This window comes from Ensifer adhaerens (genome assembly GCF_013283195.1).
Taxonomy (GTDB): domain Bacteria; phylum Pseudomonadota; class Alphaproteobacteria; order Rhizobiales; family Rhizobiaceae; genus Ensifer; species Ensifer adhaerens_G.
In genome coordinates, this window is the sequence record NZ_JABEKT010000001.1 from 1421779 (window position 1) to 1475090 (window position 53312).

At 62.4% G+C, this 53312-nt stretch carries 57 protein-coding genes, 2 tRNA genes and 2 pseudogenes (2 of these 61 only partly in view); 27 read left to right on the forward strand and 34 right to left on the reverse strand.

Annotated elements, in window-relative coordinates:
• On the reverse strand, positions 1-558 hold the 5' portion of the coding sequence (locus tag LPJGGPFB_RS06590) for an MBL fold metallo-hydrolase (protein WP_173419261.1). The gene continues 366 nt to the left of window position 1, outside the view; the window shows 558 of its 924 coding nt (coding positions 1-558); it begins with the start codon at positions 556-558; the stop codon falls past the left edge of the window.
• A 17-nt stretch (positions 559-575) separates the two neighbouring features.
• Positions 576-872, reverse strand: a complete 297-nt coding sequence (locus LPJGGPFB_RS06595) for a cupin domain-containing protein (RefSeq protein ID WP_173419262.1) — start codon at positions 870-872, stop codon at positions 576-578.
• Positions 873-1086: 214 nt separating this feature from the next.
• Here LPJGGPFB_RS06595 and LPJGGPFB_RS06600 point away from each other — a divergent pair.
• Positions 1087-1161, forward strand: a tRNA-Gln gene (locus tag LPJGGPFB_RS06600).
• 264 nt (positions 1162-1425) lie between these two features.
• On the opposite strand, the gene LPJGGPFB_RS06605 is transcribed toward LPJGGPFB_RS06600, so the two are convergent.
• Positions 1426-1863 (reverse strand): hypothetical protein, encoded by a 438-nt coding sequence (locus LPJGGPFB_RS06605; protein ID WP_173419263.1) that lies wholly within the window; start codon positions 1861-1863, stop codon positions 1426-1428.
• 397 nt (positions 1864-2260) lie between these two features.
• Positions 2261-2734, reverse strand: a complete 474-nt coding sequence (locus LPJGGPFB_RS06610; RefSeq protein WP_173419264.1) for a hypothetical protein — start codon at positions 2732-2734, stop codon at positions 2261-2263.
• Between the two features lie 274 nt (positions 2735-3008).
• On the opposite strand from LPJGGPFB_RS06610, the gene LPJGGPFB_RS06615 reads away from it, so the two are divergent.
• Positions 3009-3085 (forward strand) — tRNA-Pro (locus LPJGGPFB_RS06615).
• Between the two features lie 90 nt (positions 3086-3175).
• Entirely contained in the window at positions 3176-3700 is a 525-nt protein-coding gene (locus LPJGGPFB_RS06620) for a glycosyltransferase family protein (RefSeq protein ID WP_173419265.1), read from the forward strand.
• A 45-nt stretch (positions 3701-3745) separates the two neighbouring features.
• On the opposite strand, the gene LPJGGPFB_RS06625 is transcribed toward LPJGGPFB_RS06620, so the two are convergent.
• Positions 3746-3925 (reverse strand): hypothetical protein, encoded by a 180-nt coding sequence (locus LPJGGPFB_RS06625; protein ID WP_173419266.1) that lies wholly within the window; start codon positions 3923-3925, stop codon positions 3746-3748.
• A gap of 827 nt (positions 3926-4752) precedes the next feature.
• Between LPJGGPFB_RS06625 and LPJGGPFB_RS06630 the strand changes: the two genes are divergently transcribed.
• On the forward strand, positions 4753-4896 hold the full coding sequence (locus LPJGGPFB_RS06630; protein ID WP_173419267.1) for a hypothetical protein: 144 nt from the start codon (positions 4753-4755) through the stop codon (positions 4894-4896).
• Positions 4897-4977: 81 nt separating this feature from the next.
• On the opposite strand, the gene LPJGGPFB_RS06635 is transcribed toward LPJGGPFB_RS06630, so the two are convergent.
• From LPJGGPFB_RS06635 to LPJGGPFB_RS33680, 6 genes and pseudogenes are all read right to left on the reverse strand, one after another.
• The gene (locus tag LPJGGPFB_RS06635; protein ID WP_173419268.1) at positions 4978-5172 is read right to left on the reverse strand and encodes a hypothetical protein; all 195 of its coding nucleotides are present in this window, start codon (positions 5170-5172) and stop codon (positions 4978-4980) included.
• 147 nt (positions 5173-5319) lie between these two features.
• The gene (gene cysN, locus LPJGGPFB_RS06640) at positions 5320-6825 is read right to left on the reverse strand and encodes a sulfate adenylyltransferase subunit CysN (RefSeq protein ID WP_173419269.1); all 1506 of its coding nucleotides are present in this window, start codon (positions 6823-6825) and stop codon (positions 5320-5322) included.
• Positions 6825-7778: a sulfate adenylyltransferase subunit CysD gene (gene cysD, locus LPJGGPFB_RS06645; RefSeq protein WP_173419270.1), complete on the reverse strand. Its 954-nt coding sequence runs from the start codon at positions 7776-7778 to the stop codon at positions 6825-6827. The genes cysN and cysD overlap by 1 nt, the downstream gene beginning before the upstream one ends.
• A gap of 45 nt (positions 7779-7823) precedes the next feature.
• Positions 7824-8579, reverse strand: a complete 756-nt coding sequence (locus LPJGGPFB_RS06650) for a phosphoadenylyl-sulfate reductase (RefSeq protein WP_173419271.1) — start codon at positions 8577-8579, stop codon at positions 7824-7826.
• 247 nt (positions 8580-8826) lie between these two features.
• Positions 8827-10113 (reverse strand): annotated as a pseudogene (locus LPJGGPFB_RS06655) (methyl-accepting chemotaxis protein); the annotation flags it as partial.
• 126 nt (positions 10114-10239) lie between these two features.
• Positions 10240-10893: pseudogene (locus tag LPJGGPFB_RS33680) on the reverse strand (MCP four helix bundle domain-containing protein); the annotation flags it as partial.
• A 241-nt stretch (positions 10894-11134) separates the two neighbouring features.
• Between LPJGGPFB_RS33680 and LPJGGPFB_RS06660 the strand changes: the two are divergent.
• The gene (locus tag LPJGGPFB_RS06660) at positions 11135-11524 is read left to right on the forward strand and encodes a DUF6152 family protein (RefSeq protein WP_173419273.1); all 390 of its coding nucleotides are present in this window, start codon (positions 11135-11137) and stop codon (positions 11522-11524) included.
• Positions 11521-12000: a DUF2214 domain-containing protein gene (locus LPJGGPFB_RS06665; protein WP_173419274.1), complete on the forward strand. Its 480-nt coding sequence runs from the start codon at positions 11521-11523 to the stop codon at positions 11998-12000. Before LPJGGPFB_RS06660 ends, LPJGGPFB_RS06665 begins: the two co-directional genes overlap by 4 nt.
• A 115-nt stretch (positions 12001-12115) precedes the next feature.
• Here LPJGGPFB_RS06665 and betA read toward each other — a convergent pair whose 3' ends face one another.
• The 4 genes from betA to betI (LPJGGPFB_RS06685) all read right to left on the reverse strand — a co-directional run bounded on the left by betA (position 12116) and on the right by betI (LPJGGPFB_RS06685) (position 17571).
• Positions 12116-13765 (reverse strand): choline dehydrogenase, encoded by a 1650-nt coding sequence (gene betA, locus LPJGGPFB_RS06670; RefSeq protein WP_173419275.1) that lies wholly within the window; start codon positions 13763-13765, stop codon positions 12116-12118.
• Positions 13766-13971: 206 nt separating this feature from the next.
• A complete protein-coding gene (gene betB, locus LPJGGPFB_RS06675) occupies positions 13972-15435 on the reverse strand; it encodes a betaine-aldehyde dehydrogenase (RefSeq protein ID WP_173419276.1) in 1464 nt (487 codons plus the stop codon).
• A gap of 1 nt (position 15436) precedes the next feature.
• The gene (betC, locus tag LPJGGPFB_RS06680) at positions 15437-16972 is read right to left on the reverse strand and encodes a choline-sulfatase (RefSeq protein ID WP_173419277.1); all 1536 of its coding nucleotides are present in this window, start codon (positions 16970-16972) and stop codon (positions 15437-15439) included.
• Entirely contained in the window at positions 16969-17571 is a 603-nt protein-coding gene (gene betI / locus LPJGGPFB_RS06685; RefSeq protein WP_173419278.1) for a transcriptional regulator BetI, read from the reverse strand. The genes betC and betI (LPJGGPFB_RS06685) overlap by 4 nt, the downstream gene beginning before the upstream one ends.
• Positions 17572-17716: 145 nt before the next feature.
• On the opposite strand from betI (LPJGGPFB_RS06685), the gene LPJGGPFB_RS06690 reads away from it, so the two are divergent.
• Positions 17717-18265, forward strand: a complete 549-nt coding sequence (locus LPJGGPFB_RS06690; protein WP_173419279.1) for an HdeD family acid-resistance protein — start codon at positions 17717-17719, stop codon at positions 18263-18265.
• Here the strand turns inward: LPJGGPFB_RS06690 and LPJGGPFB_RS06695 are convergent.
• On the reverse strand, positions 18262-18843 hold the full coding sequence (locus tag LPJGGPFB_RS06695) for a TetR/AcrR family transcriptional regulator (RefSeq protein ID WP_173419280.1): 582 nt from the start codon (positions 18841-18843) through the stop codon (positions 18262-18264). The genes LPJGGPFB_RS06690 and LPJGGPFB_RS06695 overlap by 4 nt on opposite strands.
• An 85-nt stretch (positions 18844-18928) precedes the next feature.
• On the opposite strand from LPJGGPFB_RS06695, the gene LPJGGPFB_RS06700 reads away from it, so the two are divergent.
• The 3 genes from LPJGGPFB_RS06700 to LPJGGPFB_RS06710 all read left to right on the forward strand — a co-directional run bounded on the left by LPJGGPFB_RS06700 (position 18929) and on the right by LPJGGPFB_RS06710 (position 21799).
• Positions 18929-19330 (forward strand): hypothetical protein, encoded by a 402-nt coding sequence (locus tag LPJGGPFB_RS06700; RefSeq protein ID WP_173419281.1) that lies wholly within the window; start codon positions 18929-18931, stop codon positions 19328-19330.
• A gap of 79 nt (positions 19331-19409) precedes the next feature.
• A complete protein-coding gene (locus tag LPJGGPFB_RS06705) occupies positions 19410-19802 on the forward strand; it encodes a DUF3995 domain-containing protein (protein WP_345791034.1) in 393 nt (130 codons plus the stop codon).
• A gap of 200 nt (positions 19803-20002) precedes the next feature.
• On the forward strand, positions 20003-21799 hold the full coding sequence (locus LPJGGPFB_RS06710) for a GGDEF domain-containing protein (RefSeq protein ID WP_173419283.1): 1797 nt from the start codon (positions 20003-20005) through the stop codon (positions 21797-21799).
• Between the two features lie 52 nt (positions 21800-21851).
• Here LPJGGPFB_RS06710 and betI (LPJGGPFB_RS06715) read toward each other — a convergent pair whose 3' ends face one another.
• Positions 21852-22439 carry a choline-binding transcriptional repressor BetI gene (gene betI, locus LPJGGPFB_RS06715; RefSeq protein ID WP_173419284.1) on the reverse strand — a complete coding sequence of 196 codons (588 nt, stop codon included), beginning with the start codon at positions 22437-22439 and terminating at the stop codon, positions 21852-21854.
• A 103-nt stretch (positions 22440-22542) separates the two neighbouring features.
• Here betI (LPJGGPFB_RS06715) and choX point away from each other — a divergent pair, with 103 nt between their 5' ends.
• The 3 genes from choX to LPJGGPFB_RS06730 are packed head-to-tail and all read left to right on the forward strand — an operon-like array spanning position 22543 to position 25368.
• A complete protein-coding gene (choX, locus tag LPJGGPFB_RS06720) occupies positions 22543-23478 on the forward strand; it encodes a choline ABC transporter substrate-binding protein (protein WP_173419285.1) in 936 nt (311 codons plus the stop codon).
• Positions 23479-23480: 2 nt separating this feature from the next.
• Positions 23481-24335, forward strand: a complete 855-nt coding sequence (locus LPJGGPFB_RS06725) for an alpha/beta fold hydrolase (protein ID WP_345790982.1) — start codon at positions 23481-23483, stop codon at positions 24333-24335.
• A 31-nt stretch (positions 24336-24366) separates the two neighbouring features.
• Entirely contained in the window at positions 24367-25368 is a 1002-nt protein-coding gene (locus LPJGGPFB_RS06730; protein ID WP_173419286.1) for an NAD(P)H-quinone oxidoreductase, read from the forward strand.
• A gap of 348 nt (positions 25369-25716) precedes the next feature.
• Here the strand turns inward: LPJGGPFB_RS06730 and LPJGGPFB_RS33570 are convergent, their stop codons facing one another.
• On the reverse strand, positions 25717-25923 hold the full coding sequence (locus tag LPJGGPFB_RS33570) for an NUDIX domain-containing protein (RefSeq protein WP_345790983.1): 207 nt from the start codon (positions 25921-25923) through the stop codon (positions 25717-25719).
• Positions 25924-26063: 140 nt separating this feature from the next.
• Positions 26064-26801, reverse strand: coding sequence for a DUF3750 domain-containing protein (locus LPJGGPFB_RS06740; RefSeq protein WP_173419287.1), 738 nt, complete (start codon positions 26799-26801; stop codon positions 26064-26066).
• A 72-nt stretch (positions 26802-26873) separates the two neighbouring features.
• Between LPJGGPFB_RS06740 and LPJGGPFB_RS06745 the strand changes: the two genes are divergently transcribed.
• Positions 26874-27881 carry an asparaginase gene (locus tag LPJGGPFB_RS06745; RefSeq protein ID WP_173419288.1) on the forward strand — a complete coding sequence of 336 codons (1008 nt, stop codon included), beginning with the start codon at positions 26874-26876 and terminating at the stop codon, positions 27879-27881.
• Positions 27882-27963: 82 nt separating this feature from the next.
• Here the strand turns inward: LPJGGPFB_RS06745 and LPJGGPFB_RS06750 are convergent, their stop codons facing one another.
• A complete protein-coding gene (locus LPJGGPFB_RS06750; RefSeq protein WP_173419289.1) occupies positions 27964-28716 on the reverse strand; it encodes a DeoR/GlpR family DNA-binding transcription regulator in 753 nt (250 codons plus the stop codon).
• Between the two features lie 94 nt (positions 28717-28810).
• Between LPJGGPFB_RS06750 and LPJGGPFB_RS06755 the strand changes: the two genes are divergently transcribed.
• Positions 28811-29182, forward strand: coding sequence for a DUF4406 domain-containing protein (locus LPJGGPFB_RS06755; RefSeq protein WP_173419290.1), 372 nt, complete (start codon positions 28811-28813; stop codon positions 29180-29182).
• Positions 29183-29297: 115 nt separating this feature from the next.
• On the opposite strand, the gene LPJGGPFB_RS06760 is transcribed toward LPJGGPFB_RS06755, so the two are convergent.
• The gene (locus tag LPJGGPFB_RS06760; protein WP_173419291.1) at positions 29298-30029 is read right to left on the reverse strand and encodes a DUF4198 domain-containing protein; all 732 of its coding nucleotides are present in this window, start codon (positions 30027-30029) and stop codon (positions 29298-29300) included.
• Between the two features lie 139 nt (positions 30030-30168).
• Here LPJGGPFB_RS06760 and LPJGGPFB_RS06765 point away from each other — a divergent pair, with 139 nt between their 5' ends.
• Positions 30169-30789 (forward strand): glutathione S-transferase N-terminal domain-containing protein, encoded by a 621-nt coding sequence (locus LPJGGPFB_RS06765; RefSeq protein WP_173419292.1) that lies wholly within the window; start codon positions 30169-30171, stop codon positions 30787-30789.
• A gap of 510 nt (positions 30790-31299) precedes the next feature.
• On the opposite strand, the gene LPJGGPFB_RS06770 is transcribed toward LPJGGPFB_RS06765, so the two are convergent.
• Complete coding sequence (locus tag LPJGGPFB_RS06770) at positions 31300-32226, reverse strand: bestrophin family protein (RefSeq protein WP_173419293.1); 927 nt, start codon at positions 32224-32226, stop codon at positions 31300-31302.
• A 252-nt stretch (positions 32227-32478) separates the two neighbouring features.
• On the opposite strand from LPJGGPFB_RS06770, the gene LPJGGPFB_RS06780 reads away from it, so the two are divergent.
• Both LPJGGPFB_RS06780 and LPJGGPFB_RS06785 read left to right on the forward strand, forming a co-directional pair.
• Positions 32479-33057, forward strand: a complete 579-nt coding sequence (locus LPJGGPFB_RS06780; RefSeq protein ID WP_173419295.1) for a dihydrofolate reductase family protein — start codon at positions 32479-32481, stop codon at positions 33055-33057.
• Between the two features lie 113 nt (positions 33058-33170).
• Positions 33171-33701: a GrpB family protein gene (locus tag LPJGGPFB_RS06785; RefSeq protein ID WP_173419296.1), complete on the forward strand. Its 531-nt coding sequence runs from the start codon at positions 33171-33173 to the stop codon at positions 33699-33701.
• A 38-nt stretch (positions 33702-33739) separates the two neighbouring features.
• Here LPJGGPFB_RS06785 and LPJGGPFB_RS06790 read toward each other — a convergent pair whose 3' ends face one another.
• Together LPJGGPFB_RS06790 and LPJGGPFB_RS06795 are read right to left on the reverse strand one after the other, a co-directional pair.
• Entirely contained in the window at positions 33740-34126 is a 387-nt protein-coding gene (locus LPJGGPFB_RS06790; RefSeq protein WP_234902775.1) for an MmcQ/YjbR family DNA-binding protein, read from the reverse strand.
• Positions 34123-34332 carry a hypothetical protein gene (locus LPJGGPFB_RS06795; protein WP_173419297.1) on the reverse strand — a complete coding sequence of 70 codons (210 nt, stop codon included), beginning with the start codon at positions 34330-34332 and terminating at the stop codon, positions 34123-34125. Before LPJGGPFB_RS06795 ends, LPJGGPFB_RS06790 begins: the two co-directional genes overlap by 4 nt.
• A gap of 90 nt (positions 34333-34422) precedes the next feature.
• On the opposite strand from LPJGGPFB_RS06795, the gene LPJGGPFB_RS06800 reads away from it, so the two are divergent.
• On the forward strand, positions 34423-35364 hold the full coding sequence (locus LPJGGPFB_RS06800; protein WP_173419298.1) for a LysR substrate-binding domain-containing protein: 942 nt from the start codon (positions 34423-34425) through the stop codon (positions 35362-35364).
• A gap of 36 nt (positions 35365-35400) precedes the next feature.
• Here LPJGGPFB_RS06800 and LPJGGPFB_RS06805 read toward each other — a convergent pair whose 3' ends face one another.
• Entirely contained in the window at positions 35401-36060 is a 660-nt protein-coding gene (locus LPJGGPFB_RS06805; protein WP_173419299.1) for a glutathione S-transferase family protein, read from the reverse strand.
• A 208-nt stretch (positions 36061-36268) separates the two neighbouring features.
• Here LPJGGPFB_RS06805 and LPJGGPFB_RS06810 point away from each other — a divergent pair, with 208 nt between their 5' ends.
• The 4 genes from LPJGGPFB_RS06810 to LPJGGPFB_RS06825 all read left to right on the forward strand — a co-directional run bounded on the left by LPJGGPFB_RS06810 (position 36269) and on the right by LPJGGPFB_RS06825 (position 41637).
• A complete protein-coding gene (locus tag LPJGGPFB_RS06810) occupies positions 36269-36634 on the forward strand; it encodes a hypothetical protein (RefSeq protein WP_173419300.1) in 366 nt (121 codons plus the stop codon).
• A gap of 158 nt (positions 36635-36792) precedes the next feature.
• Positions 36793-38169: a PepSY-associated TM helix domain-containing protein gene (locus LPJGGPFB_RS06815; protein ID WP_173419301.1), complete on the forward strand. Its 1377-nt coding sequence runs from the start codon at positions 36793-36795 to the stop codon at positions 38167-38169.
• A 164-nt stretch (positions 38170-38333) separates the two neighbouring features.
• On the forward strand, positions 38334-40667 hold the full coding sequence (locus LPJGGPFB_RS06820; protein ID WP_173419302.1) for a putative bifunctional diguanylate cyclase/phosphodiesterase: 2334 nt from the start codon (positions 38334-38336) through the stop codon (positions 40665-40667).
• A gap of 181 nt (positions 40668-40848) precedes the next feature.
• A complete protein-coding gene (locus tag LPJGGPFB_RS06825) occupies positions 40849-41637 on the forward strand; it encodes a L,D-transpeptidase family protein (RefSeq protein ID WP_173419303.1) in 789 nt (262 codons plus the stop codon).
• Between the two features lie 148 nt (positions 41638-41785).
• On the opposite strand, the gene LPJGGPFB_RS06830 is transcribed toward LPJGGPFB_RS06825, so the two are convergent.
• Positions 41786-42262, reverse strand: a complete 477-nt coding sequence (locus LPJGGPFB_RS06830; protein ID WP_173419304.1) for a MarR family winged helix-turn-helix transcriptional regulator — start codon at positions 42260-42262, stop codon at positions 41786-41788.
• A 117-nt stretch (positions 42263-42379) separates the two neighbouring features.
• Between LPJGGPFB_RS06830 and LPJGGPFB_RS06835 the strand changes: the two genes are divergently transcribed.
• Positions 42380-42802 (forward strand): organic hydroperoxide resistance protein, encoded by a 423-nt coding sequence (locus tag LPJGGPFB_RS06835; protein WP_043610962.1) that lies wholly within the window; start codon positions 42380-42382, stop codon positions 42800-42802.
• A 116-nt stretch (positions 42803-42918) separates the two neighbouring features.
• Here the strand turns inward: LPJGGPFB_RS06835 and LPJGGPFB_RS06840 are convergent, their stop codons facing one another.
• On the reverse strand, positions 42919-43131 hold the full coding sequence (locus LPJGGPFB_RS06840; protein ID WP_025426258.1) for an alkylphosphonate utilization protein: 213 nt from the start codon (positions 43129-43131) through the stop codon (positions 42919-42921).
• Between the two features lie 89 nt (positions 43132-43220).
• A complete protein-coding gene (locus LPJGGPFB_RS06845; RefSeq protein ID WP_173419305.1) occupies positions 43221-44783 on the reverse strand; it encodes a helicase HerA-like C-terminal domain-containing protein in 1563 nt (520 codons plus the stop codon).
• A 357-nt stretch (positions 44784-45140) separates the two neighbouring features.
• Here LPJGGPFB_RS06845 and LPJGGPFB_RS06850 point away from each other — a divergent pair, with 357 nt between their 5' ends.
• Complete coding sequence (locus LPJGGPFB_RS06850; RefSeq protein WP_173419306.1) at positions 45141-45533, forward strand: hypothetical protein; 393 nt, start codon at positions 45141-45143, stop codon at positions 45531-45533.
• Positions 45534-45603: 70 nt separating this feature from the next.
• On the opposite strand, the gene LPJGGPFB_RS06855 is transcribed toward LPJGGPFB_RS06850, so the two are convergent.
• Genes LPJGGPFB_RS06855 through wrbA form a run of 3 tightly spaced genes read right to left on the reverse strand, consistent with a single transcriptional unit; the run spans position 45604 to position 48103 of the window.
• Positions 45604-46266: an MBL fold metallo-hydrolase gene (locus LPJGGPFB_RS06855; RefSeq protein WP_173419307.1), complete on the reverse strand. Its 663-nt coding sequence runs from the start codon at positions 46264-46266 to the stop codon at positions 45604-45606.
• Positions 46263-47471, reverse strand: a complete 1209-nt coding sequence (locus LPJGGPFB_RS06860; RefSeq protein ID WP_173419308.1) for an MFS transporter — start codon at positions 47469-47471, stop codon at positions 46263-46265. The genes LPJGGPFB_RS06855 and LPJGGPFB_RS06860 overlap by 4 nt, the downstream gene beginning before the upstream one ends.
• A complete protein-coding gene (wrbA, locus tag LPJGGPFB_RS06865) occupies positions 47471-48103 on the reverse strand; it encodes an NAD(P)H:quinone oxidoreductase (protein WP_173419309.1) in 633 nt (210 codons plus the stop codon). Before wrbA ends, LPJGGPFB_RS06860 begins: the two co-directional genes overlap by 1 nt.
• 120 nt (positions 48104-48223) lie before the next feature.
• Between wrbA and LPJGGPFB_RS06870 the strand changes: the two genes are divergently transcribed.
• A complete protein-coding gene (locus LPJGGPFB_RS06870; protein ID WP_173419310.1) occupies positions 48224-49132 on the forward strand; it encodes a LysR family transcriptional regulator in 909 nt (302 codons plus the stop codon).
• Between the two features lie 9 nt (positions 49133-49141).
• Here LPJGGPFB_RS06870 and LPJGGPFB_RS06875 read toward each other — a convergent pair whose 3' ends face one another.
• The 3 genes from LPJGGPFB_RS06875 to LPJGGPFB_RS06885 form a co-directional block, all read right to left on the reverse strand.
• A complete protein-coding gene (locus tag LPJGGPFB_RS06875; RefSeq protein WP_173419311.1) occupies positions 49142-50302 on the reverse strand; it encodes an MFS transporter in 1161 nt (386 codons plus the stop codon).
• A 117-nt stretch (positions 50303-50419) separates the two neighbouring features.
• Positions 50420-51256: an aldo/keto reductase gene (locus LPJGGPFB_RS06880; protein ID WP_173419312.1), complete on the reverse strand. Its 837-nt coding sequence runs from the start codon at positions 51254-51256 to the stop codon at positions 50420-50422.
• Positions 51257-51344: 88 nt separating this feature from the next.
• Positions 51345-52526, reverse strand: a complete 1182-nt coding sequence (locus LPJGGPFB_RS06885) for an MFS transporter (protein ID WP_173419313.1) — start codon at positions 52524-52526, stop codon at positions 51345-51347.
• Between the two features lie 140 nt (positions 52527-52666).
• Here LPJGGPFB_RS06885 and LPJGGPFB_RS06890 point away from each other — a divergent pair, with 140 nt between their 5' ends.
• On the forward strand, positions 52667-53312 hold the 5' portion of the coding sequence (locus LPJGGPFB_RS06890) for a LysR family transcriptional regulator (RefSeq protein WP_173420969.1). The gene runs 248 nt beyond the window's last position; only the first 646 of its 894 coding nucleotides appear in the window; it begins with the start codon at positions 52667-52669; its stop codon lies beyond the right edge, outside the window.

A 53312-nucleotide genomic window follows, 5' to 3' on the forward strand; every position in this document is an offset into this window, starting at 1 on the left:
GACGATCGTCGTCGCCCAGGCCATGACGTGATCGGCGGAAAAGACAGTGCCGGTGCCCTCGAGCGCAAAGGCCATGTGGTTGGCGGTGTGGCCGGGGGTGGCGAGCCCTGTCAGTACCCAGCCGTCGCCTTCGATCCGCCCGCCATCGGCAAGGACGATGTCGGGCGAAAAGTCCATGTCGGAACTTTCGGCGAAGGGGTTGATCTCGCCTTCATGCAAGGGGCGGGCGGCCCGGTGCGGCCCTTCGCCGACGATCGTTGCGCCCGTCGCCGCCTTGAGCCGCTGTCCCAGCGGCGAGTGATCGCGATGGGTGTGGCTGACGGCAATGTGGGTCACTTCCCGGCCCGCAAGCGCCGTCATCAGCGCCTGGAAATGCGCTTCGTCGTCCGGGCCGGGGTCGATCACCGCCACCGAGCGTCCGCCGACGATATAGCTGTTGGTGCCGTGGAAGGTGAAGGGGCCGGGATTGTTGACGGTGATGCGCTGCACCCCGTCGGCAACGGTCACGGCCTCGCCATGAGCCGGCTTGAAGTCGAGATCGAAGTCGGGGCCTTGCATGCGTCTTTTCCTGGCCTTCACTTGTATTCGATCTCGATGAAGGACATCGACTCGCTACCGGCATTGACGACATTGTGCGCCATGCCGGCCTCGCGCCGGTAGGCAGCACCCTTGGCGATATCCACCCGGCGGCTACCGCCTTCTTCTTCCAGTAGGAACTGGCAATCGGTCATCGGCACGACGACATAGCCGAGGCCATGGACATGGTGGCCGGTATCGGCGCCGGGCTCGAAGTCCCACCTTGTAATGCGCACCACCGCGTCGTCGACAAGAATGCTGGGCACGGCAGGGGGGCGGGCGCGAAACTGGCTCATAGAGGTCTCCATTCGCGCCGGAGAATAGGAGGGGACGATGGCGAAGGGAAGGGCGCTTCGGCACCAGATGCCGGCCTTTCGCCGAAGGCGAGAAGGATGCGCGTGAACAAAGCCGAACAAAACCGCGCAAACCGCAAACTTAATCATTGTGACGCGGCACGACCTTTGATAATCAGGCGCTCGATTTGGCGAGTTTATATTTCGTCAACTCCGTTGGGGCGTCGCCAAGCGGTAAGGCACCGGTTTTTGGTACCGGCATTCCCAGGTTCGAATCCTGGCGCCCCAGCCATATTTTTCCTTCAGGCAGTGCTCAGCGTTCTTTCGTGTCCCGATTGCCATGTCCGGCATGGGGCCGGTCGCTGTTGGTGCCCTGGCCCATGCCGGAAACAAGCATGATCGTTTCAGAGTCGTCAGGCCGCGCTGTGCGGATCGTTCGCCTTCATCGGCGCGCGGCGACAGTCACTCGCTCCGTCCGCTCTGCGCCGCCGAAACAGAAAACCCGCCAATGGATGTTGGCGGGTTTCGAATGTCTGTCGTCTGACGCGCTCGGCAATCAGCTCGCCGGCGTTGCCGGCTTTTCCTGCTTGGCGCCGCCGAGGAATTCCTCGCACCAGCTTGGGCCGTCGGCGCGCTTGTGGTCGCCGAGGAGGCGGATTGAGCGGATGACGTAGTCGGAAGAGACTGTCAGCTGCACCGAGCAGCTCAGATACTCCGTGCGGGCTGAGGCAATCCGTTTGCCGCGCTTGCCGTCCTTGCCGGTTTCATACTGGGCCGGGACCTTGCGGGTCTTGTAGCCGCCCTTCCAGTTGTAGACGGTGGAGCTGCCGCTTTCGACGTCGGAGAGCGGAGGGCCATACTGGGCAAAGAAGGCGCCGGCCGGCTGACCGAGCCAGCGGGATTCGACCGCGTTTCTCGAAATCCCCGTCGTCGTCGTGGTGCAGCCTGCGAGCGCAAGCGCGAGGCCTGCCACCGTCATCATGCGGAAGTTCATGTTTTCGTCCCTTTGGCTCTCGTTCGGAAATAGGCATGGCGCGCAGGCCTCAATCCCCTGAGTTTGCGCGCTTTCCGCTGAGCCTCTAGCGCCAAAAGCCTGCAAAGAAAATCCGCTGTCTGCATTCTATTTCAGGAAAATGCGAAGCGTTGCAGAAAGGCCCTACCTGGCCCCACAGCCTCACGGCAACGTGAACGGTTGGAGCCGATTCACGCCTCTTCGCCCGCCGCCATGAACATGGGAAAGGTTGCGACACAGCGATTCGAACAACTCGTCTTGAAAGCGCTGGAAAGCGCTGGCGCGCAATGCCTTTGGTGCGGCGTTCGCGCTGTCTTCGTGCTGATGCGCGGGCGCGATTTGCTCCGATGCGTCCGGCGAGGGGGCTCTGCTGCTCGGCCTATTCACCGATCAGCTTGCAGCCGATCTTGGTAGCGCTCCCGGCGATCGCCTTCAGCGGGCCGTCGTAGACATCGCAGTCGAGCAGGTTGTCCGGGCCGCTGCGACGGGCGGAGTAGACGTTGATGTTGACGAGGGGCTCGCCGTCCTTGACCCAGTGCAGCCGTGTTTCGATATCGCCCTTGCCGGGAATAGCCACCATGGCCGGTTCGCCGTCACGTTCGGTCCTGTCTTCACCGAGATCGATCATGCCGATCTGATCGGCGTGCTCTTCGGCGCCCGGCGCCGGCTCGCCTGAATAATAGGCCGCAATCACGATCCCTTCCTTGAGCGCCTGGAGCTTGCTCGCGGCGGCTTGTGAAAAGGACAGATCCACTTCGAAGCCCCAAGGGGCCGCAATATCGGCACCTGCCGTGCCGGGCACCAGGCCGGCAACGACGATCGCGGCAAGCGAAACAGAACGGATCGGCGGCATTGACGTACTCCTTGGCGATGGCGGGCAAGCACCTGAAGCCGGCGTATTAGACAAGCAACACAGACAGTCCCCGTCAAGGGGCGTCTCGATCGGCAGCGATCATCGTCCGTTCTGGCCGATATTTGGTTTGCCGGCGGTGTCGAACAGGAGGCGGATCGCTGTTCGCGTCTCGGTTTTCCACTGGTCCTGCTCTTTATTGTCGTGACCGTGAATGTTTTTCGCAATAGGCGCTTGTGCAATCCAAATGCCTGTTCTATAGAGGCGCCGCTGGTCACGGAGTGTAGCGCAGTCTGGTAGCGCACCACGTTCGGGACGTGGGGGTCGCAAGTTCGAATCTTGCCACTCCGACCAGCTAAATCAATCCCTTAATTCCCCATTTGCCCGGATCGCATTTCGATGCGGGGCAATTGCGTGCCTTTTCAAGGCACGTAAGCCGCTGCCTTGCAAAAGGCTGGTCTGGCACGCGGAGAAGCTGCTCAAAATCCTGCTCAGGCCGCCGATCCGCCTTCTCACTCGACATTCTCTCCAGGCCGTGATGGAGTAGGGCGCGCACTTGTCGATATCGATGCCTGGAACGAACGCGGCTATACCGCCCGGATCACCGACCTCTTGCAGAGCCGCTCATTCGAATTCTTGGATCAGGATGTCTTGAATGTGGCTGCCGATGGCGACTTCGTGCAGCTTGCCGACCAATGGAATGCGCGAAAGGGATGGGACGACTATTCCAATGCCTCCATCGTGCATTTCACGCACGCCAAGCCAAACACGCAAGAATGCCTGCACCCGGAAAAGGCGACCTTCTTGGAGTACAGAAGACATACGCCCTGGCGGAAAGACCAGGCTTCAGACAAGGCGCGACAGGCGCATTCGGACACTGATGCTTTCAGTCAGGAAAAAGTGGCAGCGATTCTGGGCCGCTTCCGGGTTCGGCGCGCCCAGCCGCGTCGATTAGGCGAGCCAGTCTGACAAGTGCCGGCAGGACTGCTGCCAGCAATATCTCGGCCAGATCGCTCAGCCCTGCTTTTCCAGAGCCCTGAGGACGGACTGGCCGATTGCCTGCGCCTGCAGCATCGAGGAAAAGTTGCCCTGCGCCGGGTGGGTGACGCCGCGATACTTTACGACAAAGCACCATTTGCCATTCGGGCGCTTTTCGATAGTCACGGCCGTTTCCGGTTTTTTGTCCGCGGTCATCTTCGTCTCCTTGCGATCCTGCGCGTCGTCGCGCCAGACCTGCCTGATATCCGCATGTCGCGGCTGATGTCCAGTTGCGTCTCGTTTGTGTCGGCTGTCTGGTCGTTATCGACACAATTTTGCGACCTTCGGCGGATCTTTTTGGAAACGTGTCGAAGCACCCGGCCTGACGACAAGCGCGTCATGCGTTCACAGGAATGCACGAGGGACACTCGAACACTTTGATTCCGGAAGATCTTATCCGCCTTCAGTGATTCCATTTGCAAACAGGATGCTCTGGACAGCCGTCATCGCGCCAAGGAGCAGAGTTTTGAAGGCAGTCGCATCGACCAGCGTTCAGCATCCGCTGATCAGGAATCCTGTCGCGAATGACCGGAGAGGGCTCGCAAGGGCCCTGTTTGTCGTGCGATCAAAGTCTGGAAGGAGCTGTGGTCAGGCGGACTGTCCCACGACGTTTGGAAACGGTGAAACAGCCCTATCGGTCATCATGATCGACGCGCCAACTTACAAATGCATCGGCATATTTAAACCCTCAAATTTTATGGCCGCAGCTCAAGGTGAAGCAATTGCAAGCGGTGTGCTGTTTCGGCACAGGTCGGTGCGGCAGACGGGTTGAGTGCGGTCATCCGAGTGATGCCATCTCGCGGAACGGCGGGAGCCCGCGATGAAGCATGCTTCAGGCGCGGAGGCCCGGAACCGCATGCGCGCCTTGTGATCGCGCCAATTGCTGTTCAATTGGAAACGGCTTGTTCACCCGGTGCTGTCTTATCGGAGTGAACAACAAAGGCGATATTGCCTTCAGCAATCGTTCTCTCCGTGAGGCTCAGATGTTGAAGGAACCGATATTCACATTCCGCGAGATCGCCATATGGTCCGCCATTCTCGGTAGCGTGGTCGGGTACCAGCTTTGGCAGCACGCCGATCCCGCACCGCTGACGATGGTGCTTCCGAGCATCGAGCAGCGGTCGTGATTGCCGCATCATTCCTAAATCGAAATCGATTAAGGGAAGAAAACATGCGGCAATTTTAAAGGGTTACAGCGCTTGTCGGTATTACTCCTCCGGCATGCCGTTGCGCCGAGCGGCCTGAAGCAACTCGATCTCGCCGGCCGTCGGGCCGAACTGGCCCTGAAGCCTTCGTGTTTCCTCCGCGTCGAGCCGGTACTTCCGCGCGAAGGCCTCGATCGTCACGGCCCGCCCAAGAAAGCCACGGCGCGGCGCGTCCTCTCGTTCATGGTCCAGCATCATGGCTGTTCCTCCTTCCCGGTCCATGGAAAGTAGGGCAGCAGTCAATTTCGGAAAGATGCGTTGGCGCAATTCAGCGAGGCGTCGTGCAGATCGGTCGAAAAGAAAAGGGCCCTCGTGGGCCCTCTTCTGGTCGTGGGTGACTGCAGGTCAGCCGTCGATCGTGTCGATGATCTCACTCGCCTTGCCTGCGCTGACGCGGCGAACTTCAGCATCTTCACGCCGAGCCGCAAACAGTTCGGTTGCCATCAACTGGTCGGCAAGATCGGCCGGCAGCGACAGGATCACGCGTGCGTCTTCCGTATGGATGCCGCCAAGCGCTGAGCGTTTGGCCGTGATCATGCCGCCGGCCACCGTGTTGTTGGTGTCCGGGTCGATCAGGATGAAGGCGCCAGTCGTCCGGTTCTGCTCGTAAGGGTCGAAGATCGCCTGTTCGTCGAAGGCCAGGTGAACCTTGCCGATGGCGTTCATCGGCAGCTGCTCGGCCGGTTCCCACTTGCCGGTCTTCAGATCCAGCTGGCTTGCTGGCTGCACCTGGACACGTTGGCGGCGGCTGCCGCTTTTCAGCCAGTAGCGCTTGCCCGGCTGGATGCCGTCCGCCTGCAGCGCAACGATCTGGGCGTCGAAGGCAAGGCCCGTCAGCGGCTGGCTGTCGATGGCGACGATCATATCGCCACGCGAGACATCGACCTGGCGGTCGAGCACCAGCGTGATGGCGTCGCCCGCCACCGCCGCATTGCGCACGAGATCGAAGGTGACGATCTTGGTGACATTGGCGACCATGCCGGAGGGCAGGATGACGACGCTGTCACCCGGCTTCACCGAGCCGCCGGCAACCGTTCCCTGATAGCCGCGGAAGCTCTCGCCTGGACGGGATACACGCTGCACCGGCAGGCGGAAGCCGACCGTCTGGGACGAGCGTGTCGTCGCCAGTTCAAGCACTTCGACCAGTGTGGGGCCGTCGTACCAGGGCATGGAGGCGCGGCCGTCGTAAACGACGTTCTCGCCCTTCAGCGCCGAAAGCGGAATTGCCGTGACCTGACGCACGCCAAGCGACAGCGCCAGCTCACGAAACTCGTGGCTGATCTGGTCGAACCGGGCACGATCGTAGTCCGTCAGGTCGATCTTGTTGACGGCCAGGACGAACTGCTTGATGCCCATCAGCGTCGCGATGGTCGCGTGGCGCCGGGTCTGCTCGAGCAGGCCGACACGGGCATCGACCAACAGCACTGCGAGGTCGGCCGTCGAGGCGCCGGTTGCCATGTTGCGGGTGTACTGCTCGTGGCCGGGCGTGTCGGCGACGATGAACGAGCGCCGGTCGGTTGAGAAGTAACGATAGGCGACATCGATGGTGATGCCCTGTTCGCGCTCGGCCTGAAGACCGTCGAGCAGCAGTGCGAAGTCCGGCAGGCCAAGGTCGTTCTGCTTGCCGCTGGAATCACGTCGCAGTGTTGCCGCCTGGTCTTCCTTGACCGCCTTGGTATCCCAGAGCAGTCGGCCGATCAGCGTCGACTTTCCGTCGTCGACCGATCCGCAGGTGATGAGGCGAAGGGGACGACTGTCGCGCGTGGCGCGCGCCGTTTCGGAGGCCGGAAACGCCAGAACCTGGCCGGCTGCGTCTTCCTGAACGGCATTCGCGGTTGCTGGTGCGGTCATCAGAAATATCCTTCGCGTTTTTTCTTTTCCATCGAGCCGGATTGGTCACGGTCAATGGCGCGGCCCTGGCGTTCGGATACGGTCGCGGTTTCAAGTTCGGAGATGATGTCGTCGAGTGATGTCGCTTCGGAGCGGATGGCGCCGGTCAGCGGGAAGCAGCCGAGCGTGCGGAAGCGGATCACTTCTTCGCGCCTGGTTTCATCCGGCAAAAGCTCGAGACGCGGGTCTTCGGCAAGGATCATCATGCCGTCGCGTTCGACGACCGGGCGTTTCTTGGCGAAATAAAGCGGCACGATCGGAATGTCTTCGGCCTGGATGTAGCGCCAGATGTCGACCTCGGTCCAGTTCGACAGCGGGAAGGCGCGCACGCTCTCGCCCTTGCGCACCATGCCGTTGTAGACGTTCCAGAGCTCGGGGCGCTGGTTGCGCGGATCCCAGCGGTGGTCGGGGGTGCGGAACGAGTAGATGCGTTCCTTGGCGCGTGAGGCTTCTTCGTCGCGCCGGGCGCCGCCGAATGCCGCATCGTACTGGCCGGCGTCGAGCGCCTGGCGCAGGGCCTCGGTCTTCATGATGTCGGTATAGAGCGCCGAACCGTGGCTGAACGGCGTGACGTTTTCCGCAGCACCGCGCGGATTGACGTGCTCGATCAGGTCGAGGTCGTAGCGCTTCACGATCTCGTTGCGAAACGCGATCATCTCTGCAAACTTCCAGCCGGTGTTGACGTGCAGCAGCGGGAAGGGGACGCGACCGGGATAGAAGGCCTTGCGCGCCAGGTGCAGCAGCACCGAGGAATCCTTGCCGATCGAGTAGAGCATGACAGGGCGATCGAACTCGGCGGCCACTTCACGGAAGATGTGGATCGCTTCGTTTTCCAGCGCCTTCAGATGCGGATCAAGCGGCGGCTTGGTGCTCTGCGGGTTATGCAGTTCCGTTTCCGGATGGGTAAGGGGCATTTCAGTCTCCGGGAGGATCTTGTCTTTTGAGGAGCGCGCCTGCCCTCAGGCGGCGCTGCTCGTGTTCGGGATGGTTGAGGTGGTTGCCTCGGGGACGTGGAGACCGCATTCGCGCTTCTCGTCGTTCTCCCACCACCAGCGGCCGGCCCGTTCGGGCTCGCCCGGCTTGATGGCGCGGGTACAGGGCTCGCAGCCGATCGAGGGATAGCCTCGGGCATGCAGCGGGTTCACGGGAACGCCATTCGCGGTAACGTAGGTACGGATGGTTTCGATGTCCCAGTCGGCGAGCGGATTGATCTTGATGAGGCCGCGCTCTGCATCTGCTTCGGCAAAGGGCGTCGTTGCCCGGTTGCCGGACTGGCCGCGGCGAAGTCCTGTCACCCAGTAGCTGGCGCCCTCGAGTGCGCGCGCAAGGGGTTTAAGCTTGCGGACGTCGCAACAGGCATGCCTGGCTTCGACGCTGTCGTAAAAGCCGTTGGCGCCGTACTGCGCGGCATAGGCGTCGACATCGGCGCTCTCCGGGTGAAAACGCTTGATCAGGATACCGTAGGTCTCTTCCGTCTTGTCGATCAGCGCCACGGTTTCGTTGAAAAGGCGGCCCGTCTGCAGCGTTGCGACGTCGATCGAGAGATCGTTCTTGCCGATGACGGCGGTAATCACCTGATCCTCGATACCGAGCGACGTGGTAAAGACGGCGCGACCTTCAAGCTCGGCGACGAACGCGAGACGTTCCGCGAGGTCCAGGCCTTCAAGCGCTTCGTTCAAAGCTTTTGCGGTGGCATCGAGGGGTGACGTGGTCATGGCTGCGTCCTGTTCCAACTATTCAGGAATATCGCAGCCGCACGTGAGAAGGGACAGAAATAGCGGTTTCTAATGCTGGGCGTTTGGAGCAAATCTGCCTCTCAGATCGAAAAGCAGCGAAAAACGCAAGGTAAACTAGTAATTTACTAGACTTTATACTTGCCTTGGCGCCGTTGGCCCGGCCATTACATGAAAAGCGCGGGCCTTTCGGTCCGCGCTCCAATCGGTGGTTGGGTATTCGCGCCGGCTAGAATTCTGCCCAGCCCTTCTCCTGTTGGGCCGCAGGGCTGCGATAGGCGGCGGCAAGCCTGCGGTTGAGCGTGCGTGCTGGCGAAGAGGCTGCCTGCTCGACGGAGGGGGATCCGACGAGATGCACCGGATGCGTCTGGCCGTTGCCGGTCTTGAAACGCATCAGGAGATCGTTGAGCGCACCGGCCTCCCGAGCGAGGCTATGGCTTGCAGCCGTTGACTGCTCCACCATCGCCGCATTCTGCTGGGTGCCCTGGTCGATCGAGTTGACCGCCGTGTTGATCTGCTGGATTCCGGCCGACTGTTCGCGGGCGCTTTCGACGATGGCCGTCACATGGGCGCTGATTTCCTGCACCTCTGCAATGATGCCCTCCAGTGCCGCTCCGGTCTCGCGGACCAGGCTGACGCCGGATTTGACCTGGGCGCCGGAGGTGGCGATCAGCACCTTGATCTCCTTGGCGGCCTGGGCCGAGCGCTGGGCGAGTTCGCGTACTTCCTGGGCGACCACGGCAAAACCCTTGCCGGCCTCGCCGGCGCGAGCAGCCTCGACGCCGGCATTCAGCGCCAGGAGGTTCGTCTGGAAGGCGATGTCGTCGATAACGCCGATGATGCTGGAGATCTCTCGCGAAGAGGCCTCGATGCCGCTCATGGCGGTGACGGCGTTGCCGACGATTTCGCCGGATTTTTCCGCCGCTCCGCGGGTTCTGGTGACCAGACTTCCGGCTTCCTCGGCGCGCCGGCTTGCGTCGGCGACTGTCGTTGCGATCTGGTCGAGGGCAGCGGCCGTCTCCTCGACGGAGGCTGCCTGCTGTTCGGTCCGCTTCGATAGGTCACCCGCCGCCGAGCGGATTTCGCTGGCGCCGGCATTGATGCTGCGGGCATTGTCGCCGACGGAGCGCAGGGCATCTTCCAGATTGCCGACCGAACTGTTGAAGTTGGTGCGAAGTGCGTCGAGCCGCTCGGCAAGCGGCGTGCGGATACGATAGGTCAGGTCGCCTTCGGCAAGGCGGTCGAGCCCGAAGGCCAGCGCTTCGACGGCCGCTTGCACTTCCGCAGTTTCCCTGGCCTTTTGTGCCTCGCGCTGTTCGCGCTCGCGCTCCGAAAGCGAGCGGCTTGCCTCCGCGTCCTGTTCCAGTCTTTGGCGTTCAAGCGCATTGTCGCGGAATACGGCGACGGCGCCTGCCATCTGGCCGATTTCATCCCGCCGCCCTTCACCGTAGATCAATGTCTTGAGGTTGCCGGCGGCAAGCTGCCGCATCGCTTCGCGCAGCTTCGAAAGCGGGCGGAAAAGTCCGGAGATGACGAACCACACCGTTGCTGCGAGTGTGGCGAGTGCGAGGCCGGCTATCACCGTTTGCCAAAGCGTCAGGGTGTTCTTTTCGGTGATCGCTGCCCTGAGTTCGGTGTTTGCCACGGACAGCTGCAACTTGATCAGTTCGCTGATCGGCACGGCGAGGGGATCGACCGCGGGATAGAGCCGGGCATCGACGAAGCGCTCGAGTTCCGCCTTGTCCTGGCGATCGAGGATCTGCATGAGCGCGCGGATCGAAGCGTCGCTTTCCACCCGTGCACTATCGAAGCTCTCCGCGAGCGTCTTTTCCTCCGGCGTCAACCTGGTCGCCTCGTAGGCGCGCCATTGCGTGTCGATCGTGGAAAGGGCTGCCGTGATCGCTTCTTTGCCGGCGCCCCAGCCGAGGGCGTTGCTGCGCACCTTGTGGGTGGTGTCGACGATCTCGACCGCATACATGTCCGACACTGTCTTCAACTGATCGACTGGCACCAGTCGATCGGCAACGATGGATTCTGTGCGCTTGGAAATCGATGTCATCGCATTGAATGCCGTGACGATCATGACCAGCATGGCCACGGCGAGCAGCGACAAACAAATAAGCAGGCGTGCTTTGATTGTCATGGAAACGCTCTTCGGTTGCCCGCAAGGCAAATTCGTCCTCGTCCGATGACTGCGGACGTACCGCTTGGACATCAGTTGGCGTGCTTGCCTTGGCAAGGGAGATGACGATGGTCCGATGGAGCACGCAAAATCTTTGCAGCCGATTGCCGTCATGGCACATCCGCCAAGCGTTCACTCCGTCTGATATAGACATAACAGGTGGAGATTAAAAATGGCTAAATTTTAAGCTGTTGAATAGCGCTTGTGCAACCATCGGTTCGTGACTTGCGGCGAGGCCGACTGTCGGGCTGCCGAACGCTGCCCTTCGCTCAAGATTTGTTGAACGACAGATGCTTTCGCCTCGGGAACTTCGGGTTCAATCTCCAGGTCTCCAAGGCAAATGAAGGAGTGGCCGATGTTCGTGTTCTTTCCTCGCCGCGTTCTTATCGCAAGCATGGGGGTGATGCTTCTGGTTTCCGGCGCCTACGCCCATCATGGCTGGTCCTGGGCCGAAGCCGACCAGATCGAGCTGTCAGGCACGATCCGCGAAATCTCGATGGCACCGCCGCACCCGACGCTCCAAGTCGAAACCGAAAAGGATGGACTGTGGCGTATCGAATTGGGCAATCCCAGGCAGACGGAGCGCTCTGGCTTTGTCGAAGGTGTTGCCAATGTCGGCGATCAGATCGTCGTTCTCGGCAATCGCTCACTCGATCCGGCCGAAAAGCGCCTAAAGGCGGTCCGCGTCAGCATCGGCGGCAAGACCTTTGACATCTATCCGGAACGCATCCGGACCGGTGGATGAGCGCGGCCGAGTTGCTTGAAGCGATCGCGGCCTGGCCACTTGCATCGGCGATGCGTCGATCCGCGATCCTCTATCTCGTCGTCAACGCGGGACACATCCTGGCGATCGCGCTTCTGGTCGGTGCGATTGTGCCGCTGGACCTGCGGCTGCTCGGTTTTTTCGGCAACACTTCGCTGGAAGTGCTTGGCCCCTTCCTCTCGCGCGCAGCCGCAGTTGGTCTGGCCCTCGTGGTCGTAACCGGCTTCTGCCTCTTCAGCGTGCGACCGGCGGCCTATGCGGGCAATCCGGCATTCCTCATAAAGCTGGCATTGCTGGCGGTTGGAGCAGTCAATGCCATTCTCCTGCAATCGAGCGACGCTTGGCGGACGGTTGCAGCTGGCGGCCCGATCGCAGGTACTGTGCGGCTGGCCGCCGGAATTTCCCTGCTCGTCTGGCCCGGCGCTTTGCTGGCCGGCCGCTGGATCGGCTTTCTTTGAAACAGGCGATCACTAATTTTTTTGCGTGCAAAGCCGCACCGGCAGCGGGCCGGTGGCGGTCGCATGGTCGAGATCGTAGCGGCGATGGCGCGCAGATGACGCCATCGAACAATCCCTATCTGTCGCTGACGGCCCAGCGCGGATTGACCCACGGCTCCTGGTTGGACCGGGCAAGCGGCTGCTTGCCGAGGATGTGGTCGGCGGCCTTTTCGCCGGTCATGATCGACGGGCTGTTGAGGTTGCCGTAGGTCACGTGCGGGAAGATCGAGCTGTCGGCGACGCGCAAGCCATCGACGCCGATGACGCGCGTCTCCGGGTCGACCACGGCCATCAGGTCGTCCTTGGCGCCCATCCGGCAGGTGCCGCTGGGATGATAGGCGCTTTCCAGATGCTCACGCAGGAAGGCGTCGATCTCGTCGTCCGTCTGCACCTTCTCGCCCGGCTGGATTTCCGGCCCACGATACTGGTCGAAAGCCTGCTGGCCGAAGATCTCGCGGGTGAGGCGCACGCAGTGGCGGAACTTCTCCCAGTCTTCCGGGTGGCTCATATAGTTGAAGCGGATGACCGGGTCGGCCATCGGGTCTGACGACCGAAGCGTGACGTTGCCGCGCGATTTCGACAGGTTGTAGCCGACATGCACCTGGAAGCCGTGGCTCTTCGCCGCCGCCTTGCCGTCGTAGCTGATGGCGACCGGCAGGAAGTGATACTGGATGTCGGGCTGTTTGACGCCCGGCGCCGAGCGCAGGAAGGCGCAGGCCTCGAACTGGTTGGAGGCGCCGAGGCCGCCTTTCGACAGCAGCCACTGCGCACCGGCAACACCCTGCCAGAACCATGGCAGCCAGGAATAGAGCGAGACCGGCTTGGTCGAGACCTGCTGGAAATAGAACTCCATATGGTCTTGCAGATTGGCGCCGACGCCGGGTCGATCGACCTTGACCTCGATGCCCATGTCCTTCAGGTGCTGCGCCGGCCCGATGCCCGAAAGCATCAGGAGTTTCGGCGAGTTGAAGGAGGAGGCCGAGACGATTACCTCGCGGTTCGCCTTTACGATCTCGATCTTGCCGCCGCGCTCGATCTCGACGCCGGTCGCCCGGCCGTTTTCGATCACCACCTTGCGGGCAAAGCAGCGCAGCAGCGAAACGTTCGGCCGCTTCATCGCCGGCCGGAGATAGGCGTTTGCCGCCGACCAGCGGCGGCCCTGCCAGACGGTCTGCTCCATCAGGCCGAAGCCTTCCTGCTTGGAGCCGTTATAGTCGTCGGTCAGTTCGAAGCCGGCCTGCTTGCCGGCCTCGATGAAGGCGTGAAACAGCGGGTTTTTCACCGGCCCGCGCTTGACGTGCAACGGCCCGTCGGTGCCGCGCCAGCCGGCCTCGCCGCCGTGAGAATGCTCCATGCGCTTGAAGTAGGGCAGCACATCCGCATAGGCCCAGCCGCGTGCGCCAAGATCCTCCCAGCGGTTGAAGTCCTCGGCGTGGCCGCGAACGTAGACAAGGCCGTTGATCGAGGAGGAGCCGCCGATGACCTTTCCGCGCGGCGCGGTGATGCGCCGGTTATTAAGGTTCGGCTCGGGCTCGGAATGATAGCCCCAGTTGTAGCGATCCATGCTCATCGGCCAGGCAAGCGCTGCCGGCATCTGGATGAACGGCCCGATATCAGAGCCGCCATATTCGAGCACGAGCACCGAATGCTTGCCATCCTCCGAGAGACGGTAGGCGAGCGCCGAACCGGCCGAGCCGGAGCCGATGATGATGTAATCTGCCTGCATAGTCGTGCTCTTTCTTCTACCTGGCTGCCAGCGGCATGCCCCTCATCCGCACGGTGAGGGATGCGCCCCTCATCCGGCTGCCGCCACCTTCTCCCCGCTTGCGGGGAGAAGGGACGTTGACGCACCGTTTCAGGGACTCTCGAACTCTCGTGTGGCAAGTCCCCTCTCCCCGCCTGCGGGGAGAGGGTGAGGGGCAAGCCCCAATCTCAATACGGCGCCTGCACCGGGCTCATCCCGACATAGACGGTCTTCAACTCGCTGTAGTGGTTGAGCGCCGCCACGGAATTCTCGCGTCCGAAGCCGGATTGCTTGGAACCGCCGAAGGGGATCTCGACCGGGCAGAGATTGTAGGTGTTGATCCACAGCGTGCCGGCCTCCAGCTGGTCGACCACCCGATGGGCGCGGGTGATGTCGGCGGTAAAGACGCCGGCCGACAGGCCAAATTCGGTGGCATTGGCGCGCGCGACGACCTCGGCCTCGTCGTCGAAGTCGAGCACGCACATCACTGGGCCGAAGATTTCCTCGCGCGCGATTGTCATGTCGTCCGTGACGTCGGCGAAGACGGTCGGCTGGATATAGGTGCCCTCGGCGCTCACCGCGTTCGGGATGCCGCCGCCGGTGACGAGACGCGCGCCTTCTGACTTGCCCTTTTCGATATAGGAGAAGACCTTGTCGCGTTGTGCGCCCGACACCATCGGCCCGAGCTGGGTCGCCTCATCCATCGGGTCACCGATGATGATCGCTTCGGTGCGAGCCTTGAGGCGATCGAGGAACGCGTCCTTGATGCCCTTCTGCACGAAGACGCGGGTGCCGTTCGAGCAGACCTGGCCGGTGGAATAGAAGTTGCCGAGCATGGCGCCGCCGATGGCACTTTCGAGGTCGGCGTCTTCGAACACGATCAGCGGCGACTTGCCGCCAAGCTCCATCGTCACATGTTTGAGTTCGGCGGCGGCAGCACCCGCCACCTTCTTGCCGGTCGGCACCGAACCGGTCAGCGAAACCTTGGCGACGTCAGGATGGTTGACCAACAGCGGTCCGGTGGTGCGGTCGCCCTGGATGACGTTGTATAGGCCCTTCGGCAGGCCGGCCTCGATCAGGATTTCCGCGATCTTCAGCGCCCCGAGCGGGGTGTTTTCCGACGGCTTGAACACCATGGCGTTGCCGGCGGCAAGCGCCGGCGCGCCCTTCCAGCAGGCGATCTGCTGCGGGTAGTTCCAGGCGCCGATGCCGACGCAGACGCCTAAGGGCACACGCTTGGTGTAGGCGAAGTCGCCGCCGAGGGGGATGTAGTCGCCGTTGAGCGCGGTGGCGATGACGCCGCCGAAGAACTCGAAACTATCGGCGCCCGATGTCGGGTCGGCGACGATCGTTTCCTGGATCGGCTTGCCGGTGTCGAGCGTCTCGAGTTCGGAAAGCTCGCGGTTGCGCTCGCGCATGATCTCGGCGGCGCGCTTGAGGATGCGGCCGCGCGCCGTCGGGCTCATGGCGGCCCATTCCGGCTGGGCGCGCTTGGCAGCGGCAATCGCCTTTTCGACGATCGCGGGCGTTGCCGCGTGCAGCCGGGCGATCACTTCGCCGGTTGCCGGATAGATGCTCTCGATGACGGTGCCGGCGGTGTCCTCGACATATTCGCCGTCGATGAAGTGCGAGGCTTGCGGTTGGGCTTTCATGTCATTCTCCCCGCGGATAGCGTTTGGATTCCTCGAGATTGTCGAGGTTCATATGGTTGCGCATGTAGCGCTCGGATGCCTTTTGCAGCGGCTGGTGGTCCCAGGGGTAATAGGCGCCGTTTCTCAGTGCCTCATAGACCACCCAGCGCCGGGCCTGGCTTTCGCGCACGGCGGCATCGAAGGCCTCCATGTCCCAGTGGGCGGCGCACATGTCCTGGAATGCCTGCAGCGTTGCCGAGTGCACTGGCGTTTCGGGATTGGCGGCGATGTTGTTCAACTCCAGCGGGTCGGCCTCGAGATCGTAGAGCTGATCCGGGTCGAGTGCGCAGTGGATGTATTTCCATTTGCCTTCGCGAATGGCGACCAGCGGTGCGTAGGAGCCTTCCGCCGCATACTCCATCAGCACCGGCTCGGTGCGCTCCTCGCCGTTGATGGCAGGCACCAGGCTGATACCGTCGGTCCAGGGCTTCACCTCGTCCATCGAGATGCCGGCAAGGTCGCAAAGCGTCGGCGTTACGTCGAGGTTTGACGTCGGAGCAAGGTGCAGGCCGGGCGTCACGCCGGGGCCCGCCACCATCAGCGGCACGCGGGCCGAGCCCTCGAAGAAGTTCATCTTGAACCAGAGGCCGCGCTCGCCGAGCATGTCGCCATGATCCGAGCAGAACAGGATCAGCGTGTTGTCGCGCATCCGGGTGCGAGTCAGCGTGTCCAAGAGTTCGCCGACCTTCTCGTCGAGATAGGAAATATTGGCGAAATAGGCGCGCCGCGAGCGGCGGATATTGTCTTCGGTGAGGTCGAAGTTGCCGTAGTCGCAGGAATGCATGATGCGCTTCGAATGCGGGTCCTGCTTTTCCTCCGCCAGCATGCCGACCTCTGGCAGAAGATGCTCGCAACCCTCGTAGAGATCCCAGAATTTCTTGCGTGCGACATAAGGGTCGTGCGGATGGGTGAAGGAGACGGTGAGGCACCACGGGCGGCGGCCTGCATCGTCGTTTTCGCGCGACAGCTGGTAGAGCTTCTGATTGGCGAGGAAGGCGACCTCGTCGTCATATTCCATCTGGTTGGTGATCTCGGCGGTACCGGCGCCGGTGACCGAGCCGAGATTGTGATACCACCAGTCGATGCGCTCACCGGGCTTGCGATAATCCGGCGTCCAGCCGAAATCGGCGGGATAGATGTCGGTCGTCAGCCGCTCCTCGAAACCATGCAACTGATCCGGCCCGACGAAATGCATCTTGCCTGATAGCGCCGTGTAATAGCCGGCGCGGCGCAGGTGATGGGCATAGGTCGGGATCGACGACTGGTATTCTGCGGCGTTGTCATAGACGCGGGTGCGGCTCGGCAGCTGCCCCGCCATGAACGAGGCGCGGGCTGGCGCGCAAAGCGGCGAAGAGGTGTAATTGTTGCGAAAGCGGGCGGAGCGCGCGGCAAGGGTCTTCAGGTTCGGCGCATGCAGGAAATCCGCCGGGCCGTCGGGAAAGAACTTTCCATTCAGCTGGTCGACCATGATGATCAGGATGTTCGGTCTGGCGGTCATGCGGGCCGTCCTTGGCGGTAGAGCTGGTCGAGATGCGAGGTGACATAGTCTTCGGTCAACGCGATCGAGGCTTCGATGCCGATCGGCGCGGAGCGCAGACTCTGGCGGATGTAAAGCCCGTCGATCATCGCAGCTGCGCCTTCCGCAATGCGTTCCGCGTCATCGACGGGGCAAAGGACTTTCAGGTTCGCCACCAGGTTGGAGCGCAGCCGCCGGGCATAGACGACGAGGAAGCGGCGCACGTCCTCCGAACGCTGGGCTTCGGAATAGAAGGCGAGCCATGCAGCAATGGTGTCGGGCGCAAACTGGCTTGCCTGGAACGAGACGCGGATCAGAGCGCTCAGTTTTTCGCGCGGCGCTGTCGCCGCATTCAGCGCCGTCACCGTATCGTCGCGCAGCTGCCTTAGAAGGCTACGCACGGTCTCGATCAGCAATTGCTCCTTGCTGCCGAAATAGTGATGCGCAAGGGCGGGGGAGACGCCAGCACGGCGGGCGATGTCGGACATGGTGACGGCAAGCGTGCCCTGATCGCCGATCACGCGCAGCGCCGCGTCCACCAGCGCCTTTCGGCGCACCGGTTCCATTCCGACCTTGGGCATCTGTCTCTCCCTTGACGATCGTTAGTTTATTTTTGATTGACTCATCAATCAATAAAAAACTTGGACGTTTTTGCTTTCTTTTTGCAGAGAAATCCGGCTCAATCCGATGGTGGCGTTCTGGATAGTCGAAGGACTGGAGGTTGAAATGACCTATGCATTCGATCCGGCTGGCAAGGCGGCGGTTGCCGGCAAATGGGGATGGTTCGTCGCGCTCGGCGTGCTCTTGATCATGTGCGGCGGTCTTGCCTTCGGCAACCTGCTGATGGCGACGGTGGCTTCGGTCTATTACGTCGGACTGATCATGCTGATCGGTGGCCTGTTCAATCTCGCCCACGCCTTCCAGGTCAAGGGCTGGGACAGTGTGCTCTATTGGGTCCTGAGCGGCGCCTGCTACGCCATTGCCGGGCTCTTCGCCTTCATCAATCCGGTGCTGGCCTCGTCGGTCCTCACTGTCCTGATGGCCATAGCGTTGATCGTCGCCGGTTGCTTCCGCATCTGGGTCAGCTTCAAGCTGCGGCCGATCCAGGGTTGGGGATGGGTCGCGCTTGGCGGTCTGGTGACGCTTGTCGCCGGTCTCATCATTGCCGCCGGTTGGCCGGTCAACAGCTTGTGGATCCTCGGCCTGTTCCTGGCGGTGGATCTGGTGATGCAGGGTCTGTCGCTGATTGCCTTCGGGGTCCTGGCGAAGGCCTAGGCTCCCTGCCTGCCGCCGCTCTCAAGAAGCGCTGAAAGCAACGCGAACATGTCGGCGCGCAGATCGGCAAGCTCGCCCGTCGCGAGCGCTTCCAGCCCGATCAGGGCGCCGTAGAGAATTTTCGCGCCGCTTCGGCTTGAGGTGGCGGAAAAGCCGCATCGCGCAAACAGTTCAGCGACATAGGCGAGCCGCCGCTGGTCGACGGCCTTGAGTACAGCCGCAGCGGCGCTGTCGTAACGCGCCCATTCGCGGATCGCACCTTCCGTCCGCACGCCACCATAAGCGAGGTTGCGATCATCGGTGGCAGCCTCCACCAGCAGCCTCAGTTGTTCGAGCCCCAACCCGTCGTTCGCTTCGACATCGGCGATGATGGCATCCGTGGCTTGGCCGGCCCAGTGTTCCAGCATCTGCGCCTTGAGATCGGGCACATCCTTGAAATGCCAGTAGAACGAACCTTTGCTGACCTTCAGATCGCGCGCGATCGCCTCGGCCCTGATCGCCTGCACGCCGCCCGAAGACAGCGCACGGAAACCCGCCTTGATCCAGTCTTCGCCTGAAAGAGGTGTTTTCGTCGTCATGTCGCACCCATACGCCACCGTATTGACTCGTGCAATGGTCGCACCTACATACGCTGCCGTATGGTGAGTTTTTGGAGACGAGATCATGAATCGTTGGCTTCTTTCGGCAGCAGCAATTTCCCTTCTGACCACGGGCATTCATGTGCTGGCGGGCGGACCCGATGTGCACGATCCGTTGCTTGCCATCGATATGCCGCCGGTGCTCAAGGTCTATGTGTCGCTGCTTTGGCATGCGACGTCGGCGGTTCTTGCTATCAACAGCGTCGCATTGCTTTGGGCATCGATCAGCCGCCGATATCGCGAGGCGCTCACCGGTGCCGTCGTCGCGCAATATCTCGGCTATGCCGGCCTCTTCATCGGCTACGGGCTCGCCTATGTCGGGACGCTCTGGCAGACGCCACAGTGGGCCGTGTTCCTGCTGATTTCCGCTCTCGCTCTGGTGGGCTTGCGTTCCGCGCCGTCGGACTTGAGCCGGCTGGCCGCCTGAGTGCGGTGGCCCCAACCTTGCGAGGGAGGATAAGTTGGTCGCACTTGTGTCTGCTTCGGCAATTTGCCTTGTTCTTTCGGTGATATCAGCCCTTCACGCCTATTGGGCATATGGTGGACTCTGGCCGGGCTGCGATGAAGCGTCGCTCGTGAAGACCGTAATTGGCGCGCCCGGCCTGGAGACCATGCCGCCCACGGGATTGACGATGGCGGTCGCACTCCTGATCTTCATTGCCGGCCTTTTGCCGCCGATGTTCGTTTCGGGTGTGCCATCGGGCCCGCCGGCGAACCTGGTGTGGACGGGGATGGTGGTTCTCGCGACAATCTTTCTTGTCCGTGGCAGTCTTGCGTTCCTGCCCATCTTCCGCAGGCGTCATCCGCAGGAGCCGTTCGCGACGCTCGATCGGCATATCTACGGGCCTTTGTGCCTGCTCATCGGTGCCGCCTATGTCATCGTTCTCGCTTCCGTCTGAATCTGTTGCGAGGCATTTTCGGCAATTTCGGAAAACTTGATGAAACCACTGATTTTATTAGGAAGTTCGACAATGACCGGTGCTGGTGAAGCTGTCACATAGCTTTCATCAAAGCTTCATATTGAGGAAAGACTTCGTTGACCGTTGGCCGCCATCCTGCGGCCGTCCCATCGTCCGTTCTCAATCTTCTGGAGCCCGGCATGTCCGCCGCCCCCGCCGAAATTCTCTCGCTTCGCCGGTTCGGCGACGACCAGATCGTAACGCTTGCTAAGCTTGTGATCGAAAGCGCCTTCCAGCCGATCGTCGAGGCGGCAACCGGGGCCGTCTTCGGCTACGAGTCGCTGATGCGCGGCTTTCAGAAGCTGGGCTTTGCCTCGCCGCTCGAATTGCTCGACAAGGCGGAGGAGGCCGGCCAGCTGCTGGCGCTGGAGCATATGGTCAACAGCCGTGCCGTGGCCGCCTTTGCAACGTTGCCGGAGTTTTCGACCCGTACGCTGTTCCTGAACTTCGATTCGCGCCTGGTCGGCGGCGAAAACGCCATCGTCGAGCGCCTCGTCAATCATCTGAAGCGCGCCAACATCGCGCCGTCGTCCCTGTGTTTCGAGCTGTCGGAACGTTTCGACAGCGGCAAGATGCCGGATTTTTCGGCGCTGGTGCGCGAACTCCGGCTCGCCGGCTTCAAGCTGGCCATCGATGATTTCGGCGCCGGTTTCAACGGCTTGAAGCTGCTCTGCGATCAACCCGTCGATTACGTGAAGATCGATCGGCATTTCATTTCCGGTATCGACGCCGATGCGCGCAAGCGTCACCTCGTGCGCCACACCGTCAACACCGCGCATGTGCTCGGAACCAGAGTGATCGCCGAGGGCGTCGAGACTGAAGCGGAGTTCCAGACCTGCCGCGATCTCGGCTGCGACCTGTTACAGGGCTATTTCATCGCCCGGCCGACGACGCACTTAAGTGAATTGCAGCCGACCTATCCGCACCTGGCCCTGAACGGCGGCGGCCACCGGTCGTCGGCCACGCTCGACAGCATCCTCATCCGCAAGCAGATCGAACAGTTGCCGGCGGTGCGCGAAAGCGATGAGCTCGAATCCGTCTTCGATCTTTTCCGGTTGAATCCACGGCAGGCCTTCTTTCCGGTGCTCAACGCCAATGGCGAGCCACGCGGCATCCTGCACGAGTACCACGTCAAGGAGATGATCTATCACCCCTTCGGCCGCGACCTCCTGAAGAACCGGCTCTACCAGCGCCGCATCTCGCATTTCGCAAGCCCCGCGCCGATCGCCGATCTCGATACGCCGGCCGACGAGATGCTGAAGATCTTTGCCGGCATGGACGGCAGCGACTGCGTAATCCTGACCGAGAACATGCGCTACGCCGGCATCCTGTCGGCATCGTCACTGTTGAAGATCATCAATGAGAAGCAGCTGAAGACGGCGCAGGAGCAAAACCCGCTGACCGGGTTGCCCGGAAACCGCGCCATCCGCGATTACGTTCAGGATGCGATCCTCGACGGTGATCAGCCCCGCTATTTCTGTTACTGCGACTTCGACAATTTCAAGCCTTTCAACGATACCTACGGTTTCCAGAAGGGCGATCTGGCAATCACGCTTTTCGCAGCCCTGCTGCGGCGGCACTTCATCGGCGAGGAAAAATTCCTCGGCCATGTCGGCGGCGACGATTTCTTCGTCGGCATCAGCGGCTGCACCGTCGACGAGTTGCAGGCCGTTCTTCACCGTCTGCTGGACGATTTCGCTTCCGACGTGCGCCAGCTTTACCTGCCGGAGCATCAGGCCGAGGGGCGCATCAGCGGTCATGGCCGCGATGGCACGGCCAAGGATTTTCCGCTGATGCGCTGTTCGATTGCCGTTCTCGGGCTGCCGGAGGGCTTCGTCTTCTCGGATGGCCAGGCCGTCAGCGCCCGCATCGCCGAAATCAAGTCCCGCGCCAAGGCCAGCCCCGGCGGGCTTGTTCTGGAGGCGCTCGGCGTCTGACGCGTGGATCGGCAAACACGTTGCCGTCGGCAGTCAGTGCCGCCGCGCCAATTTAGTCCTGGGTTTTCGGCAGGCGGTGGACGAGGTAGTCGCGCATCTGGGCCAGTGCGATGTCGCGTGTCAGTCCTTCCGATTGCAGCCCGAGCCGCAGCCACAACCCGTCGATCAACGACGTAATGGCAAGCGCCACAGCTTCGCACTCGCCCGCCGGCAGGATGTGCGTCAGTGCTGACAAGAGGTTGGAGCGCATCCTCGCGTGAATGATCGTCTGAATCCGCGCCAGTTGCGGTTCGCGCGGTACCTCGGCGCAAAGCGAAAGCCAGGCATGGCAGACGGAAGGTTGAAAGAAGCGTTCCTCGAAATTGGCCTCGATGATCGCGTGCAGCCGCTCGAGAGGGGTCCGTGCGCCATGCAGCCTCTCGACCACGGCTTCCTTCAAGGAAGCATTCGCCTCGCGCATGGCATGCTCGAAGAGTTCCTGCTTGTTGGCAAAATAGTGCAGCACGATACCCTTGGAGGCGCCGGCATGCGTCGCCACTTTCTCCAGGGTCGCCCCGGCCATTCCCTCTTTCTGCAAGACCTCGAAGGCCGCCCGCCGCAGCTCGCGGCGCCTGATCTCGCTGATCTTCGTCAATCGCATGCATTTTCCCCCAAGTGATTCTCACATTGACAAACTTTCCGGGAAGATCAATTGTTGACCCATGGGTCAATTTAAAGTCCGAATGGACAAGATGGGGATGGCGATGCTGTATCTGAAAAGCCTGATATCTGCCGCGGCTTTGTTGACCGCCACGAGCTCCGCCTTTGCGGGTGAGCCGCAAGCATGCAAAAGCGTGCGGTTGGCGGAGCCGGGCTGGAACGATCTGGCCTTTACGACCGGCGTCGGGCTGAGCCTGCTGAAGGCGCTTGGATATGAGCCGGAAAGCAAGCTTCTCGGCATCGACGTCATCTACACGAGCCTGCGCAGCAAGGATCTCGACGTCTTTCTCGGATACTGGGATCCGGCGATGGTGGCCTATTACAAGCCTTACCGGGAGGACGGTTCGGTCGAGACGGTGCGAACCAATCTTGAGGGGGCAAAATACACCTTTGCCGTTCCCGATTACGTCTGGGATGCGGGCGTCAAGGATTTTTCGGATCTGAAAACCTTTGCCGACAGGTTCGAAAAGAAGATGTATGGCATCGAGCCGGGCTCCAATCAGCTTATGCTCGATGCGATCAAGGATCCGGATCTTGGCCTGGCAGGCTGGGAAGTGGTTGAGTCGAGCGAGCAGGGCATGCTGTCCGAGGTGACGCGCAAGGTTCGCGACAAGGCCTTCATCGTGTTCCAAGGCTGGGCGCCGCATCCGATGAACACCGTGTTCACGGTGAAATACCTGACGGGTGGCGACACCTTCTATGGTCCGAATTTCGGCGCCGCGACGGTGGCTACCCAGGTCCGCAAGGGGTACCTGCAGGAATGCCCGAACGTCGCCCGACTGCTGAACAACCTCGTTTTCGATGTCGATTTCGAGAACCGCGGCATGGGCTACCTGATGAATGACGGCCTGTCGCCCGACGAGGCAGGGGTCAAGTCGATTAGGCAAGAACCGCAGCGTCTCGAAACATGGCTCGCGGGCGTGACGACCTATGACGGGCAGCCGGGGCTGGCGGCGGTCAAAGCCGCGCTCGGTCTTTGAGCGTGATTGACCAGCAGTCGTGGGTGACCGCCAAGCGGCGGATGGAACTGCCCGGAGGCAGGCAGTTCGCCTATGTCGATCACGGGCGGGGGCCGGCACTCCTTCTGTTACACGGTTATTCCGATACCAGCCGCAGTTTTTCGCTGACCGCTCCATCCTTGGACGGATATCGCCTGATCATTCCGGACCTTGGCGGGCACGGTGGCTCGATGCCCACGGAAGGGCTGTCGGTTGCCGAACTCGCCAGCGATGTCGATCGTCTGGTCGATCGGCTGGCCGTTCCCGAATATGCGCTTGTCGGCCATTCCATGGGCGCGATGGTTGCTGTCGAAATTGCCGCCCGTCGACGGCAGGCGGTCCGCGCAGTCGTCCTACTCTCGGGGAGCCTCAAACCGGACTTCGGCCCAAGGACGGATGTCGCCCGAGCGATACGTGCCCTCAAGGACCCGCTTGGCGCCGACGACGCCTTCTTCGATCGCTGGCATGCCTGCAGCCAGCCGGTCGACACGGCGTTCCTGATGTATCTGCGCCGCGAAGCAGCAGCCATCCCGACAAGCACTTGGCGTACGCTCCTGGATGCGCTCGCAGAGACGGACCTTACGTCGCGTGCGGCGCAGGTCAGGGCGCCGGTGCTGTGCATCGCGGGAGCACAGGATCCGCTTTTTGACGTCGGCCATCGGCAAGTTCTTGCAGAAACCTTCGCCTCTGTCCGCTCGATCACGCTCGAAGGCCACGGCCACAACCCGCATTGGGAAAACCCGGCCGAGGTCGCGGCGCTGGTCCTTTCGTTTCTCGGCGACGAAGGCGGCTGGCCCGGATCGACATCGGACCTTTCCGCGACGCATGCGCGGCGCTAGGTATGGCGCGTGAAACTTGAAAGGTTGCGCCATGCCGATTCCGTCTGAAATGACCTTCGTCGATCTTCCGTCCCCCGGTGGTCCGGAGAATATGCAGCTGAAGACGGGACCGTTGCCGACGCTCAAGCCGGGCGACATTCTTCTGCGGGTCGAGGCCGCGGGCATCAACCGGCCCGATGTGTTGCAGCGCAAAGGCGATTACCCGCCGCCGCCCGGCGCAAGCCCCATTCTCGGGCTGGAGGTCGCCGGTGAAGTGGTGGCGCTCGGCGAAGGCGCACAAGGTTTTTCCATCGGCGACAAGGTTTGCGCGCTCGCCAATGGCGGTGGTTATGCCGAATACGCCGCGGTGCCGGCAACCCAGGCGCTTGCCTGGCCGAAAGGGTATGACGCGGTGAAGGCGGCGGCATTGCCGGAAACCTTCTTCACCGTCTGGGCCAATGTCTTCGATATGGCCGGCCTGAAAGCCGGGGAAACCATCCTCATCCACGGCGGCTCGAGCGGCATCGGCACCACAGCGATCCAGCTGGCAAAAGCCCTTGGCGCAGAGGTCTTCGTCACTGCCGGCAGCACCGAGAAGTGCCGCGCCTGCGAGGCGCTCGGCGCGAAACGGGCGATCAATTATCGCGACGAGGACTTCAAGGCGATGGTGCTTGAGGAAACCGGCGGCCGGGGCGTCGACGTTATCCTCGATATGGTCGGCGGCCGCTACTTCGATCGCAACATCGCTTCGCTTGCCAAGGACGGCCGCCTCTCGATCATCGCTTTTCTCGGCGGTGCCAAGGTCGAGGCGGCCAACATCGCCCCGATCCTGACGAAGCGGCTGCACGTCATGGGTTCGGCACTCCGCCCACGCACGGCGTTGGAGAAACAGGCGATCCGCGACGGGCTGCTGGCATCTGCCTGGCCGTTGCTGGAAGCGGGAAAGGTGGCGCCCGTCATCCACGCGGTGCTGCCGTTCGAAAAGGTGGTAGATGGGCACCGCATGATGGAAGAGGGCGATCATATCGGCAAGATCGTCATGATGATGCGCTGACGTACGACCTTCGTCGACCTTGCAATCCCGCGAAAATCACCTACCTTGGAACTATCGGTAACGAACAGAAAGGAAGGTGATCCAATGTCTAATGAGATTTCGGTCGTCGTGACAGGCATGGGAGAGGTGAACACGTCGAGGCAATCTTCGACCTGATCCCCGCCTTCCTTCGGGTCCCAAACCCGGGCCAGCCACTTGGCCAAAACTCATGGAAAGGGTCGCCTCGCGCGGCCCTTTTCCATTTTTGGCCACCGCGTCCGTGAACGCCCTCAGCCGTTGGCGGCTACCGCGTCACGGATCTGCAGCCAGGCACTCGGTTCGCGGTCGACGAATTCCTCTTGAATGTGCCTAAGCACCTTCCGTTGCCCGGAAAAGGGCACCATTCGAACAGCTTCGTCGCAACCCGGTCTCCACCTCCTCCTCGACCTCGCGCAGTGCCGCCTGCCAGGCGGTTTCGCCCGCCTCGATCGCGCCGGCGATCTGGCACCCTTTGCCCGCCAGGGATCCGTTGCGGCGCAAAAGGAGAATCTGGTGGGCGTCACCCGCTTCGCGCACGATGACGGCACAGACGGCAAAGGTTCTGATCGGAATTTCATACCTTGGGAAGTCCTTGTCGCAATGGCGGCGGGACCATGCAATTGCCCATCGAGATCCTCGACTGCGTTCCGGTCTGATATCCCAGGGAATGAGTGCCGTCAGATGCCGAAACGCCCGAGTGCCGGGATCTTGATCCCGGGTCTGGCAATGTCGAGACCGGCGACGAGGCCGAAGAAATGCAGCTCCAGGCCGCTGCGCATGCCCGCCGAAATACCCGCAAGGCCATAGAGCGTTGCATGCAGGTCGCGCCCATCGGCGTCGATCTGGAACAGTTTTCCCTCCGGCAGGTAATCTCGACCGACAGCATCCGGCGGCAGCACCGCATTGAGCTCCGGTACCGAACGCAGCACATGGGCAACGAAGGTGTTGGAATTCGGCCCCGGCCAGATCCGGTAGCCGCCGGCCGACGAATAGGGGTAGGCAGCGATCGCCGCTTCGATCTTGGGGATCAGTCTGTGGGCCTCGGCACCGCTTGCGGTCGCAACCAGCCGTGGCTCGTTCGAGTACCAGCGGGCATCCGCCGGATAGGCGTTCCTGCGGATCGGCTTGCCCCAGCCGACCTTGTCGTAGCGGTCATAGGCCTGAGCACCCTGTTCCTTGGTGACGATCCAGGCGTGGCTGGCGACGGCTCCTTTGAGGCCGCCCGTGGCGGCGGAGAAGATATAGACTGCCGCATCCGGGCTTTGTGCGGGCGTCGGCAGGATGCCTGCCGACGACCAGTCGGCGTCTCGCCAGCTCTGCGGGCGCTCCTTCATGTACCACCATCCGGCCGAGGCGAGCGCCGGCAAGAGATAGATCACCAGAAAGGCGGCAACGAGCCTGCGGACGAATTTCATGAAAGCCCCGGTTTCCTGTTGTTCGATTCCTGCTAAATGCATGCACCAATCTAGGAAATTTGAGGGCAAGGCATGTCGAATCCCGTTCTCGTCGAAGTCACCCGCGGCAATCTGGTCGAAAGCCGCCACCGCGGTCTGGTTATTGCTGTCGACGGTGATGGCCGGACGATCTTTTCGCTGGGGGATACCGACGCCGGCGTGTTCCCGCGGTCAGCCTGCAAGGCGATGCAGGCGCTGCCACTGATGGAAAGCGGCGCGGCCGATGCCTACGGCTTCGGCAACAAGGAACTGGCGCTTGCCTGCTCCTCCCATTCGGGCGAGCCGGAGCATGTGGCGTTGGCCGCAAAAATGCTGGCTGCCGCCGGCCGCGACGTCTCGGCGCTCGAATGCGGCGCTCACTGGTCGTCCGACCAGAAGACGCTGATCGGCCAGGCGCGCTCCATGGAGGCGCCGAGTGCGCTTCACAACAATTGCTCCGGCAAACATTCCGGCTTCGTCTGCGCCTGCTGCCATTCCGGCACCGAGGTGAAAGGGTATGTCGGCTATGATCACCCGCTGCAGCAGGAAATCCGCGGCGCCATGGAAAGCCTTACAGGCGCCGTCCTCGGCCGCGACAATTGCGGCGTCGACGGCTGCTCGATCCCGACCTATGCGGTTCCGCTGAAGGGCCTTGCACATGGTTTTGCCAAGATGGCGACCGGCGTCGGCCTCGCGCCCGAGCGCGCCCGCGCATCGAAGCGGCTGATCGAGGCCTGCATGGCCGAGCCATTCTACGTTGCCGGCACCAAGCGCGGCTGCACGCGGCTGATGGAAACGGCGCCCGGCCGGATCTTCGCCAAGACCGGTGCCGAAGGCGTGTTCTGCGCCGCAATTCCGGAGATGGGCATTGCCATCGCCGTCAAATGCGAGGACGGCGCCACCCGCGCTGCCGAGGCGATGGTCACTGCGACGCTTGCCCGCTTCTTCCAGGACGAGCCTGAAGTTCAGGCCGCGCTGATGGCGCAGGCCAACCACACCATGAAGAACTGGAACGGCATCGCGGTCGGCGACGTCAGGGTGACGGACGCCTTCGCCGCCTGAGATTCACAGGCTTGGAAGCGCGCGGGCAAGGAAACGGCCCGCGCGTTCTTGCAGACGTTGCGCAGCCAATCGTGCTCCGCCCTCAGGCGGGCAGCAGCGTCACGCCCTTGTCGCGATAGGGCTTGAGGGCATCCTCATTCATGCCTTCCGGCACGATCAGCCCGGCAATGTCTTCCACATTGGCGACGTGATGAGGTGAAGCCGCGCCGAATTTTTCGGCGGTGGCCACGACGAAGGTCTCCGCCGCCTGTGCGAGGATCGCGCGCTTGACCGCTGCCTCTTCATAGTCGCCGGTCGAGAACCCGTGCACCGGATGGATCGCGGTGACGCCCAGGAAGAACATGTCGACGCGGATAGCGGCAATCGTTGCGACCGCGGCTGCACCTGTCGCCACCATTGAGTGTTTGTAGAGCCTGCCGCCGATCAGGATCACCTCCGCCTCGTGCCGTTCGAGTTCGGCCGCGATCGTCGGGCTGTGGGTGACGATCGTCAGCCGCATTTCACGCGGAAGCGCCCGAGCGATTTCGGCGTTGCTGGTGCCGCCGTCGAGAAAGATCGTTTGTCCCGGTGTGACAAGCCCAGCCGCCCTGCGCCCGAGCCGGCGCTTGACGTCGCCGGCAATCTCCTGTCGCGCGGCAAAATCCGGCAGGGCAGGGACGAGCGGCAACGCGCCGCCATGCACCCGCTGCAGCAGCCCTTCGGCCGCCATCTCCCGCAGGTCGCGGCGGATTGTATCTTCGGAAAGCTGCAGCTCGTCTGCCAGGCGCTTGGCGACGATCTCCCCGTCGCGGTTCAGCCGCGCCGAAATCAGCGCTCGTCTCTGTGTCGTCAGCATTCATTTCGCTCCTTGACTCTTCACGATATTGCACGAATTATCACGAATATTCCAGAATTATCTGGATATATCGTGCAAAAATGAGGAAGAAATCATGTTGATCCTGATTGCAGGTCCCTATCGCTCGGGCACCGGTGATGACCCGGCCAAGATGGCGGAGAATTTGAAGCGATTGGAGGAGCCGTCCCATGCCCTGTTCAGGGCCGGCCATGTGCCGATGATCGGCGAATGGGTGGCGCTGCCGGTCTGGCATGCGGCGGGTGGTGCCAGGATCGGCGACGACCTTTACGAAGAGATCTTCCATCCCGTCGCAGGACGGCTGCTGGCGCTCTGCGATGCCGTGCTGCGCCTTCCGGGCGACAGCAAGGGCGCGGACAACGATGTGCGCATTGCCCGCGAGCGCGGCATTCCGGTCTACTACAGTCTGCAGGATGTACCCGGCTGCGGTGAGGCCCGTGTCGCCTGAGTGAAGACGGCCCCGGTGGGCATGTTCCACCGGGGCTTCAGTTGCCGGGACGCAAGTTGCAAGCGCGCCTCTCAACGGCTTGGCCACGCACGTTCCGATATGCGGGAAGGCGTGGCTATTCGTGCACGTGCGGTTCGGCGACGAAGGTCAGCGTTGCCGTCAATCCCTTTTTGTCGGCGGCGGTGTCGCCGTCGAGCGGAATGGCGTGGCTGACGGCGAGAATGTTGACGCCGGCATTGCGCAGCGTCACTTCGGCTTCGCCCTTCGCGTCCGTTTTTTCGGAAAGGAGTTCCGGTAGTCCGGCGTAATCGATGGTGATTTCCTTGCCTTCGAGCGGCTTGCCGTCAAGCAGCAAGCGGACGCGAAATTTTTCGCCCGGCTTCAGTCCGATCGGATTGTCGAGCGGCACGATCTGCAGCGGTTGGGCCGGGAAGGCCGGCATGTCGCCATGCACATGCACGAGCGCGATGCTGTATTTCACCGAGTGGCTGGCCTGCTTGGCGCCAGGAACTTCGCTTTTCGGCTTGTTGACCCATTTGCCGTCCGCACCTTCGCTCCAGTAGCCGTTGTCGAATTCAAGCGCGAGCAGGGCCGGTTCGCCGTCAAGCTTCAGGAGCGCATGGGTTCCGGCCGCCTCGATGGTGACAGGCAGGGCCTTGCCGTCCTCGCCGAGCGCGGAAACGGACTTCACTTTTGCCGGATCATAGGCTTCGTCGGCGGGCCCGTGGCCGTAGATCACGGCAAGATCACCCCAGCGCTCGCCGATCCAGGCGCCATGTGCAAATGCCGGCGTGGCGGCGGTGGCCAGCAGGCCGGCGGCAAGCAGGGAGGAAATGAAGGTCTTCATGAGCAACTCCGAAAATATGTTATAACGTAACAACAACGTTCTATTGAAGTTGGATTTGGCTTGTCAACCGTCGCGACTTCATTTCTTCTGCGGCAAGAAAGACGGCGTGATGGTCGCACCGAATGGCAAGGAGAGTAACGTGCTGAAATTGTTCTACACCCCGGGAACCTGTTCGCTGGCCTCGCACATAGCGCTCGAAGAGACCGGCATCGACTACAGTGCCGTTCCGGTCGATTTTTCCAAGGCGGAACAGACCAAGCCCGACTATCTCGCGGTCAACCCGAAAGGACGCGTCCCGGCACTGGTCACCAATCGCGGCACGATTACCGAGACCCCGGCGATCCTGACCTACATTGCCCAGAGCGTTCCGCAGGCGAAGCTCGCACCGCTTGACGATGCCTTCGAATTTGCGCGGATCCAGTCCTTCCTCAGCTACCTCTGCTCGACCGTGCATGTCGCCCATGCCCACGGCCGCCGCGGTGCGCGCTGGGCGGATGACCCGACGGCGCACGAGGCGATGAGAGCCAAGGTTGCCTCCAACATGACGGATTGCTTTCAGCTGATAGAGACCACTATGCTTGCCGGCCCCTTCGTCGCCGGCGAAACCTACTCGATCGCCGACCCCTATCTCTTCACCATCGCCGGCTGGCTCGAGCCGGATGGCGTCGACCCGGCGCGGTTTCCGAAAGTTCTCGATCACCGCAACCGCATGACGCAGCGGCCGGCGGTTGCCCGGGTTCTCACGGTCCTGAAAGACTAGGTACGGGGCGAGCGTCCAGCAAGTCTCTCGGGCAGGTCGAGCGGGGGTTCGTCCGCCCAGGCGACGAACTCTTCATAGCTGATCTTATCGTCGATAATGGCGCGGACGATTCATGAGGAGCCTGAAACAGAAGTGGGCGGGATAGGATAGGCCATGAGTTGGAAGTTTGATCAAGCACCGAACGCTGCCTGCGTTACCTGTCGTTCGGTCATGGAGGGGCGGCCAGTTCTCGTCGCAACGCACTATAAAGATGACCATTCGTGGGGATTTACCGACGGGGCGCCGGGCAACATGGCGAAGGCGCTCGTGGTCGCAATGTCAGAGGTCGTAGATGGTCACCCTGACCTTGATGAGATAGCCAGCCTTCCTCCGGGATGGTCAGCAACGCGCGCCTCGGTTGGTGAGCCCTGGTTAAAGCAACAGGACGATTGGAACTCGGTAACTTAGGGCCAATCGCATCCGACCAATCTTTTTTCAGTTTATGGGTATGCGGCCTAGGACATCACCCGACTACATCAACATGTAATCCTTCGGTTTCGGCAGTTCGGGCAGATCGGTTTCACCCAGCGCTTCGCGCAGATTGATCTCGATCGTGTCGGCAAGCGCCACGATCGGCAGGTCGTTCGGCAGTGTACCGAACGGCTCCTCCAGTTCGTCGCCAAGCGCGTCGAGGCCAAAGAAGGTGTAGGCGACGAGCGCGGTGACGAACGGCGTCGCCCATCCGAGTGCGTCGGCAAAGCCGAAGGGCAGCAGGAAGCAGAAGAGATAGGCGGTGCGGTGCAGAAGCAACGTGTAGCCGAAGGGAACCGGCGTGTTGCGAATGCGTTCGCAGGCGGCAAGCATCGCCGACATGCGCCCGACCGTGCTGTCCAGCATCATGAGCTGAATATCACTGATCCTGTCAGTGGCGCGCAGCTCCGCTAGAATAGCGCCGATTTCGCGCAGCAGCAGGTCGGGGGCGTTTCGACTGGCCTTGTAGGCTGGCAGCAGATCTGCCGGCAGCCTTTTCAGCGGCTTGTCGGGGTGACTGCCCGGACGCAGGTGGCAGACCAGCGTCTGTGCAAAGGCGATCGCCAGATTGAGCAGGCGTGTGCGGGCGTTGTTTTCGCCGACTGTTCCATCTGCACCGAGGACCAGCGTCTGGCGGGCAAGATCGCGGGAGACGAAAATCAGCTGCCCCCAATCCTTGCGGGCCTCCCACCAGCGGTCGTAGCAAGCATTGTTGCGAAAGCCGAGAAACACCGAAAGGGCGATACCGAGCAGCGCGAACGGTCCGCTGTTGACGCTCGGCACCATGGCCGGAAAGGCCTGGTGCGACCAGACGACGCCGGCAGAGAGCGCAAAGACGAACAGGACCTGCGGGAAGATCCGCTGGATGACCGAACCGCGCAGGATGAAGAAGAGCTTGAGAAGGCTTGGGCGGTCGCGAACGATCATTGTCGGGCACCTGTGCGGCAAGGATTGAGCATCGGTATAGCCGGCACGCAAAAATTGGAAGAGAGCGCGATGTCGCTCTGTGCTCGGAACGGCTCCTTGCCGAAGCTGCACGACTTGAACGAGTGGTTCGTCTGCCGCGGCCTTCATCGGCCTCTGTGCTGTCGCGTCGGCCTCCTGAAAAACGTTGAAGCGCCGTGTCGGCAGTCGACCACTCCACCCGTCCTTGATGAGAGGAACGAAGAGGAGGCCGAAATGCGCAAGGTTGTTGCCGGCATGCAAATGACCATCGATGGCATGATCGATGGTCCCGATGGTTATGCAGACTGGGTGGATTCCTGGTCGGATACGTTTGATCTGTTGCCCGAAATCGATGCCTGCGTGCTCGGAAGCGGCATGTACGAGGGCTACGAGCACTATTGGAGCGCGATCAAGGCAGACCCGCACAGCCCGCTCGAACTGAGCGGCAACCTCCCAACTTCGGAGGAGATCGAATATGCCGATTTTGCCCTGAACACGCCGCACTATGTGCTGTCCAATACGCTCGACGGCGTGCGTTGGGCGAACACGACGGTGCTGCGCGACGCGGGCGAGATCGATGTCTTGCGGCGCAAGCCCGGCAAGACGATCTATATCGTCGGTGGCGCACGGACGGTGTCCGGCCTGCTCGACCGGGGCACGATCGATGAATTGCGCCTGACGATCCATCCGTTGGTCGTGGGGGAGGGCAAGGCACTGTTTGCAACGGTCGCGCAGCGGCATCGTCTGCAGCTCAACGAAGCGAAGTCGCGTTCCGACGGAACGGTCAGCCTCGTCTACAGCGTCGGCAAGTGACCGTTCGCGCCGGTCGTCTCGACGGGGCAAGTGTTTCTGCGATGTAGCGTGGGCGTCATTTCTCGATTAACAGCGGGGCTGATCTGCAGTGTCTGATGCGACGAGGTGTCGATTTGCCCCCGCCTATCAAGGTCGAGTTGTTGCCGCATGATCCGCGATGGGTGGAGAGCGCGGCTCTGGAAGGTGATCTCTTTGCGGCGATCATCGGCTCGTGTCTGGTGGCCATGCATCACATTGGCTCTACGGCCATTCCGACGATCCGCGCAAAACCGGTCCTCGACCTGGTTCCTGTTGTCACCGATCTGCAGGCGCTCGACGACGGCCGCCGTGAAATCGAGGCGCATGGCTACGAATGGTGGGGCGAGCTTGGGCTGCCCGGTCGCCGCTATTGCACCAAGAGCGACCCGGCGACTGGACGCCGGCTCGTTCAACTGCATTGCTATGAAGACGGTTCGCCGGAGATCGAGCGCCATCTCGCCTTCCGTGACTATCTGCGCAGTCATCCGCAGATCGCTGCCGCCTATGATCGCGAGAAGGCCCGGTGCCGGGATCTTCACCCCGAGGATTCCCACGCCTATAGCGATTGCAAGGACGCCTGGATCAAGTCGATCGAGGCACAAGCCTTGGCGTGGCGCCGCGCTTGAGGGGCAAGGCGGTTGGTGCTGCCCGTCGCAAGCCTGAGCTATGCGGAAAAGTCGGCTGACAGTTTGCGCGGTGCTTTTTCCCGCCAGGCGGCGATCAGCCTCTGGGTCAGGCTGGCGTCGTCAATCGCTTGAAGGTGCACCAGCATCGCCGGCCATCCCTTGTAGTGATCGGTTTCGAAGAAGAGGGCGGGATCGAGTTCGAGCAGCATTTCCTTTTCCTCGAGCGCGCACATCACCACGAGGGTTTCGGCATCCTTCATGCGCACAAAACTCTTGCCCTTCACCAGCAGAGCCGGGGTGCCATAGGAGGTCCCGAGCGACACCTCCGGCAGGCCGGTGCGTTCGGCGAGCTTCACGACGCGGGCAAACGGTCCGTCGAGGTCAGCGACTGGCATGCCGTCGTGCGCGGCGGGTCGGTGGCTCATCGACCACCTGTCGGCGCGCAATCGCAGTTGCACTCCGCCGCCTTCGGCCACGGCCACCCGGGAAAAGGCAGGTCGCCGAGTTCGCGCCCGTCCATGCGTTCGAGATCGGGATGTCGCAACGGATCGCGCGCCCAGGAGAGCAAGGCGTCCTGGCGGGTATCGGTCAAAAATCGAGTCGGTTTCAACAAGGAGAAAATCTTCAGCATGGCGGACCATCCTTTCGATGTTTCCGAGCATCCGCCTGTTTGGCCAAAGTTTCAATTGAGATTGCCGAGAGGGCGATTTAGAAAAACTATATGAAGGAACTGAATGCCATTCATCTGAACGGCTTGCGCGCGGTCGAAGCGGCCGGTCGGCTTGGCTCGCTGGCGGCTGCCGCCGAGGAATTGGCGGTGACCGCGGGGGCCGTCAGCCAGCAGATCGCCAAGACCGAGGCGCAGCTCGGACGCATCCTGTTCGAGCGCACGCCGCGCGGGCTGGTCCCCACGGATTTCGGCCGGCTGTTGCTGGCGCGGCTGAGCAGTGCCTTCGGCGAGCTCGCCGAGGCTGTTGCCCTGGCGCGACGGCGGGATGAATCGGTGTTGACGATTTCCGTTGCTCCAGTCTTCGCCGCACGCTGGCTGGTCTACCGGCTCAACCGTTTCGCCGAGCGCCATCCTGATATCAGGCTGCGCATCGACGCGACCACGAGGCTGGTCAATCTCGATACGTCCGATGTCGATGTCGGCATACGCGTCGGTGAGGGGCGCTGGCCCGGGGTCAAATCGGAATTGTTGCTGGAGCAGGAAGTCTTCCCGGTTTGCTCGCCGGCGATGGCGGAGAACCTGCGCGAGCCTGCAGATATTCTAAAGATCCCGGCCGTCATCGACGGCCATTCGATGTTCTCCTGGGAGGTCTGGCTGCGCGAGGTCGGGCTTTCCGGTGCCGAACTGGGGGTGCGTCATACCTTCAACGAGGCCTCGCTGGTCCTCGATGCGGCGATCGCCGGGCAGGGGGTCATGCTCGCCTGGCAGACGCTTGCCGGTTTCGCCGTGACCGAAGGCAGCCTCGTCGTTCCCTTCGGCATCCGCGCCAGAACCGGTTACGGCCACTATTTCGTCAGCTCGCCTTCGAGGCGCGAGAGCAAGGCCACGACCGCCTTCAAGCGTTGGGTTCGCGACGAGGTCGAAGAGGGCATGCGACTGCTCGACCTCAAGGCGCCACGTAGCCGTTTCAAGCCCGCGACGCCGAGAGATTAGTGTCGCTTCAAGGGCGTGATGGTCGATGCCGTAAGCCTACGCGGCTTCCGTCGACCGAACCTCCATCATCGCCTTGAAGGCCGGGCGCGACTGGCAGCGCGCAAGCCACGCCGTGACCTTCGTGTGACGGTCGAACAGGTCCGCCTGGCTCATGGCGTAGCGGAAGACCTCCGCCACGTTGAGGTCGGCAACGGTGAAGCGGTCTCCAACGATATGGTCGCGACCTTCGAGATGGCTTTCGAGAAAGGCGAAGGCCCTGCCCAATGCCGCGACCGCGGTCGCGATCTTGGCCCTGCCTTCATCATTGTTTTCGGTGCCGGCGTCGTGGGTGAGAATGATGCGCACGGCGTGCGGCTCGACTTCGGTCGCCGCCCACATCGTCCAGTTGCCCATCAGACCTTCTTCTCTGATGTCGGCTGGTGCAAGCGGTCCGCCATACTTGCGGGCGAGATAGAGATTGTTGGCAAGGGATTCCGTCAGAACAAGGCCATCGTCTTCGATCGCCGGGATCAGGCCCATCGGGTTGACGGCAAGGAAGCTTGCCGATTTGGTGTTGATGGGCGCGTCGTCCGCCAGCGGATCGGCCAGCCGATAGGACTGCTTCACGGGAACAGACTTGAAGGGAATGCCCAGCTCTCCCGCCATCCAGTAATTGCGCGATGCGCGCGAGCGATAGACGCCATAGATCGTCAGCATGTCCGGTTTCCTCCTCCGTTTTTCCTCCTCCGTCTTAGGCAAACACGGGCCGCACAAGAAGCCGCAGGCGTTGATATCCGCCATGAAATCTTTTGATGAAACGATCGGTGCGGCGCCTTGGCCGCTTGTCTTTCAAGCCTTTGCGCTCTAGCAATCCCAACAACGATCGGGGGCTTGATTGACGCGACAGCGGCGAGAATGGGTAAAGATGGATCTGCCAGCACGCATCCTGTGCGCGCTGATCCTCGTCTTTTCCGTCCTGGCCCAGCCGCCGGCGGGCGCTTCCATGCCGGTCATGCCGGAGATGGCAGCCTATGTGCTGCCGGACGGATCGTTTGCCGACCTCTGCCTGACCGGTCATGCTGCGCAAGATGGCAAGGGCCGCACCAGCAGCCATGCGTGCCAATCCTGCTGCCTTGCCGCCCCCGTGGCCCTGCCGACGCCACAGGCATTTCAGGGCAGGTTCTCTTCCGGAATCTTTGTGCGCTCCTCGCTGGCGGCCGAGCTTCTGCTCGCCCGACCGGTGCTTTTGGCTGGCCTCGGACCGCGCGCGCCTCCACAATTCCTCGCCTGATCTGCGCCTGAAGGGGTGAGCGGAAGGCAGCGACACCGACGCCGAGAGCATCTCGGTGGGCCTGGTCGCTTCCGGAGCCGGCTCAGCCACTACATCCACACTTCAAGCAAGGGGCAAGTCGCTGGCTCTTCATGCCGGCCCTTACCCGGGGGACACCCATGACGACCGCATCTCTTTCCGGCTCCGCGCGACTGCCTGATGTCGCCGAGCGCGGCATTTCGCTCTATCGCGCCATCTGGCGCTGGCACTTCTTCGCCGGCCTTCTGGTTATTCCGTTCATGATCAGCCTTGCCGTCACCGGCGGGCTCTACCTCTTCAACGACGAGATCGATGATACGCTGTTTGCCTACCGCAATATCGTTCCGGTCGGGGAGGCGCCGCTGCAGCCCTCGGTGATCGTTGCCAACGCTGTCGAGGCAGTGCCGGGCAGTGCTGCGGTCGCCTATCGCACGCCTGGTGGCGCCGACCGGTCTGCACGCGTGACCGTGGGTGTTGGCGCCGGCAGGATGATGGTCTACGTCGATCCTTATACCGCCGACATTCTTGACATGGTCGCCCCGAGCGACGAGTTCAACCGGGTGGTCGAGAACCTGCACAGCCTGGATTTTTTCGGCAAGCGCGTCGAAATCATCATTGAAATCGTCGCCGGCTTTGCGATCCTGCTCGTCTTTACAGGCGTCTATCTCTGGTGGCCGCGGCAGCAGACCGGTGGCGTGATCACCGTTCGCGGCACGCCGGCGCGACGCGTGTTCTGGCGCGACCTGCATGCGGTCACCGGCATCGCCTCGGCGCTTTTGATCGTCTTTCTCGCCTTCTCCGGCCTTCTCTGGTCCGGCTATTGGGGGTCGACGGTCAATGGCAAGCTGACGGCGGCCGGCCTCGGCTACCCCGCCCAACTCTGGGACGACGTTCCGACTTCCACCAAGGTGTCGACCGACGTGCTTTCCAAGGCCGGCTGGCTGGTGGAAAACGCGCCGGTGCCCCTGTCGACCACGGATGGCGCTTCGGTCCCTTCCATCGGGATCGACAGGGCCGTGGCGATTGCCGATGAGGCCGGCATGCTGCCCGGTTATGAACTGGCCATTCCCGGCGACGAGGCCGGCGTCTATACCGCAGCCATCTTTCCGGCCGACCTTTCGCGCGAACGCACGATCCATATCGATCAGTACTCCGGCAAGCCGCTGGTCGATATCGCCTTTGGCCAGTACCCGCCGCTCGGCAAGGCGATCGAGTGGGGCATCAACGTCCACAAGGGGCAGGAATGGGGGCTGTTCAACCAACTGCTGATGCTCACGACCTGCCTTGCGATCATATTCGTATCGGTTTCGGCGGTCGTCATGTGGTGGAAGCGACGCCCAGCCGGACGCATCGGCGTGCCGCCGATGCCGCCGCGCCGTAGCATCTACGCGGGATTGTGGCTGATGGCGCTGCTGTTCGGGCTCGCTTTTCCGCTGACCGGTATCGCGATCGTCGTGATGATCGTCGTGGACCAGGCACTGATGCTGTTTGCGCCAATGCGCAGGGTCCTGTCCTGATTTGGCGTGGGGCGGCTCGCGCCGCCCCATCTTTCCGGCTATGCTAGTGCCAGATGCAACCTCCGCACGTTTTTTCTTGTGTTATTTAGGGAAGGCTAACCTTTGGCCGCCTATCGTGGGTTGGGGAAGACGGACGATCTCGACACTGCTTCCGGAGGCCTTACTTGGCGAAGAACACCTCCCGCAATCCGCGTTACGCTGCCCTCAATGCGGGCGGCAACGAGAATACGCGTCGCCTGATTGACGCGAGCACGCGTTTGGCCGAAGAAATGAGCCGGATCTTTCCCGCCGACCCCGATATTGCCGACCGGCACTATTGGCTGGAAACCATCATCAACCATGTACCGGATTACATCTACGCCAAGGATACCGACGGCCGTTTCCTCATTGCCAACCAGGTGACTGTCGCCGACAACGGCTTGGAATCGCTTCGCGATATCATCGGCAAGACCGATTTCGATCTGCATCCGCAGCATTTGGCCATGGCCATCGCCGAGGTGGAACGCCGGGTGATCGAAACGGGCGAGCCAATCTTTGGGATTGAAGAGCGTGCGATGGTCACCAAGGGCCGCGATCGCTGGCTGATGACCTCCAAGGTGCCGTTGCGCAACAAGAGCGGCAAGATCGTCGGCATCGTCGGCGTATCGCGCGACATCTCCGACCGAAAGGCGGCGGAACGCTTGCTCGAAGGTCAGGCGCACCTGCTGGAGATGATCGCCAATGGCCGGCCGCTCGACGAATTTTTCCGCGAACTGATCTTGCTGATCGAGGCGCTTATCCCTCGCATTCGCGGTTCGATCCTGATGCTGTCGCCTGATGGTCACCGTCTGCTTCACGGTGCGGCCCCGAATCTCGACGAAACCTATTGCGGCATGATTCACGGCGTGGAAATCGGCCCAAAGGCGGGTTCCTGTGGCACCGCCGCTTGGCGCGGCGAACAGGTGATCGTCGCCGATATCTTCGAAGATCCCCTCTGGGAGGATTATCGCGAGATCGTCCGACCCTACGAATTCCGGGCCTGCTGGTCGACGCCGATCCATTCTCGCGAGCGAAAGGTGCTCGGCACCTTTGCGCTGTACTCCGAGGCCGTGTGCGTTCCAGACGAGCAGCAGAAGGAACTGATCGCCATGGCCGCCCACCTGGCGGGCATTGCGATCGAGCGCAAGCAGGCTGAAGACCGCATCAGCTTCATGGCGCACCACGACGCGCTGACCGGCTTGCCCAACCGGGCGCTGTTCGAAGAGCAGGTCGCCGAAGCGCTTGAAGCGCTGCGTGGGACGGGGCAGTGGGCGGTGCTTGCCTTCCTCGACCTCGACAACTTCAAGCTCGTCAACGACACGCTCGGCCATGCGGCGGGCGACGAACTGCTCAAGGTGACTGCCACGCGCATGCGCGCATCGGTGCGCAAGTCTGACATGGTCGTGCGGGTCGGTGGCGACGAGTTCATCCTTCTTCTGAATGGCCTGCCCTGCGAGCGGGATGTCGTGCTTGCACGCCTTGAAGATATCCGGGCCGCAATCGCTGCTCCCATGCAGATCAACGGCCGCGGGCTGCAGGTCTCCTGCAGCATGGGCGTCGCCTGTTTTCCCAACCAGGGAAAGACTGTCGGCGAGTTGCTCGCCAACGCCGATATGGCGATGTATCGGGCGAAGGAGCTCGGCCGTAACAATCTGCAGGTCTTTACCGAGGAGATGGCAGACAAGGCCCACGAAAAACTGCTGAAGCAGGCGGAGCTGCGCCAGGCGATCGCCCAGGACGAGTTTCTGCTGCATTTCCAGCCGCAGGTAAATCTCGAGACCGGTCGGGTCTTTGCCGCCGAAGCGCTGCTTCGCTGGCGGCATCCCGAGCGCGGCATGATTTCGCCGGGCGATTTCATTCCGCTGGCGGAGGAGACCGGGCTGATCGTGCCGATCGGCGATTGGGTGCTGCGCGCCGCTTGCCGTCAATGCAAGGCCTGGCATGACGACGGGCTGCCGTTGCTGATCGTCAGCGTCAACGTCTCCGCACGACAGTTCCGCGAGCGAAACTGGGCGGCGCATGTCGCTGCCGTTCTCGCCGAGATCGGCCTCGATCCGCGGTTCCTGGAGTTGGAACTGACGGAGAGCCTGATCATGCAGGACGTGCCGGGTGCATTGGCGACGATGCATGAGCTGGAGGCAATCGGCGTGCATCTGGCGATCGACGATTTCGGCACCGGATATTCAAGCCTTAGCGCGTTGAAACGGTTTCCCGTGCGTCGCCTGAAGATCGATCGTTCCTTCGTCGAGGACATTCCAGCCGATGTCGACGACAAAGCCATTACGGCGGCGATCATATCGCTGGCGCAAAATCTCGGCCTCAGGGTTATTGCCGAAGGGGTCGAGACCCAGGCGCAGGTAGATTTCCTGCGCCACAGCGGTTGCGACGAGATCCAGGGCTATTTCTTCAGCCGCCCGCTCGCATCCGCCGACTTCGAGGCGCTGTTGCGCCAGCCCGCCATGACAGCAGATGCTCCTTGATCCGCGCCGTTGCACGCGCCGTGTTGCCATCGGAAACGTGATCCGACGTTTGCTGACACAAGCCTCGTTCCAGCCGTAGATGCCAGCATTCTTACATTGGGCGGGTCTGCGCGAATCGTTTCGTTAATCAATTTCGTGCAGCACTCCAGTTCGTCGCCGCACTCAAGCCTTTCAGAGTTCGATGTCCTCTTCAGTCATTTTTTCCCGCCGCCAGTTCCTCCGCACATCAGGCATCGCGCTTGCTTCTGCAGGTCTTGCAAGCTGTACGTCCTCGATGAACACCGACCGTTTCCGTCAGGAAACCGCGCCGGTGTTCCGCAATCCTGCTCTTGAGGGGCGTTGGGTCGATCCGCGTGCCGAGGGCATTCTGGAAGGCCCGATCGGTGAAGGCCCGCAGCCGACCGGTCTGCCGCCCCAGAGCGCCTATTATGGCGACATCTATGCTGCGGTCGACGATGGCGGTTATCAGATCCCGGCCGTGCCCTACCGCCAGATCGACGCGCGGTTTTATCGGCAGGAAGTCAGCGATCCCTTTGGCGAGCGCCCGGGCACCATTGTCGTCGATACCGGCGACCGGTTCCTCTATCTGATCCAGCCGGGTGGCAGCGCGCTGCGCTACGGTGTCGGTCTCGGTCGCGAGGGCTTTGCCTGGAATGGTCGTGGCGTCATCCAGTGGAAGGCAAAGTGGCCCCGTTGGACGCCGCCCGATTCGATGATCGCCCGTCAGCCGCAACTGGCGAAATTTTCCGCCGGCAACGGCGGCATGGCGCCGGGGGTCAACAACCCGCTGGGTGCCCGCGCGCTCTACATCTTCCAGAATGGGCAGGATACGCTTTATCGCGTGCACGGCTCGCCCGAATGGAAGTCAATCGGCAAAGCCGTGTCGTCCGGCTGCGTGCGCATGCTCAACCAGGATGTCATGGATCTCTACGATCGCGTGCGCGGCAAGGCGCCGATCCTCGTCGTCTGATCCGCTATTGCGTACCGCGCGTCAAAATAATTCGGATGCCCGATCTGCGGCATCCCGGTTTGCTGTGACGCACGCAGACTGAGCCTCATGATCTGCACGCTACTCAAGGCCTGAATTCAGGTGGTGGGCCGCTCCGCAACGACGGCGATCAGTTTTCGCTCTCGCTGGACGAGAGCCGTCGGGCCAACTGGTGCAGGGATTCCCGAATCTCTCCGGCTTCCTCCAGGCTGCAACCCGATGCCTTGCCGATATCCGCCAGAATACCGAAGGCCTCCGTCTTGAGCTCACGGCCCTTGTCGGTCAGGCTGACGATCACCTGCCGTTCGTCGCCAGGATCCCGTAGGCGAGCGACATACCCTGCCGCCTCCAGCCGTTTGAGGAGAGGGGACAGTGTTCCCGAATCCAGCCCGATCTCCTCGCCGATCCGCTTGACCGTCATCCCGTCCTGTTGCCAGAGCGCCAGCAGCACGAGATATTGCGGGTAGGTGAGGCCGAAACGATCGAGCAGCGGTTTGTACGCGCGCGTGAAGGCGTGGGCGGCAGAATAGACGGCAAAACAGAGCTGTTTGCCGAGCGTCAGCGCTTCGTCGGGGATCGCTTCGAATGGTGCCGCTTTCGTCGTCATTCCCGTATTGTCGCAAATTTGGGTCGAAAATGCAATTTGCAAAATTAATTTGCGTACAATTTAATTTTGCGATACACGTTCTCCATCGACATTGAAACCGCACAGGAGACCCCGCCAATGCCCATTCTCTATCGTACCACAGCATCCGCAACTGGTGGCCGCGCCGGCCAGGCCAAGAGCGCTGATGGCGTTCTCGACGTCACGCTGACCGTGCCGAAGGAACTGGGCGGCGACGGCGCCCGCGGCACCAACCCTGAGCAGCTTTTTGCCGCCGGCTATTCCGCCTGCTTCCTCGGCGCGCTCAAGTTCGTCGCTGGCAAGGAGAAGGTAAAGCTTCCCGAAGATACCACCGTGACGGGCACGGTCGGCATCGGCCCGCGCGAAGATGGCACCGGTTTCGGTATCGACGCTGCACTCGAAATCTCGTCGCCGGGCGTCGACAAGGCGGTGCTCGAAGACCTCGTCCAGAAGGCACATATCGTTTGCCCCTACAGCCACGCGACCAAGGGCAATATCGACGTCAAGCTGACGGTCGCCTGAGACCTGCTCCCATCCGGAAGTAACAAAGCCCGGCGGGTTGGTTCCCGCCGGGCTTTGCTGTTTTTCAATGACGGGGAGGGAGCGCGCGCCGTTTCCCGAACATGCCTGCGGCAGTATCAGGCCTTTTTCAGGAATTCGGTACGCAGCACCAGTCCCTTGATCTTTTCGACCCGGCACTCGACTTCGTCGGGATTGTCGGTGAGCCGGATGCCCTTGACCACCGTGCCGCGCTTCAGCGTGGTCGAGGTGCCCTTGACCTTCAGATCCTTGATCAGGGTGACGTTGTCGCCGTCATTGAGGATGGCGCCGTTCGAATCTTTCACGTCCATGGGATGCTCCTTTCAAGATGCGGGCACGCCCTGATCCGGTGGACCAGGGCGCGCGGAATTCGTCCTTCGTATCGTCTTGGCCGACCGGGTTAGCGTCTGCTCAGGCTGCCGAGAATGCCGCGGACCAGGGCGCGGCCAACCTGCGTCGCAACCGTGCGGGCAACGGATTTCATCGCGGCCTCCACCACGGTCTCGCGCTGGTATCCGGAAGACTTCGGGCGGGCCTGCTTTCCGGCCGGCGCCGCCGGCTCATCGTCGCCGAAGCCCGGAAGTGTCCAGCGGCTGCCGCCGGTATTGGCTTCCACCGGCTCCTGCTCGGCCTGCTGCTGCGCTTCCGCCGCCTTCTTCGCCCGTGCCGTTAGCATTTCGTAGGCCGATTCCCGGTCGAAATCTTCGTCGTACTGGCCGCGGACCGGGCTGACATCCATGACTTTCTGACGCTCCTCCGCCGTCAGCGGGCCGACGCGCGATTGTGGCGGGCGCACCAGCGTACGTTCGACCATTGACGGGGCACCCTTGCCCTCGAGCGTCGAGACCAGTGCCTCGCCGGTGCCGAGATTGGTGATGACGGTGGCGCAGTCGAACTCCGGGTTGGGGCGGAAGGTGTCGGCGGCGGTCTTCACCGCCTTCTGGTCGCGTGGGGTATAGGCGCGCAGCGCATGTTGGACCCGGTTGCCGAGCTGGCCCAGGATCGTTTCCGGCACGTCGAGCGGGTTCTGCGTGACGAAGTAGACGCCCACACCCTTGGAGCGGATGAGGCGCACGACCTGTTCGACGCGTTCCGTCAGCACCTTCGGCGCATCGTTGAACAAAAGATGCGCCTCGTCGAAGAAGAACACCAGCTTCGGCTTCTCGGGGTCGCCGACTTCGGGAAGTTCCTCGAACAGCTCGGACAAGAGCCAGAGCAGGAAGGTCGCGTAGAGGCGCGGGTTCATCATCAGTTTGTCGGCGGCAAGCACCGAGATCGCGCCGCGCCCGTCATTGGTCGTGCGCATGATGTCGGTGATCTTCAGCGCCGGTTCGCCGAAGAAATGCTCGGCGCCCTGCTGTTCGAGGATCAGGAGTTCGCGCTGGATCGAGCCGACCGAGGCCTTGGAGATGAAGCCGTACTGGTTGGAAAGCTGGGTGGCGTTCTCGCCCATGTAGTTGAGCAGCGCCTGCAGGTCCTTCAGGTCGAGCAACGGCAGGCCACCCTGGTCGGCGATCTTGAAGGCGATGTTGAGGACGCCTTCCTGTGCATCGGTCGCGTTCATCAAGCGCGACAAGAGGAGCGGGCCCATTTCCGACATGGTGGTGCGGACACGGTGGCCTTTTTCGCCGTAGAGATCCCAGAAAATGACCGGGAACTCCTGGAAGTCGTAGGGGTTCGTCGGCAGGCCGATCTGTTCGGCGCGCTTTGTGATGAAATCCTTCGGCTCGCCGATCGCGCCGATGCCCGAAAGGTCGCCCTTGACGTCGGCGCAGAACACCGGAACGCCGGCATTCGAAAAGCCTTCGGCCAGGATCTGCAGCGTGATGGTCTTGCCGGTGCCGGTTGCGCCGGTGATGAGCCCGTGGCGGTTGCCGAATTTCAGCTCGAGGTATTCGCCTTTGTTGATCGTATCGTCCGGCTTGCGGCTGGCGCCGATAAAGAGCTTGCCTTCTTCCACCATGTGGGCTTCATCTCCGTTTCATCAATGAAAGCGGGCGGTTCGCGGCTTTCCACCGAGGCCCGTCATCGAAATGTGGCTCGCTCCTGTTATAGGCGGTGCCGCTCTACCCGGCAACAAGTCGATTGCGGCGCACAGACGCGAAAGTTGCGCATGGGGCAGGGGCGGATCGGTCGCATTGCCAAGCGGTCGCGAGCGTGAAACGATCGTGGAGACCTGTGGAAATGCACGCCAGCGCGAAGTGTAAACCGCTGTTTGAAAGCTGGTGGTTTACCCGGCATTCCATCCATCATCGCTTGTTATTTCGGAAGCGATCATTTACCTTGACGTCAACGTCAAAATTCAACGAGGGAGTTATCCATGAATGAACTGGTCACGCGCGTAGCGGAGAATGTCGGTCTCGAGCCTGCGACGGCTGAAAAGGCTGTCGGCATGATTCTCGGCTTCCTGCAGCGCGAAGCGGCCGACGGCCCGGTTGCCCAGATGATCGCATCGATCCCGGGTGCGACCGACCTGATCGCCCAGTACAACGGCGAAGGCAAGGGCGGCGGCGGCCTGCTCGGCGGCCTGATGTCTGCGATCGGTGGCGGCGGCGTGATGGCGCTCGGCCAGCAGCTGATGAGCCAGGGCCTCGGCATGGGCGAGATCACCTCGCTTGCCAAGGAAACCATCGCATTCGCCAAGGAAAAGGCTGGCGCCGACGTCGTCGACGAAGTCGTCGCCTCGGTCCCGGGCCTCAGCCAGTTCGTCTGATCCGTTTCGGGTACGTCTAAGGAAAACCCGCCGGTGCTCGCGCCGGTGGGTTTTTTGTTGCCTCCGTGTCCTATTCTCGATCAACGCTCAACCGTCCGCGCCGCGTTCCAGCCGGCGTATCATCGCATCGATCTGGCGTTCCGTTTCCCGGGCATCGGTCTGGTGGAACGGCTGCCTTTGCCAGGCTGGGTACCAGGACGTCGAAGGAGAGTGACTTGATCAGCGCCAGCGAGGCGAGATAGGCGGCCCTGTCGCTGCTGTTCAAAACAGCGCCGATCCATCGTCCCTCTTTCAGGAAGATCGTATCGCCGGTGAACAGATAACGACGCTGGCCATCGTTCCAGAGAAAGCAGGCCGAACCGGCGGTATGCCCTGGCGTGGGGATCACCTCGAAATCCGGGAAGTGCGTCTCGCGGCCGGCAAAGCCACCCCCCATACGGCAATGTGTCAGGATCTGCCGTCGTTCCAGCTCCGGACCGAACAGCGGTGCGGCGAGGTGCTCGCAGGCCCAATCGCAGGAAGGCATCGCCTGGTGATGGTGGTTGATGTATTGCCGGGCGAACGCCCCCGTCGACAGCAGTCCGTCCGCCTCGTCTGCAAGCCGCCGCGAGGCGTAGACGATGAGGTTGCCATCGGGGCGACGAAGGACGAAGGCGCGACCGGTGAAATCCGGTGCGAAGCTCAGTTGCTCGGCACCGACGCCATAGAGGGTGTCGAACAGATGCTCCATCATGCCGTCTCCCGCGGCTTGGTACGAAGGGTGCGATTGAGCATGGTTGCAAGCAGGATGCAGCAGAGAGCACCTGCTCCGATGAATCCGGCACCCGACGTCCAGCCAAAAGTTTCGATTGCGGTTCCGACGGCAACCGGGCCGACGAGTTGCCCGAGATTGCTCCCCTGCATCAGCAGCCCCATCGCCATCGGTGCCAACTCGGGCCGTGGCGAGACTATCGGGACCGTTGAGATCAACGTCGCGGGGATCAGCCCGCCTATGGCCGAAAACAGCACGCACAGCGCAAAGGTCAGCGTATCGCCCGATTGCGACAGAAAGATCCACAGGCCGGCGGCCCCCATCAGCGTGGCGGCTACGATGACCAGACGGCCGCGGCTGACGCCCCGAGCCAGCATGGTCCCTGCTGCAAGATTGCCGATGACGTTGGCAAGCGTGATGAGGGCGCTGAGCACACCCGCCGTTGCAAACGAAACGTTCATGCGCGCGACGAGCAGGATCGGCAGGAAGCTGGACAGTGTGAACGACATCAGGCTGTAAAGGCTGAAGAGCGCAAAGAGCAAGACAGGTCCGCGGCTTGTCAACGTTGTGAGCATGTCCGAGCGGATGCCGCTGGCCGATGCGCGTGGCCCGCCGCGGGAGGGCAGCACCGCTGCGATCACGGTCAACAGGCTGAGGAGCGCGGCGAGGCCGTTGCCCCACCAGATCGCCTGCCAGTTTGCAAACAGCGGGCCTGAGAGCATGGCGACCGCCATGCCGGCGGGCATGAAGCAGCTCCACAGGGCAAAGACGAGGTCGCGCCGAGACGGCGCGACAATGCGCATGAGGATTGCCGGACCGGCGACGACCACGAGCAGGAAGCCAAAGCCCTCGAACAGGCGCGACAGGATGAGCAGCGAGAAGTTCGGGCTCACGGCGCCGATCAGGATGCCGATGAGGAGAATTCCCATGCCAATGACCATCATGCGCCGGTCGCCGATGGCCGCGACCATGGCGCCGGCCGGCATGCCGCCGGCGACGCCGACGATCGCGAAGATCGACGTGATCCAGCCGAGTGCAGTCAGGTCAAGGCCGAGATCTGCCTGCAAGAGGGGGCCGGCGATCAGCCCCTTGCCAACCTGCATCGCTGCGACCATGCCGGCCGCAACGACGGCGGTGACGGCGATCCACTCGGTTCTCTCCGGGCTGAGAGCGACAACCGCCGACATCAGGCGAGCTCCGCCACGCGGGCCCTGCCGGCGACCAGTGCCGATGCCAGTTCGGCGACGTGGCGGCCTTGGAAGCGCGCGCCATCGAGTTCATTGGCGCTCGGCTGTCGGTCGCCGCCATTGCCGTCGTCGGCAAGCGTCGAGGCACCATAGGGTGAGCCGCCGCTGATCTCGTCCATGCGCATCTGTCCCTTGAAGCTGTAGGGCAGGCCGGCGATCACCATGCCCAAATGCAGCAGCACCGTATGGGTTGCCAGGATCGTCGATTCTTGGCCGCCATGCTGGCTGCCGGTCGAGGTGAAGACGCTGCCGATTTTTCCGACCAGACCATCTCTCGCCCAGATGCCGCCCGCCTGATCGAGGAAGTTCTTCATCTGGGCCGCCATGTTGCCGAAGCGGGTCGGCGTGCCCAAGATGATAGCGTCGTAGTCAGCGAGTTCGGCGACGCTTGCGACCGGTGCTTCCTGGTCGCGCTTGTAGCCGGATTTGATCGCGACAGCCTCGGGCACGATCTCCGGAACCCGCTTCAACGAGACGGTCGCGCCGGTGGCACGGGCGCCATCGGCCACGGCAGCGGCCATCGTCTCTATGTGGCCGTAGGAGGAGTAGTAAAGCACGAGGATCTTTGCCATTTCGCTTTCCCTTGTTCCGCTTGCGGCGCATTTGCCGCCGCTGATGTCGGGGAGGATGAAGGTTTCACTCGATCTGAAAAAGTGATATAATTTTCATCAAACTGATCTATGATATCGATCATGTTGGATGTCCTGACCCTCGACCAGATGCGGACCTTCGTGGTGGTTGCCGAAAGCGGCAGCTTTCGTTCCGGTGCGATCAGGCTTTCGCGCGTCCAGTCCGCCGTCAGCCATGCCATTGCCAACCTCGAGGCAGGGCTCGGCGCTTCCCTGTTCGACCGTTCCGGCCATCGGCCGGTCTTAACGCCCGAGGGCCAGGCTTTGCTCGTCAATGCGCGCGATATCCTGCTGCGTGTAGACGCCATGCGGGCGCGTGCGCGCGGCCTCGGCGAGGGCGTTGAACTGGAACTGTCGCTGATCGTCGATACGCTGTTCCCCATCGCAACCATCGGTGCGGCGCTGAAGGAAATGCGGGTGGCCTATCCATCCGTTGCCATCAGGCTGGCGGTTGCGCCCCTCGGTGGCCCGCTCGATGGCCTGATCGAGCGGCGCTTCACGCTGGGCATCATGGTCGGCGAGGATTTTCGCGATCCGGCGATCGGCCGGCAGGCGCTGACGGATGTGCAACTGATCGCAGTCGTTGCAGCCCATCATCCCCTCGGTCTCGGCGCCGACGATGGCGTGCTCGGCAGCCCGGAGCTTGCCAACCATCTGCAGATCGTCCAGTCGGACCCCTCGCAACGCTCCGAGGGACGCGCCTTCGGCGTGCTTTCGCCGCAGACCTGCCGGGTCAGCAGCCAGGACACCAAGCATGCGCTGATCCTGGCAGGGCTCGGATGGGGGCGGTTGCCGCTCTGGCAGGTGGAGCGGGATCTCGCCGAAGGTCGGCTCGTCCGCTTGCCGACGGCCTCGCTCGGTCGCAATAGCCAGGTCACCGCCGAGGCCTATCTCGTGCACCGGATCGACGAGCCGCTTGGGCCGGCGGCCCGCGTCTTTGGCGAGGCGCTCGCGCTGCTTTGCAGAAGCTGACGGCAGCCCTTATCTTCGGCCGGCGATGGCGAAAATCAGCGTGAAGACGACCAGCACCAGGCCGACGCCGAGCGGGCCGGCTGTCGGGTTGATCAGTGCCATGAGAAAGCCGGTGGCGCCGGAGCCGGCCGCACTGCCGGCTGCATAGGCGAGCGAAAAGGCGGCACTTCCCGCCACCAGCATGCTGCCGCGATATTGCTCGCCGAGCATGGTGAGCGCTGCGGTATAGAGCGCAAAGCTGGCCGCGCCAATCAGCGCGAACAGCGCCAGCAACAGCGGCGGCGACGTGACCCATGGAATGGCGAGGTAACCGGTTGCCGCCACCGCCGCAGCCGAGATCGCGACGCGTCGACGGGGTAGCTTGTCGAGCAAGACACCAACGAAGGGCTGCGCCAGTGCAGTCGGTACGGCAAGCACGGTCACGCTCAAAGCGGCAAAGGCCTGGCTGTGGCCAGTCTTGACGAAATAGACCGGCATCGCCGAGATCGCCGCGATATCGGCGAAACCGAACATCAGCACCATCAGGATCAGGATCGGCGCATGCTTGAAGAAGGCGAAGAGATCGCGTGTCGATGAAGGCTCCGGCCGCGTGCGCGCACCCATTGTCAGAAGGCCGGTGAGGAAAGCGACGAGCGCGATGTAGATCGCCAGAAGCGCGAAGCCGAGGCCGCCGCTGGTGCCGAGAAGCGGGATCGCCAGCGGCCCGGCGGCAAAGCCGCCGCACATGCCGGCGCCATAGAGCCCGGAGACCCGGCCGCGCAGTCGATCCGGACAGGCGGTATTCAGCCAGGCTTCGCCCAGCATGAACACCATGCTGACGAAGAAGCCGAGCGCGAAGCGGGCAATGAACCAGACCGGCAGCGCGCTCGTGGATGCAAGCGTCGCCAGGCAGAGCGAACAGCCGCAGAGGCTGGCGATGATCAGCTTGTCAGCAGAAGCGAGTTTCGTCAGTCGCCCGAGCAGCAGGGTCGCGGCGGCAAGGCCGGCGGCAAACCCCATGGCATTGAGCCCGATCGTGGCGGCAGAGACGCCGCGGCCTTCGAGCGACAGCGAGATCAGCGGATAGGTGAGCCCTTGAGCGACAGAAAAGGCGGTGACGCCCAACACGACGGCGATGATCGCCGGCCAGTCCGGAGCGATGTCGCCCACCTCAACGGTCTTCGACGTCATCGGCCCCTCCCAGACAGCGCGTCCCCGGGAGATCTGCATAGATATCCCCAAGGGGATCTGCATAGATCATCCGCCGCCGGTTGGGAACTCGACCGGCGGCGGATCGGCAAACAATTGTCAGGCGGCCTTGTCCCAGGCCGGCGACAGGCCGTCGGGACTGACGATGCGACCGTCCGGACGGGCGAGACCGTGGATCGCCGCCATTTCGCCATCGCCGAGCGCGAAGTCGAAGATGTCGAAATTCTCCTTCAGCCGCTCGATCGTCGCCGTCTTCGAGAGCGTGATCACGTCCTTCTGTTGCACCAGCCAGCGCAAGGTAACCTGCGCTGCGGTCTTGCCATGGCGTGCGCCGATCTCCTTCAAGAGCGGATCGTTGGGGATTTTGCCGTTGGCCATGGCGTAGTAGGCGGTGATCGACATGCCGTACTTGCGGGCTGTGTCGAGCACCTTCGTCTGGTCGAGATAGGGATGGTACTCGACCTGGTTCGTAGCGATCGGTGCGTCGCTGAGCTTCACGACCTCTTCCATCTGGGCGGTGTTAAAGTTGCTGATGCCGATATGGCGGACCTTGCCGGCCTTCTTCACTTCGTTCAGCGCGCCGATGCGTTCCGCCATCGGCACGTCGCTGCCACCCGGCCAATGCAGGAGAAGCAGGTCGACGTGGTCGGTCTTCAGCTTGGTCAGGCTCTCGTCGACGGAAGCGAGGAAGTCACGATGGGCATATTTGTCGACCCAGACCTTCGTGGTGAGAAAGATGTCGGCCCGCGGGACGCCCGATTTGTGGATGGCTTCGCCGACCTCGGCCTCGTTGCCGTAGATCTGGGCGGTATCGACGTGGTGGAAGCCGAGCTTCAGCGCTTCCGGCAGCACGCGCAGCACGTCGGCACCGGGCATGCGAAAGGTGCCGAACCCGAGCGCGGGAATGTTGGCGCCGTTGGAATTGACCGAATGCATGGGGGAACTCCTTGTTTTCTAAAGAACGCCCGGCCAGCGGCCGGGCGAGAAAGAGGCGAGCATATAGGTGGGCCAGATGGCCGCGTGGTCAAGCCGGCTGAGCGACGGTTTCTGCCTTGCGGTCGAGCGTACCGCTCAGAACCGTCAGGAGCAGCGCGCCGACGACGAGGACAGAACCGACCATCGGCGTCATGCCGAGACCGAGCGACGAGGCGACGATGACGCCGCCGAGCCAGGCGCCGATGGCGATGCCAAGGTTGAAGGCGGCAATGTTGAGCGCCGAGGCAACGTCGACCGCACCGGGGCGGTGCTGCTGGGCAAGCTGCACCACATAGAGCTGCAGACCGGGCACGGTCGCGAACGACAGGAAGCCGAGGCTCGCCAGCGTCACCAGCGTCAGGACCTGCGACGTTGCCGTGAAGGTGAAAAGCACCAGGACGATTGCCTGCGCCAGGAACAGCCCGACCAGAGCCTTCACCGGATCGCGATTGGCGATCTTGCCGCCGGCGATGTTGCCGATGGCGATCGCGACGCCGTAGAGCACCAGGATAAGGCTGACGGCGCCCGCGGAAAAGCCGGTGATTTCCTGCAGGATCGGTGCGAGGAAGGTGAAGGCGACGAAGGTGCCGCCGTAACCGAGCGCGGTCATGGCAAAGACGATCAGCAGCCGGCCGGAGCCGAGGACGCGCACCTGATCGATAAGCCGTGCCGGCGGCGCCTTGGTCAGCGTATTCGGCAGCAGCGTCGCGATGGCCGCAAGCGCGATGACACCAAGTCCGGTCACCGCCCAGAAGGTGGCGCGCCAGCCAAAAGTCTGGCCGATCCATGTGCCGAGCGGCACGCCGGTGACGATGGCGACTGTCAGGCCCATGAACATCATGGCTATGGCCGAGGCGCGGCGATCCTCGGGCACGAGGTCGGCGGCAATGGTCGAACCGACGGAGAAGAAGACACCGTGGGCGAAGGCCGAGATGACGCGGGCAATCAGCAATGGCTCGTAGCTAGGCGACATCGCAGCGGCGGCATTGCCGACGATGAACAGCGCCATCAGGCCGACGAGCAGCGGCTTGCGCTCGATCCGACCGGTCAGCGCCGTCAGGACGGGAGCGCCGAAAGTGACGCCGAGCGCGTAGACGCTGACGATGAGGCCAGCAAGCGGCAGGGTAATGTGGAGATCGTCGGCAACCGTCGGCAACAGGCCGACGATGACGAATTCGGTGGTTCCGATCGCATAGGCCGCGATCGTCAATGCAAAGAGCGCAATGGGCATGGCAAGACCTTTTCCCGTCCGGCTGGGAGGACCGGGCGTTTTGGCGTTGATGTGTTCGAGGGGGAATATGAGGGTGGAGAGCTTGCGCGATAATCCGTATAATCGGATAAACGTCTGTGAATTGAATTCAAAGGTGAATGATGGACAACCGCGCCGGTGAAATGGAGGTCTTTGTCGCTGTCTGCGAAACGCGCAGCTTCTCCGCCGCTGGCCGGCGGCTGAGGCTATCGCCGTCCGCCGTCAGCAAGCTGGTCACCCGGATCGAGGACCGGCTGGGCACGCGCCTGCTGGTGCGCTCGACCCGCACCCTGCAACTGACGCCGGAGGGGGAAGTCTACCTGCAACGCGCCCAGCGCATCCTGACCGAGATCGCCGAGACCGAGCAACTGGTGGCGGCCGGTGGCAGGCTGTCTCCCCGAGGGCTTTTGCGGGTCAACGCGTCGGTCGGGTTCGGCGAGCGCTACATCCTGCCGCTCGCACCTGCGTTTCTCGAGCGCTATCCGGAGGTGCGCCTCGATCTGACCCTGACGGACAGCCTGATCGACGTGGTCGGCGAACGGGCCGACGTGGCGATCCGGACCGGCCCCTTGCGGGATTCCTCGCTGAAAGCCCGCAAGCTGATGGAAAGCCGGCCGGTGGTGATCGCCTCTCCGGCCTACCTTGCCAGACACGGTGTCCCGCAGACGCCGGCCGATCTGGAAAATCACAATTGCATTCGCTTCAACTTCCGCCGCAGCGTCGACGAATGGGCCTTTCGTTCCCCGGGGCAGAGCTCGGTCGAACTCC

Coding starts and splice junctions, on each gene's coding strand:
- LPJGGPFB_RS06610 (WP_173419264.1), bottom strand. CDS start 2,734: ATGCCGCCGATCCGTTCTGTTTCGCTTGCCGCGATCGTCGTTGCCGGC.
- LPJGGPFB_RS06635 (WP_173419268.1), bottom strand. CDS start 5,172: ATGATGCTGGACCATGAACGAGAGGACGCGCCGCGCCGTGGCTTTCTT.
- LPJGGPFB_RS06595 (WP_173419262.1), bottom strand. CDS start 872: ATGAGCCAGTTTCGCGCCCGCCCCCCTGCCGTGCCCAGCATTCTTGTC.
- LPJGGPFB_RS06605 (WP_173419263.1), bottom strand. CDS start 1,863: ATGAACTTCCGCATGATGACGGTGGCAGGCCTCGCGCTTGCGCTCGCA.
- LPJGGPFB_RS06855 (WP_173419307.1), bottom strand. CDS start 46,266: ATGATGGAGCATCTGTTCGACACCCTCTATGGCGTCGGTGCCGAGCAA.
- betC (WP_173419277.1), bottom strand. CDS start 16,972: ATGACCGCCAGACCGAACATCCTGATCATCATGGTCGACCAGCTGAAT.
- LPJGGPFB_RS06760 (WP_173419291.1), bottom strand. CDS start 30,029: ATGAAGACCTTCATTTCCTCCCTGCTTGCCGCCGGCCTGCTGGCCACC.
- LPJGGPFB_RS06695 (WP_173419280.1), bottom strand. CDS start 18,843: ATGACGACGAAAACACCTCTTTCAGGCGAAGACTGGATCAAGGCGGGT.
- LPJGGPFB_RS06880 (WP_173419312.1), bottom strand. CDS start 51,256: ATGCATTCGGTCAATTCCAACGGCGCCAACATTCCCGCGCTCGGGTTC.
- LPJGGPFB_RS06805 (WP_173419299.1), bottom strand. CDS start 36,060: ATGCTGACGATCTATGGCGTCTATCGCTCGCGCGCATCGCGCAATTAC.
- LPJGGPFB_RS06700 (WP_173419281.1), top strand. CDS start 18,929: ATGAATCGTTGGCTTCTTTCGGCAGCAGCAATTTCCCTTCTGACCACG.
- LPJGGPFB_RS06860 (WP_173419308.1), bottom strand. CDS start 47,471: ATGTCGGCGGTTGTCGCTCTCAGCCCGGAGAGAACCGAGTGGATCGCC.
- LPJGGPFB_RS06660 (WP_173419273.1), top strand. CDS start 11,135: ATGTTCGTGTTCTTTCCTCGCCGCGTTCTTATCGCAAGCATGGGGGTG.
- LPJGGPFB_RS06840 (WP_025426258.1), bottom strand. CDS start 43,131: ATGGACGTGAAAGATTCGAACGGCGCCATCCTCAATGACGGCGACAAC.
- LPJGGPFB_RS06810 (WP_173419300.1), top strand. CDS start 36,269: ATGGATCTGCCAGCACGCATCCTGTGCGCGCTGATCCTCGTCTTTTCC.
- LPJGGPFB_RS06835 (WP_043610962.1), top strand. CDS start 42,380: ATGCCCATTCTCTATCGTACCACAGCATCCGCAACTGGTGGCCGCGCC.
- LPJGGPFB_RS06750 (WP_173419289.1), bottom strand. CDS start 28,716: ATGCTGACGACACAGAGACGAGCGCTGATTTCGGCGCGGCTGAACCGC.
- LPJGGPFB_RS06885 (WP_173419313.1), bottom strand. CDS start 52,526: ATGCCCATTGCGCTCTTTGCATTGACGATCGCGGCCTATGCGATCGGA.
- LPJGGPFB_RS06755 (WP_173419290.1), top strand. CDS start 28,811: ATGTTGATCCTGATTGCAGGTCCCTATCGCTCGGGCACCGGTGATGAC.
- LPJGGPFB_RS06710 (WP_173419283.1), top strand. CDS start 20,003: ATGTCCGCCGCCCCCGCCGAAATTCTCTCGCTTCGCCGGTTCGGCGAC.
- wrbA (WP_173419309.1), bottom strand. CDS start 48,103: ATGGCAAAGATCCTCGTGCTTTACTACTCCTCCTACGGCCACATAGAG.
- LPJGGPFB_RS06815 (WP_173419301.1), top strand. CDS start 36,793: ATGACGACCGCATCTCTTTCCGGCTCCGCGCGACTGCCTGATGTCGCC.
- LPJGGPFB_RS06665 (WP_173419274.1), top strand. CDS start 11,521: ATGAGCGCGGCCGAGTTGCTTGAAGCGATCGCGGCCTGGCCACTTGCA.
- LPJGGPFB_RS06770 (WP_173419293.1), bottom strand. CDS start 32,226: ATGATCGTTCGCGACCGCCCAAGCCTTCTCAAGCTCTTCTTCATCCTG.
- LPJGGPFB_RS06625 (WP_173419266.1), bottom strand. CDS start 3,925: ATGACCGCGGACAAAAAACCGGAAACGGCCGTGACTATCGAAAAGCGC.
- LPJGGPFB_RS06845 (WP_173419305.1), bottom strand. CDS start 44,783: ATGGTGGAAGAAGGCAAGCTCTTTATCGGCGCCAGCCGCAAGCCGGAC.
- LPJGGPFB_RS06730 (WP_173419286.1), top strand. CDS start 24,367: ATGCCGATTCCGTCTGAAATGACCTTCGTCGATCTTCCGTCCCCCGGT.
- betI (WP_173419284.1), bottom strand. CDS start 22,439: ATGCGATTGACGAAGATCAGCGAGATCAGGCGCCGCGAGCTGCGGCGG.
- LPJGGPFB_RS06875 (WP_173419311.1), bottom strand. CDS start 50,302: ATGACGTCGAAGACCGTTGAGGTGGGCGACATCGCTCCGGACTGGCCG.
- choX (WP_173419285.1), top strand. CDS start 22,543: ATGCTGTATCTGAAAAGCCTGATATCTGCCGCGGCTTTGTTGACCGCC.
- cysD (WP_173419270.1), bottom strand. CDS start 7,778: ATGCCCCTTACCCATCCGGAAACGGAACTGCATAACCCGCAGAGCACC.
- LPJGGPFB_RS06690 (WP_173419279.1), top strand. CDS start 17,717: ATGACCTATGCATTCGATCCGGCTGGCAAGGCGGCGGTTGCCGGCAAA.
- betI (WP_173419278.1), bottom strand. CDS start 17,571: ATGCCCAAGGTCGGAATGGAACCGGTGCGCCGAAAGGCGCTGGTGGAC.
- LPJGGPFB_RS06830 (WP_173419304.1), bottom strand. CDS start 42,262: ATGACGACGAAAGCGGCACCATTCGAAGCGATCCCCGACGAAGCGCTG.
- LPJGGPFB_RS06850 (WP_173419306.1), top strand. CDS start 45,141: ATGAATGAACTGGTCACGCGCGTAGCGGAGAATGTCGGTCTCGAGCCT.
- LPJGGPFB_RS06780 (WP_173419295.1), top strand. CDS start 32,479: ATGCGCAAGGTTGTTGCCGGCATGCAAATGACCATCGATGGCATGATC.
- LPJGGPFB_RS06800 (WP_173419298.1), top strand. CDS start 34,423: ATGAAGGAACTGAATGCCATTCATCTGAACGGCTTGCGCGCGGTCGAA.
- LPJGGPFB_RS06870 (WP_173419310.1), top strand. CDS start 48,224: ATGTTGGATGTCCTGACCCTCGACCAGATGCGGACCTTCGTGGTGGTT.
- LPJGGPFB_RS06630 (WP_173419267.1), top strand. CDS start 4,753: ATGTTGAAGGAACCGATATTCACATTCCGCGAGATCGCCATATGGTCC.
- LPJGGPFB_RS06790 (WP_234902775.1), bottom strand. CDS start 34,126: ATGAGCCACCGACCCGCCGCGCACGACGGCATGCCAGTCGCTGACCTC.
- cysN (WP_173419269.1), bottom strand. CDS start 6,825: ATGACCGCACCAGCAACCGCGAATGCCGTTCAGGAAGACGCAGCCGGC.
- LPJGGPFB_RS06745 (WP_173419288.1), top strand. CDS start 26,874: ATGTCGAATCCCGTTCTCGTCGAAGTCACCCGCGGCAATCTGGTCGAA.
- LPJGGPFB_RS06740 (WP_173419287.1), bottom strand. CDS start 26,801: ATGAAATTCGTCCGCAGGCTCGTTGCCGCCTTTCTGGTGATCTATCTC.
- betB (WP_173419276.1), bottom strand. CDS start 15,435: ATGAAAGCCCAACCGCAAGCCTCGCACTTCATCGACGGCGAATATGTC.
- LPJGGPFB_RS06650 (WP_173419271.1), bottom strand. CDS start 8,579: ATGACCACGTCACCCCTCGATGCCACCGCAAAAGCTTTGAACGAAGCG.
- betA (WP_173419275.1), bottom strand. CDS start 13,765: ATGCAGGCAGATTACATCATCATCGGCTCCGGCTCGGCCGGTTCGGCG.
- LPJGGPFB_RS06795 (WP_173419297.1), bottom strand. CDS start 34,332: ATGCTGAAGATTTTCTCCTTGTTGAAACCGACTCGATTTTTGACCGAT.
- LPJGGPFB_RS06825 (WP_173419303.1), top strand. CDS start 40,849: ATGTCCTCTTCAGTCATTTTTTCCCGCCGCCAGTTCCTCCGCACATCA.